Origin of the sequence: Acidocella aquatica (assembly GCF_030160635.1) — a bacterium.
In the GTDB taxonomy this organism is placed as follows: Bacteria; Pseudomonadota; Alphaproteobacteria; order Acetobacterales; family Acetobacteraceae; genus Acidocella; species Acidocella aquatica.
The window spans coordinates 110991-167899 of record NZ_BSOS01000067.1; the positions used below are offsets into that span (position 1 = coordinate 110991).

The following is a 56909-nucleotide window of genomic DNA, read 5'->3' on the forward strand; positions in this document are numbered from 1 at the left end:
CAACCCCGCCAGCTCCTCGCCGCAATCCCCGGCCTCACCCTGGCGGAAATGCCAGAGCCCGAGCTCTGCTGCGGCTTCGGCGGCACCTTCTGCGTCAAATATTCCGATATCTCGACCAAAATGGCCGACGATAAAACCACCGGCATCGAGACCACCGAGGCCAGCCTCCTCCTCGCCGGCGACCTCGGCTGCCTGCTCCACCTCGCCGGCCGGCTCTCCCGCCAGAGCGCCAAAACGCAAGTCCGCCACATCGCCGAAGTCCTGGCCGGCACCACCCCGGACACCCAAGCCATCGGCCAACCCACCCCCCCGCCTTGACGTTACTTGCGGGTAATCTGCCAACCCGCTAAAGCAGCGCCCATCATGGCATCACATTGGCCCGCGTGAGCTTGTTTTTCAGCAGCACAAAACCGCTGGAATCCACGCCCCCATGCGGGCGTGTTCCTATGAGCGCGCCGATCGCGGCACCGCCCGGCACGGAACACAATCACATCACCCCCCCCGTTGCCTGGCCGCCCGGCCAACCCGGCACCGATCCTCATCAAATGAGCAAATTAAAATGACCAAAACTGACGGCGGCGACATAAAACGGCGTTTGCGATTAAGCGTACTCATCGCCGTGCTCGGCGTCGTGTACGGCGATCTCGGCACCAGCCCGCTCTACACCCTGCAAACCGCGCTGGGCTATTTCCAGAACTCCGGCGAGCAGGTTGAGGATGTCTACGGCATCCTCTCCCTCATCTTCTGGTCCCTGATGGTCGTCGTCACCCTCAAATACGTCACCTTCATCATGCGCGCCGACAATAACGGCGAAGGCGGAACCCTCTCCCTCATGGCCCTGGCCTCGCGCGTCGCGCGCAGCGAAAAGTCCCGCAACATCATCGGCCTCTTCGGCATCATGGGCGCCGGACTGTTTTTCGGCGACGGCGTCATCACCCCCGCGATCTCCATCCTCTCCGCCATCGAGGGCCTGGAAGTCATCTCCCCCGACCTCACCCCCTTCGTCATCCCCGCCGCCCTGGCCGTCATCGCCGGGCTCTTCCTGGTCCAGCGCCACGGCACCGCCGCCGTCGGCAGCGCCTTTGGCCCCATCATGGCCATCTGGTTCTTCGTCATCGGCGCGCTGGGCCTGGTCCAAATCATCCAGCACCCCCTCGTGCTCGGCGCCCTCAACCCTTACGATGGCGTCACCTTCATCCTCATGCACCCGCGCATCTCCTTCGTCGCCCTGGGCGCGGTCGTTCTGGCCGTCACCGGCGCCGAGGCCCTCTACGCCGACATGAGCCATTTCGGCCGCAACCCCATCCGCGCCGCCTGGATATTCTTCGTCTTCCCCTCCGTCGTGCTGAATTACTTCGGCCAGGGCGCGCTGGTGCTCAGCACCCCCGCCGCCGCCAACAACCCATTCTTCAACATGGCGCCGCATGTGCTGCAGATCCCCCTGGTGATCCTCGCCACGCTCGCCACCGTCATCGCCAGCCAGGCCGTCATCTCCGGCGCCTATTCCGTCGCGCGCATCTGCATGCAGCTCGGCATGTTCCCCCGCATGGAAGTCCGCCACACCAGCGAACACGAACAAGGCCAAATCTACGTGCCGCAAATCAACGCCCTGCTGGCCGTTGGCGTCATCCTGCTGGTGCTCACCTTCCGCTCCAGCAACGCCCTGGCCGCGGCCTACGGCATCGCCGTCACCGGCACCCTCTTCTGCGACAACGCCCTGGCCGCCTTCGTCTACCGCCGCCAGTTCAACTGGCCGCTCTGGAGCGTCGTCACGATCTTCGGCCTGTTCGGCATCGTGGACTTCACCTTCTTCTCCGCCAACACCTTAAAAATCGTCGAAGGCGGCTGGGTTCCCCTGGCCATCGGCCTCACCATCATCTTCATCATGACCACCTGGCGCCGCGGCCGCAACCTCATCATCGCCCGCTGGACCCAGGACAGCCTGCCCCTCGCCTCCTTCCTCGCCCGCCTGCCGCAATCGCGCACAATCCGAGTCCCCGGCACCGCCGTCTTCATGACTGGCAATCTTGACTTCGTGCCAAACGCCCTGCTGCACAACCTCAAACACAACAAGGTGCTGCACGAGCAGGTTTTCTTCGTGAACGTCCGCACGCTCGACGTTCCCCAGGCCAAGCCCGAGACCCGCGCCGCCGCCGAGCAGGTCGCCCCCGGCATCTACAAGGTCACCCTCTCCTACGGCTTCATGGAAAGCCCGAACGTACCGCGCGGGCTCGAGAGCCTCTCCGCCCAGGGCATCGAGAGCTCCCCCATGCAGATGAGCTACTTCCTCGGCCGCGAAACCGTGGTCCCCGCCTCGGTGCCCAAACTCAACTTCATCCGCCGCTGGCTGTTCCTGTTCATGACCCGCAACGCCGTCTCCGCCACCGAATTTTTCCAAATCCCGAGCGACCGCGTGGTCGAGCTGGGCGTGCGCATCGCCATCTAGAGCCTGATCGCTTTGAGTGCGATCAGGCTCTACCCGTTTTTCTGAGGGCGATTCACGCTTTCGGCCCGCCCGGTTGAGCGAACCTCAAACGATCGCCATCTAACGCAGCGCGCGCGCGCCCCAGGCACGCGCGCGCATCCGCCACACACCCCCCCGCCATCCACCAGCGCCGCACCGCATCCAGCACCTCGCCAACACCCGGCCCCGGCGGCACACCCAGCGCCACAACATCGCGCCCCTGCACCGGAAACACCGGGCGCGCCATGGCGGCAATCCGCGCCCGCAAATCATCCCACCCCAGCCGGTCATCCTGCCCCAGCCAGCTCCGCCCGATCAATATTTCCCCCGGCACCTCGGCCAAAGCCCGGCGCAGCGCCGCATCGTCAGCATCAGGCGCCAGCGCATCCGGCACCATCAAGGCCGCCAGCCGCACCTGCTCCGCGCCGCTCAGCCGCCAGCGTTGCGCGAACAAACCCGCATCCCCGCGCAGCAGCGCCGCCACCCGCAACAATTCATCAACCGGCGCCCCGCGCGCCACCATGCCCGCCAGCCGCGCCTCATCGGCCTGCGGCAACACCAGTTCCAGCACACCCGTCTCGCGCATCAGCGCCACCACCGCGCGCGGATCATCCGCCCGCAAAATCTGCTTCACCTCGCTCCACACCCGCTCGGCGGAGAGGCTCCTCACCCCCTCGCGCAGCGCCACAATCGCCGCCACCGCCTGCGCATCCGGCGCCCCGCGCCCATAACGCGCAAAAAACCTAAAAAACCTTAAAATCCGCAGATAATCCTCGGCAATCCGCCGCCCGGCCTCGCCCACAAAGCGCACCCGCCCCGCCGCCAAATCCTCCCGCCCGCCAAAATAATCAAACACCGCGCCATCGCGCGTGGCCGACATCGCATTGATGGTAAAATCCCGCCGGCTCGCGTCCATCTCCCAGTCATCGGTGAACTCAACCACAGCATGCCGCCCATCGGTCGCCACATCGCGCCGCAGGCTCGTCACCTCAAAGCCGCGCCCGCACGCCACCACCGTCACCGTCCCATGCGCCAGCCCGGTCGGCACCGCCTTCAACCCCGCGGCCCGCACCCGCGCGATCACCTCCTGGGGGCTCAGCGGCACGGCGAAATCCACATCCGCCACCTCCCGCCCAGCCAGCATATCGCGCACCGCGCCGCCCACCATCCGCGCCTGCGGCAACGCATCCCACAGCGCCGCCATGCCCGGCAGATCGATCATGCCGCCCCGCGCAGGCGCCGCGCCAAATCCAGCAATATCTTCGCCGTCGCCCCCCAAATCACATGCGCCTCATGCGGCCAGACAACAAAATCCTGCTCAATCCCCCGCCAATACACCCGCCGGCTGCGCGGCTGCGCCGGGTCCAGCAACGTCTCAAAGGGCAGGCAGAACGCCTCCTGCACCTCCCCCGGATCAGGCAAAAACACCACCCCGCGCGGCACCAGCGCCACCACCGGCGCAATATGAAACCCCGTCCCAGTAATAAAATCATCCATCCGCCCGAGGATCTCCGCCACCGCCGGATCAAGCCCGACCTCCTCACGCGCCTCGCGCAGCGCAGCAGCCTCCACCGAAGCATCCCCCGGCTCTATCTTCCCACCCGGAAATGAAACCTGCCCGGCATGGTTGGGCATATGCGCGCTACGCCGCGTCAGCCACACCCCGCGTCCCGGCTCCAGCGGAATCAACACCGCGGCCGGCCGGTTCCCCTCCGGCGGCAACCGGCTATGCGCCAAACCCGCAGGCAACAGCCGCCGCAGTTCCGCCTCGGTCATCGCGTCATTCTCTCCAGCCTACTTGCCGCAGCCCTGCGGCAGATCGCCCAGCGAAAAAAACGCCCCGCAGCTCCAAACACCCATCACATTGCGCCCCCGCACCATCCCCGGCTCGGCCAGCGCCACCAGCTCATAATACGTCGCCCGGCAAATCCGCGCCTCAATCGGGAACTGCCCCTTGCCATCGCGCACATGCAAATAAGGCGTCGGCTCGCAGCTCAACAGATCATGGCGTATCCGTATCGGATGCTCCGGCCCCGCGGTAATGCACTGGTCGACATTCGTGCGAAACGTCAGCACCTGCTGGCTGCCGTGCCCCGCCCACTCCATCTCCACCGCCACGAACGGCACATCCTCAACCTCTATCCGCCCCCGCTCCACCGGCGTCTCCAAACTATACCCGCCGTCTTCCTCGCGCTTGAGCACCGTGGAGAACAAACAAACCATCGGCTTGCGCGTAATCGGGCTACCCCGATACATCCAGGTTCCGTCGCGCCTGATCAAAAACGGCAAATCCCCGCAATCGGCGGCAACCCGCTCCAGCCTGGACCTGGCGCAATCCTGCTTCTTACCCTCAATCACAATCGCGCTTTTCTCCGGCCTCAATGATCTCATGATGCCCTGATATAGGGTGCATCATATTGCGATAAAATGGGCAACCGCACGCTGCCCGCAAATCAGCCGGGAATCTCCGCGCCCACAACCACCCGCCGGTCCGCCGGCGGATAAAACCGCAGGATCACCAGCATCAGCGCCATCGCCGGCACCGCCGCGAAAGCCGAGAGAATAAAGAACGGAATAAACCCCATCGCCGCGGCCATATACCCTGAAAGCCCGCCAACCGTCCGCAGCGCCATCGGCGCCAGCGAAGACAGCAAGGCGAACTGCGTCGCCGTATGCTCCGGGTGGCACAACCCTGACATATAGCTCAGAAACGCCGCATCCGAGACCCCCTCCGCGAACGATTCCAGCGCCGAGGTCACCACCAGCATATGCGGCTCGCCCGGAAACAGCCCCAAGGCCGGATACATCGCCATCGCCAGCGTCTGGAACACCCCCGTCACCAGCAGCGCCCGCCCCACGCCGAGCCGCGCCACCAAAAAACCCCCAACCGCCGCCCCCGCCAGCACCGCCGCCAGCGAGACCGGCCCGTTCGCCACCGCGATCGCCGCCCGGTCAAACCCTAAAAATGTGTAATAAGGCGCCAGCATCACCCCGGCCAGCGCCTCGCCGAGCCGGAACAAAACAATGAACGCCACCACCACCAGCGCCCCGCGCCGCGCCAGAAACTCCACCAGCGGCTCACGCACCGCCTGAGCAAACCGCGCCCCAAACCGCGCCGGCGCAACCTCGCGCGCCACCTGCGGCTCCGCCGCCATCAAGGTCGCCACCGGCCCCGCCAGCGCCAGCCCCGCCATCAGCAAAATCGCCTCATGCCAGCCGGTCTTCACTGAAAGCGCAATCACCCCGGCGCCCGAAATCAGCATCGCCCCGCGATACCCCCAAACATACGCCGCCAGCGCCGCCCCCTGCGCGCGGGGGGCAAACGTCTCAATCCGCCACGCATCAATCAATATATCCTGGCTGGCCGACACAAACGCCAGCACCGCCCCAACCCCCAGCGTCCACCCCACATGCGCCACCGGGTCAGAACAGCCCAGCGCCACAATGCACGCCACCAGCAACCCCTGCACCAGCAGCAGCCACCCCCGCCGCCGCCCCAAAAACAGCGGCTTCACCTCATCGAACACCGGCGACCACAAAAATTTTAGCGTATAGGCCAGGCCGATATTCGCCGTCAGCCCAATTACCCCCAGCCCCAGATGCGCCGAAGACAGCCACATCCGCAGCGTAAACCCCGAGAGCGCCAGCGGCAGCCCGGAGGAAAACCCCAGCGCCGTCATAATCGCGAAGGCGCGCAACGATGCCCCCTTCATCGCCGCCTCATCCCAGGCCACGCACAGGGCACGGCGCGCGGCCCAAACGCCGCTCCGGCCTACAGACCACCCGGATCGTTGATATTATCGGCCTTGCTGAAAGCACCATCAACCATGCTGCCCTCGTCGCCCGGCTCCATTCCCGCCTGGCATTGCCCCTGCCACTGCAACTGCGAGGTCACCGTCAACGGCCCGGAGGGCGAATCAATCGCCGCCTTCAGCGTCACGCTCTGCGCGCTGGCATAATCCAGCGTCTCATGAATCCGCACCGGCTTGCCGCTCTGCATGCAACTGCCGTCAATCGCATATTTCGCGCCGGAGCCTGAAACAGTGAGGCTGGTACAGGAATTATCATTACTGGTGAAAAACTTGATATCCGTGGACGGATCAACACAACTCACCGTCACCACATTCTCGGCATTCGGCAGCGGCTTGCCATCGGCCCCCGTCACCGTCGTCGTGCTCTGCCACAGGCCAGACTCCCTGGCAGGCAGGCTCGCCGCCACCGCCGCATGGGCCACGCCGAAACCAAGAACCGCCAGCACGGCGGCAGAGTGCATTTTCATTCGCATACCCCGTTTTAACCAACCCCCGCGCACGCCGCAAACCATACCCCGCCTCCCCGGCCGGGCAAACCTTCCCATAAATTGTTTTTGCCGCCAGCAACACTTAATGGTAGTTCATCATAAACTATCATCTACCCTGGATTGAGAGAAGGCGTCATGACAATCTGGTTCGACGCCGAAGACCTGATCCAGTTTTTCCAAAATGCCTCGCGGCCAACCGGCATCCAGCGCTTCAGCTTCGAGACCTACCGCGCCCTCTGGCGCCAGGCCGGCGCCACCGGCACGCTCGGCTTCTGCCGCCGCACCAAAACCGGCTTCAAACCCATCCATTTCCCCACGCTGGAAGCCGGCATCCTCGCCGCCGCCGATGCCAAATCCCCGGCCCGCTTCTCGCCCCTGCCACTGCCGCCGCGCGAAACCCGCCTCGCCATCGCGGCCCGCCGCCTGCCCCTGCACTACCGGCTGCCCCTCGGCGTCATGGCCCGCGCCGGGCTCGCCGGCCTGGCCGCCAGCCGCGACCTCTGCCGCGCCGCCCTGCGCCCCCGCACCGCCCCCGGCAACAGCATCGGCGGCCACCAGTTCGAACTACCGGCCCCCGCCATCACCTTCACCCCCGGCGACTGGCTGGTGAACCTCGGCGCCTCCTGGGTCTGCCCCTACCCGCCCAAACTCCTCGCCAGCCTGCACAGCCAGGGCGCGCACCTCGCCCTCCTCGCGCATGACCTCATCCCCGAACTCTACCCCGAATGGTCCACCCCCGGCACCGTGCGCGACTTCTCAAACTGGCTGCGCACCATGGTCCCGCAAACCAGCCTGATGTTCGCCGTCTCCCGCCACACCGCGCACGACCTCACCGCCTGCCTGCAAAAACGCGGCACCACCATCGCCCCACCCGTCATACTCCCCACCGGCAGCCACGGCCGCCAATCCCCGGCCCCCGCCGCGCCCCTGCTGCAATCCCCCTACATCCTCATGGTCGGCACCATCGAGGTCCGCAAAAACCACACCGGCATGCTCCGCGTCTGGCGCCGCCTGCTCGCCACCATGCCCGAGGCATCCGTCCCAACCCTCGTCTTCGCCGGCAAAACCGGCTGGCTCACGGCTGACCTGTTGCAACAACTCGCCAACGCCAACTGGCTCGGCGGCAAAATCCGCTTCATTGACAGCCCCAGCGAAACCACCCTCGCCAACCTCTACCAAAACTGTCTCTTCACCCTCTTCCCCTCCTTCTACGAGGGCTGGGGCCTCCCCGTCACCGAAAGCCTCTGCTTTGGCAAAACCGCGGCCATCTCCAACCGCGCCTCCATCCCCGAGGCCGGCCAATCCTTCTGCGCCTATTTTGATCCCGAAAATCTCACCGAGGCCGCCGCCACCATCCGCGCCCTCATCGAAAACCCGCAACAGATAGCCCGCCTCGAGCAACACATCGCCGCCAGCTTCACCCCGCCAACCTGGGATGTCACCGCCACCACCCTGCTCAACCACCTCGGCACGGCTACGCGGCCCCACACAATCCCCGCCTACGAGACCGCCAACAAATAAGGCCAGGAGATACAACCTGGCCTCATTCCTCCAACACCCCCGCCCGCGCGGCGGGCGGCGTTACTTCACCGCGACGAAAAACTCCGCCTCGGTCTGCGCGCGAATCTGTTCCACGGTCACATCGGGTGCATGGTCCACCAGAATCAGCGACGGCGTCTCGGCCTTATTCACCTCGAACACCGCAAGATCAGTGATAATCTTGCTCACCACGCCCAGCCCGGTCAGCGGCAGAGTGCAACGCTTCAGGATCTTGGCCTCGCCCTTGGCGGTATGCTCCATCAAAACAACCACCCGCGGCACCCCGGCCACAAGGTCCATCGCCCCGCCCATGCCCTTCACCATCTTGCCCGGCACCATCCAGTTCGCGAGGTCGCCGTTCTCGGCCACCTGCAGCGCGCCGAGGATGGAGATATTAATATGCCCGCCCCTAATCATCGCGAAGGACGATGCCGAATCAAAAAAACTGGTCGTCGGCAACACCGTCACCGTCTGCTTGCCAGCGTTGATCAGGTCCGCGTCTTCCTCGCCCTCATAGGGGAACGGCCCCATCCCGAGCATCCCGTTCTCCGACTGCAGCTGGATCGACATCCCCTCCGGGATATGGTTCGCCACCAGCGTCGGGATACCGATGCCGAGGTTCACATAAAACCCATCCTGCAATTCCGCCGCCGCCTTGGCGGCCATCTCGTCTCTTGTCCAAGGCATATTATGCGGCCCTCTTGCGAACAGTGCGTTGCTCGATCCGTTTCTCGATCTGGCCGAGCTTGACGATGCGTTTCACGAAAATCCCCGGCGTGATGATATGGTCAGGGTCGATCTCCCCCGGCTCCACCAAATTCTCCACCTCCGCCACGGTGAACTTCGCCGCCGTCGCCATCATCGGGTTAAAATTGCGCGCCGTCTTGCGATACACCAGGTTCCCCTCGCTATCACCCTTCCAGGCATGCACAATGGCCAGATCCGCGAACAACCCGGTCTCCATCACATAATGGCGGCCGTTGAACTCCCGCGTTTCCTTGCCCTTGGCCACATCCGTGCCATAGCCCGTCGCCGTGAAAAACGCCGGAATCCCCGCCCCACCGGCGCGAATCCGCTCCGCCAGCGTCCCCTGCGGGTTGAACTCAATTTCCAGCTCGCCTGAGAGATACTGCTTCGCGAACGTCGCATTCTCCCCCACATACGAGGAGATCATCTTCCTCACCTGCCGCGTCTGCAGCAACGTGCCCAGGCCGACATTATCAATGCCCGCGTTGTTGGAAATAATCGTCAGGTCCATCACCCCGGCTTCCCTGATCGCCTCGATCAGCGCCTCGGGAATCCCGCACAGGCCAAACCCGCCGGCCATAATGGTCATGCCATCCTTCAAATGGCCCGCGAGCGCGGTCCTCGCATCGGGAAATATTTTTGAAACGGCCATGCATCCTCGCTGATTGTCTGGTTGTCACATCGGCTTTTGTCATCATCGCCTCAAAGCCCGGCTGTCAAGCCGTGAAGGTATGGCATGGGCCATACCTTCACGGCCGCCATCAGCGCCGCGGTATCAGCGCTCCAGACACATGGCGACACCCATGCCGCCCCCGATGCACAGCGTCGCGAGCCCCTTCTTGGCGTCGCGGCGCCCCATCTCGAACAGCAGCGTGGTCAAAACCCGCGCGCCCGAGGCGCCAATCGGATGCCCGATGGCAATCGCCCCGCCGTTCACATTCACCTTCGCCGGGTCCAGCCCCAGCTCCTTGTTCACCGCGCAAGCCTGCGCCGCGAACGCCTCATTGGCCTCGATCAGGTCCAAATCAGCCACCTTCCAGCCCGCCCGCGCCAGCGCCTTCTGCGAGGAGGGGATCGGCCCCGAGCCCATCAGCGCCGGGTCCACACCCGCGGTGGCAAAGCTCGCAATGCGCGCCAGCGGCGTCAGCCCCCGCTTGGCGGCCTCGGCCGCGCTCATCACCACCAGCGCCGCCGCGCCATCGTTAATGCCCGAGGCATTGCCCGCCGTCACCGTGCCATCCTTCGTAAAGGCCGGCTTCAGCTTGGCCATGCTCTCCACCGAGGCGTCGTGGCGGATATACTCATCCTGGTCCACCACCACCTCGCCCTTGCGGGTGGTCAGCGTCACCGGCACGATCTCATCCTTAAACTTCCCGGCCTTCTGCGCGGCCGACGCCTTCTGCTGCGAACCAAGCGCCAGCGCATCCTGCTGATCGCGCGTAATCTGCCACGCCCGGGCGACGTTCTCGGCGGTCACGCCCATGTGATAGCCATTAAACGCATCCCACAGCCCGTCTTTAATCATCGTGTCGATAAACCCGACATCGCCCATCTTCGTCCCGGCCCGCAGATAAGCGGCATGGGCCGAAAGGCTCATGCTCTCCTGCCCGCCCGCGATCACGATATTTGATTCGCCCGAGCGTATCTGTTGCGCCGCCAGCGCCACCGCGCGCAGCCCCGAACCGCACACCTGGTTAATCCCGAACGCCGTCTTGGAATCCGGAATCCCCGCCAGACGGATCGCCTGGCGCGCCGGATTCTGCCCCTGCGCCGCGCTCAACACCTGGCCCAAAATGGCCTCGTCAATATCCTCCGGCGACAGCCCGGCCCGCGCAATCGCGGCCTTGATCGCGGCGGCCCCCAGAACATGCGCCGGCGTCGCGCCAAAAACACCATTAAAACTGCCGACAGCGGTCCGCGCGGCGGAAACGATAACGATATCACTCATGACTGTTTTCCCTCTGTGTGTGGTCCTTGGCCGTGTCTCAGCATAGCCCCTGCAGCCAGTCCGCGAAAGGCTGCCACAGCGCGGTTTGCGCATGCGTCCCCGCAATCATGCCGATATGCCCGGCCCGCGGCTCAATCACCTTCGCATGTTTCACCAGCGCCGCCAGCGGCCGCGCCGAGACCGCCGGCACCAGCCGGTCACGCTCCGGAATCGCACAAAAAACCGGCATCTCCAGCCGCGCCGGGTCCACCGCCAGCCCGGCCACCCGCCAGCGCCCCTGCGCCGTCGTATTCGCCCCATACCAGCCGCCCAGCGCCTCGCGCGCCACGGGTGCCGCCAGCGGCACGCCATCCGCCAGCCAATCCTCCATCGCCACAAACCGCCGCGCGCGGGCCGAATTCTTCTGCTGCCCGGCAAAATCCCGGTATTTGGCGCCAACCCCATGCGGGTCCACCAAGGTGAACAACGCATTCAGCGCATCAATCGGCAGCGTGCTGGAAAACCGCATCACCGCCTCCATCGCCGGCATCGCCTCGCCCACCCGCCGCGAAATCGCCGGGTCCGCCGCGTGAAAATCCCAGGGCGTGGCCAGCAGCGCCAGCGCGCTCACCTTCTCCGGCAGGCGCAACGCCGCCGCCAGGGCGAGCAGCCCGCCCATGCAATACCCCGCCAGCACCACCGGCCCCTCAATCGCCGCCAGCGCCCGCTCCAGCCGCCCGGCGATATAATCGGTGAGCGAAAACCCGCGCTCCACCTCGCCCGGCCAGCCCCAGTCCAACAAATACGGATGCGCCCCCTGCCCCGCCAGCCAGCGCAGCATCGAGCCCCCCTCCATCAGGTCCAATATATACGCCCGATTAATCAGGCTGGGCACAAACACCACCGGCGGCCCGCTCCCGCCATAATCCAGCAGCCGGCTCTCGCCTTCCTCCCACACCGCCGGCGGGTCGCGCATCTCGCGCACATACGGGTCAGCCCGATACGCCGCGATCCCCGCAATCAGCGCACGGTCAGCCTGCAACGCCCCTTCAAGCGCCGCCCGCGCCCGCGCCGGGTCCGGTTCCGTCATCTCCGCGTTCCATAAACCGGGCCAGACGCTGCTCAAGTTCAGCGACGCGGCGGCCAAGCCGCTCGATTTCATCCACGCCAGGCTGAGGTGCAGCAGCAGCGGGCGCGGCCCGCGCCGGCTGAGCGGCGCCGGAGCTTCCGGCCGTCTGGTCATACGGTGCAAACCTCAGGGCAGCATTGGCCGACTGCGCCCAAAGCGCCACCATCGCCGCCCATGACTCCCGAACCTCCCGGTCGGCCGCCATGGCGGTCAGCTCGCTTTGCCACATGGCCACGAGATCCTGGGCCAAAGTGTCGTCCATGCTGCATTCGGCTCCCCGGTAGCCCGCCTACCCCTTCTACCTACCCCGAACAAAAGGAATTCGCCATAACTGAAACACCATGCTAGCCTTGCAGTGCACAATATTCATGTATTCCCGCCAGAAGGTGCAACCACCCCGGCGGGATGGGAGACAGTAACTATGAGTGACGCGGCCAATCCAGCTCAACATCCCGTCATAGTCAAAAAATACGCCAACCGCCGCCTCTATAATACTGAGAGTTCGAGCTACATCACACTGGAGAACCTGGCCGAAATGGTCCGCAAGGACCGCGATTTCGTGGTCTACGACGCCAAAACCGGCGAGGACATCACCCGCAGCGTGCTCACCCAGATCATCGTGGAGGAGGAAGGCAAGGGCAACGCCCTGCTGCCTACCAACTTCCTGCGCCAGCTGATCGGCTTCTACGGCGACAATGTGCAAAGCGCCGTGCCGCGCTACCTCGAACAGGCCATGTCGAGCTTCGCCCGCCAGCAGGAAAACCTGCGCGCCACCATGCAAAAAACCCTCAGCCCCTTCCTGCCCCCCGGCATCGAGGACATGGGCCGCAAAAACATGGAAATGATGGGCCGGGCAATGACCCTCTTCACCCCCTTCCACCGCGAGGGCGAGGAAGAGTCTCCCCCCGACGCCATGAAGGAATACCAGGAGGAAATCATGAACCTGCGCGGCGAGGTCGAGCGCCTGCAACAACAGCTGGCGCAACTGCGCGCCAAGCCGAAAAAGGCGGAATAGCGCGTTATCTTCCCCCGGGTTCTGGTGGCTCAACCACTAATACGATAGAGTTGTTCACCATGAGATATATCCCCGCCTCCGCCCTAGGTCTTGCTCTGCTTCTCGCCGGTGCCCCGGCCTTCGCCCAGATGTCCATGGGCGGCGCGCCCGGCGGCGCCCCCGGCGGCGGCGGCGTACAGCCCCAGCCGCAGGTGCATGACATCGCCCCCCCCGCCTTGCCGGGCGCCGGTGCCCCAGCCCCGCTGGCAACCGCGCCGGTGGTGCAAAAACCCGCCATCGCCGACCCCACCCAGGCCCTGTTCGCCGCCGTCAACAGCGGCGACTACAACGCCGCGCAGGACGCGCTGAGCCGCGGCGCAGACCTCACCGCCAAAAACGACCTAGGCGAAACCCCGCTCGACCTCTCCATCGCCCTCAACCACACCAACATCACCTTCCTGCTGCTGGCCACCCGCAACGAGACCGCCGGCAGCGACGGCACAACCTCTCCCGGCCCCGCCTTCACCGCCACCGCGCCGGCCAGACCCGCACCGCGCAAATCCCACCCCGCCGCGCCCGTGCATGAAGCCGCCACGCCGCACACCACGGAGCCAGCCGTGAACATCGCCCCCGGCAACAACCCCGGCACCCCCAACCCCTCCGCCGGCTTCCTCGGCTTTGGCACCAAAAACTAACCCCAGGACGCGCTCCAGGACGCGGCCTTAAAAATCCGCGTCCTCAAATTCCATCATCACCGCCGCCCCGGCCTCGATCACCGCCAGCAGCGCCCCCGTCTGCGGCAGCAGCCGCTGCATATAAAACCGCGCCGTCCCCAGCTTGGCGCGATAAAACGGCGTCCCGGCCTTCGGCAACGCAATCTTTGCCATCCGCGCCCACATGAACCCAAGCGCCACCAGCCCGAACAACCGTAAATACTCCACCGAGGCCGCGCCGATCTCATCATAATTGCTCATCGCCGCCTCCATCACATGGCCGGTGGCCATCTGCAGATGCTCCACCGCCGCCTGCAACGGCGCCACGAAGGGCTGCATCTCCTCAGCCCCATTCGCCTCGATAAATTCCAGCACCGGGTCCAGAAACCGCGTCATCAGCCGCCCGCCATCCTGCGGCAGCTTGCGCCCCACCAGATCCAGCGCCTGTATCCCGTTGGTCCCCTCATACAACATCGAAATCCGGGCATCGCGCACATACTGCTCCATGCCATGGTCGCGGATATACCCATGCCCGCCATAACATTGCATCGCCAGGCTGGCGGCCTCAAACCCCAAATCCGTGAACAGCGCCTTCACCACCGGGGTCAGCAGCGCCGTGAAATCATCCGCCTCCGCCCGTGTTTCCTCATCCTCCACCCGCTGCAACACATCCACCTGGCGCGCCACCCAACCCGAGAGCGCCCGGCACCCCTCGATATACGCCCGCATGGTCAACAACATCCGCCGCACATCCGGATGCACCAATATCGGGTCCGCCTGCTTATCCGGCGCTTTTACTCCGGTCAGCGACCTCCCCTGAATCCGCTCGCGCGCATAGGCAACCGCGTTCTGGTAAGCCACCTCCGCGACCCCCAGCCCCTGAATCCCAACGGACAGGCGCTCCGTGTTCATCATGGTGAACATCGCCCGCAGCCCCTTATGCGGCTCGCCGACAATCCACCCCTGCGCCCCCTCGAACGCCATCGCGCAGGTCGCCGAAGCCTTGATCCCCATCTTGTGCTCAATGGCCGTGCACATCACCCCATTGCGCGCCCCCACACCGCCATCGGCATCGGGCAAAAACTTCGGCACCACGAACAGCGAAATCCCCTTCACCCCCGCCGGCGCATCCGGCAACCGCGCCAGCACCAGATGAATGATATTCTCCGTCAGATCATGCTCCCCGGCGGAGATAAAAATCTTGTTTCCCGTTACGCTGAACGAACCATCCGCCTGCGGCACCGCCCTGGTGCGCAACATGCCCAGATCCGTCCCGCAATGCGGCTCGGTCAAACACATCGTCCCCGCCCATTCGCCCGAAACCAGCTTCGGCAGATACAAGCGCTTCAACGCCTCCGAGCCATGATGATACAGCGCCAGATACGCCCCATGCGTCAGCCCCGGATACAGCCCGAACGCCATATTCGCCGAACACATCATCTCTTCCACAAAGGTGGAAAGCGCCACCGGCATCCCCTGCCCGCCAAACTCCGGCGCGCAGGCCATCGCCGTCCACCCGCCCGCCCGGAACCCCTCATACGCCGCCTTGAACCCCTCCGGCGTGCGCACCGCGCCACCCTCCCAGGTGCAGCCTTCCAAATCGCCCTTCTGGTTCAGCGGAAACAACACCTCCGCGGTGAATTGCCCCCCCGCCTCCAGCACACTATCCATCAGCTCCGGCGTAAACTCCGCGCAGCCCGGCAATTGCGCAATCGTCTTGCCGTCAAACAACTCGTGCAGCACAAACCGCATATCCTCAAGCGGCGCCTTATAATTCGGCATCTCAACCTCTCCTCAATTGCGTAACGGCTTGCCGGTATCAATAATACTTTTGATCCGCGCCTGGCTCTCCTTCGTGCGCACCAGCGCCATGAACGCCTTTCGCTCCAGCGCCATCACATCCGCCTCGCTCAACGCGTCCAGATAATCCGTATCCCCGCCGCTCAAAACCTCCGCCAGCGCGCCCGCAACACTCACATCATGCTTGCTCGCCACCCCGCGTTTATGAAACCCCTCCACCGCCATGTTCAACGCCACCCGCCCGCTCGGCCCCGGCAAATGCAGCTCCGGTGCCTGCGGCACTTCATACCCATCCACCATCGCCAGCGCCGCCGCCTTTGCATCAGCCAACAACCTGTCACGGTTCATCGTTATCCCATCGGCGGGGCGCAAAAACTTCATCTCCAACGCCTCCGCCGCCGAGCGCGATACTTTCGCCGTCGAAATCATCTCAAACACTTTCGCCACCGCCGGCATCGGCCCTTTCGGCATCTGCTTGTCCTGGCTCCAGCGCGCCAGCAGACTCACACACCCGCCCCACCCCGGCACCAGCCCAACCCCCGCCTCCACCAGCCCGATATAACTCTCCGCATAGGCCTGCACCGCCGCGCAATGCAGCAACATCTCCGCCCCGCCGCCCAACGCCAGGCCCACAGGCGCGCCCACCACCGGAAACGGCGCATACCGCATCGCCTGATAAATCCGCTGCCCCTCCTTCATGGAAGTCTCGATCTTCCCCCACATCCGGATATTCGACCACAAATACACCAGCCCGATGTTCGCGCCTTGCGAGAAATTCACCTTCTGCGGCTGCTCGCGCAAATCATCATTATACAACACCAGCGCCTTGTAATCCCTCTTCACCAGCGCAAGCGTCTTCTCCAGCAGCCCAAGAATCTCGCCATCCAGCATATTGCGCATCGCCCCGCGCAAGGCCGCATGCGTCTCAAAACACAACACGCCGTCGCCAATATCCCAAACAGAAGCCGCCTTGTTCTCCAACACCGCCCGGCCGCGCCGCTTCACATCCTCCAGCAACAAAATCCCCGGCGCCCGCCCAATCGCCTCATACCCACCCGCCAACGAAAACCGCTCCACCTCGCCGTCAGCATTTTCCCGGTAGAATTTCCCATCCCCCACCGCCCGCAAAACCGGCGGCACCTCCAAACCCAACGCCGCCAACCGGCCTGCCACCCACGCGCCGCCCAGCCGGTCCATCAACTCAAACGGCCCAAACCTCCACGTATACCCCAGCCGCATCGCGGCATCGATCGCGGCAACATCCTCGCCAATCTCCGGCACCAACGCCGCCGCATAAGCCAAAACCCGCCCCAGCACCCCCCACGCATAAGCCCCATACTTCGTCGTGGAATCCAGCAACTTCTTCAAATCATCGCGCGCCGCGCGCACCAGCGGAAGCTCCGCCCGCACAGACTCGCGCCACTCCAGCCGCCCCGCCCCCGCCGCGCGCAAATCCAGCGCGCTCTTCTGCTTCTTCCCATCCGCCCCGCGCGCGCTGCGGTAAAATCCGCCCTTGCCCTTGTTCCCCGTAAACCCTTCCGCCACCAACTGGGTAAAAACCGCCCCATGCCGATTCATCGCGTGAAACACATCACCTTCCGGCAACAACCGCGCCAGCGACGCATTCACATGCAACGCCAGATCAATCCCCACCATATCAATCAACCCAAACACCCCGGTGGAGGGAAACCCCATAGCCTTGCCCATCACCGCATCGGCTTCCTCAACCTCCAGCCCCATCTCCAGCGCCAGCACCATCGCGCACTGCACCCAATACGTGCCGATCCGGTTGGCGATAAACCCTGGCGTATCCTTGCAACTTACAACCGTCTTACCCATCCCCTGGTCCAGGAACCCCCGCAGCGGCGCAAACGCCTCCCCCTCGCCGCCAACCATCTCCAGCAAGCGCATATAGCGCGGCGGATTAAAAAAATGCGTGATGCAAAAATCCCGCGCCAGCCCCTCGGGCATCCCCGCCGTCAACTCCCGCAACGGAATCGTCGAAGTATTCGACGACACCACCGAACCCTCCTTCCTCACCGCATCCAGCCGCGCATAAAGCGCCTGCTTCACCTCCAGTTTTTCAACCACCGCCTCCACAATCCAGTCACAGCGCCCCACCGCCACCAGATCATCCTCGATATTCCCAGCCGTAATCAGCCTCGCCGCGCGGCTGCCCATCAACGGCGCCGGCTCCATCTTCTTCAGCCTCTCAATCGTCGCGCACGCAATCGCATTGCGCTCCACCGCCCCCGGCTTCACAATATCCACCAGCAGCACATCAACCCCGGCATTGGCCGCATGCGCCGCAATGCTCGCCCCCATCACCCCCGCGCCGATCACGGCAACCGAACGTATCTCGCCCATGTCAAAGCGCCTCCAATATCGTGGCGATCCCCTGCCCCCCGCCAATACACTGCGTCGCCAGCGCATAACGCCCATTAACACGCTTCAGCAACGAAGCCGCCTTGCCCGTAATGCGCGCGCCCGTCGCCCCCAGCGGATGCCCCAGCGCAATCGCCCCGCCATCCAGATTCACCTTTTCCGGGTCCACCCCCAGCTCGCGGATACAAGCCAGCGCCTGCGATGCAAACGCCTCGTTCAACTCCACAACATCCAGCTCATTCACCGGAATTCCTGCCCGCGCCAGCGCCTTTTTCGACGCCGCCACCGGCCCCATGCCCATGATCTCGGGCGCGCACCCCGCCACCGCCACCGCCCTTATCCGCGCCAACACCGCCAACCCATGCGCCTTCGCATAATCCTCCGAGCAAACCAGCACCGCCGCCGCGCCATCGGTCAGCGGTGATGACGTCCCCGCCGTCACACTTCCCGCCACATCAAACGCCGGCTTCAACCCCGCCAGCCCCTCGGCTGTCACATCCGCGCGGATACACTCATCGCGCCCAACCTCCACCCGCTCATCCACATACGGCACAATCTCATCATCAAACCGCCCCGCACCTTGCGCCGCCGCCGCCTTGCGCTGGCTGGCCAGCGCAAACGCCTCCTGCTCCACCCTGCCAACACCCCATTGGCGCGCCACATTCTCAGCCGTTTCGCCCATGCTGATATAAGCCTGCGGCCGCATCGCATAAAGTTTCGGCGAGGGCATCGGGTTGAACCCGCTCATCGGCACCCGGCTCATGCTCTCCACCCCGGCGCACACAAACACCTCCCCCGCCCCCGTCGCAATCGCCCCCGCCGCCATATGGATCGCACTCATCGACGACCCGCAAAACCGGTTGACGGTCACCCCCGCCGTCCCCACCGGCAGCTCCGCCAGCAGCCCGATCATCCGCGCCACATTCAGCCCCTGCTCACCCTCGGGAAACGCACAACCCGCAATCAGGTCCTCAATGTCCTCAAACCTCACCCCCGCCCGCGTCACCAGCGCGCGCACCACCTCCGCCGCCAGCTCATCGGGCCGCACCCGCGCCAACCCCCCCTTATTCGCCGGCGTAAACGCAGAGCGGACATAACCCGCGATCACAGCTTTGGTCATGAATCTTTCCTCTTGTTTTATCCCATTGTCTCGGCCAGCGCCGCCTCGCATTGCCGGTCGATCTCACCCAGCTCGGCCAGGCTTTCCTCAATGGCCGCGCGCTGTTCGCGCAACGCCGCCAGCCGCTGGCGCACCGCCTGCTGCAACTGCCTCGTCTGCACCCGGTGCGCCGGGTCCGCGTCATACAAATCCAAAAATTCCCTGATCTCGCGCAGCGAAAACCCAAGCCGCTTGCCCCGCAGAATCAACATCAGCCGCGCCCGGTCCCGCGCGCCATAAACCCGCGCGCTCCCCGCCCGCTGCGGCGTAATCAGCCCCTTATCCTCATAAAACCTGATAGCCCGCGCCGTCACCCCCAGCTCGCGCGCCAGCTGGCTCACCGAATACAAAACCAGCACGGGCGCAGATTTCACGGCAACCCTCCCATTTTAACGCAAAGCGTCGTTGCTTAACGTATAGGGCATACCCCCCAACCCTGTCCAGAATTTTCCACCAAACACCCCAGGGTTGCGTCCCCCGCCACTTCCTGGCTTCCTGCCAACATGCCCCATCCCCTCCCCCGCCGCGCGCTCCTCCAATCCACCGCCGCCCTCACAGCGCTCGCCGCCGCCCCGGCCGCCGCCGCCACCGGCCCCATCATCCAGCTGCGCCTGCTGGAAACCTCCGACCTCCACACCTTCGATGAAAACTACGACTATTTCCGCGACGCGCCCGATAACACCGTCGGCCTCACCAAGGCTGCCACCCTCATCCGCGCCGCCCGCGCCCAGGCGCAAAACACCCTGCTGTTTGACAATGGCGACACCATCCAGGGCAACCCACTGGCTGACTACATGGCCCAGCCCGGCAACCTGCCCCCCGGCCACATCCACCCCACCATCCGCGCCATGAACACCCTCAACTACGACGCCGCCACCATCGGCAACCATGAATTCAACTACGGCCTCCCCTTCCTCACCGCCGCCCTCTCGGGCGCCAACTTCCCCTTCTGCTCCGCCAACATCCTCAACGCTGACAACTCCCCCTGGCTCCCCCCCACCCTCATCCTGGAACGCCACTTCACCGCGCAGGACGGCTCGATCCACCCCCTTAAAATCGGCGTCATCGGCTTCGTCCCACCCCAGATCACCCATTGGGACAAAGCCCACCTCACCGGCCGCCTGATCACGACTGACATCGTGGACGCCGCGCAAAAACACATCCCCCAACTGCGCCCGCAGGTAGACCTCCTCATCGCCCTCAGCCATTCCGGCATCTCCACCGCCCCGCGCCGCGGCTTTGATGAAAACGCCAGCTACTACCTGGCCCAGGTCCCCGGCATTGACGCTATTTTCACCGGCCATTCCCACCGCGTCTTCCCCGGCCCCAGCTACGCGGGATATGACGGCATCGACGCCACAATCGGCACATTAAACGACATCCCCGCCACCATGCCCGGCTTCTGGGGCAGCGACATCGGCATCATCGACCTCACCCTAACCCAGCAGAACGGCAAATGGGCCGTCACCGGTTTCACCGCCACCACCCAGCCAATTTCCCAACGCGCCAACCACACCGTCACACCCCTGGCCGCCAACGACCCCCAGGTCGACGCCGCCATCGCCCAGGATCACCAAAAAACCCTGGCCTGGATACGCGAACCCATCGGCCACCTCACCCAGCCCCTCAACAGCTATTCCGCCCTCATCGGCACCGAGGGCTCCCTCGCCCTCGTCAACGCCGCCCAAACCTGGTACGCAACACCCCTGATCGGCTCAACAAACCTGCCAATCCTCTCCGCCGCCGCCCCCTTCAAGGAGGGCTACCAATCCCCCGACAACTACATAGACCTTAGCGCCGGCACCATCGCCATCAAGGATGTCGCCGATCTCTACATGTACCCCAACACCGTCGCCGCCATCCAGGTCAGCGACGAACAATTGCAAAACTGGCTGGAAAAATCAGCGGAAATCTTTAACCAGATCGACCCTGAAAACCCCGCCCCGCAACCCCTGCTCAACCCCCACGTCCCCTCTTATGTGTTCGATGTCATCTCCGGCATCACCTACGAGATTGACATAACCCAGCCGGCCCGCTTCGGCGCCCACGGAAAATTCAAAGCCTCCGCCAACAGAATCAAAAACCTGCGCTACCAGGGCACGCCCATAACGCCGGACCAGACATTCATCGTCGTCACCAACAACTACCGCGCCGACTCCGGCGGCATCGTCCAAAACCCCAGCGCCGTGATCCTGCGCGCCCCCGACCAAACCCGCGACGCCATCATCCGCTACATCCTGGCCGAAAAAACCATCACCGTCGCCACCCCGCCCATCTGGTCTTTTGCTCCCATCGGCGCCCCCATCACCGTCACCTTCGAATCCTCCCCCGCCGCCGCGCGTTATTTGCTAAAAAACAAAAACATCACCTCCCTCGGCGACTCCGGCGACGGCTATACCCAATTTGCTCTGTCCCTCAGCTGACCGCCGCCATTATGTTTTTAGAGCCTGATCGCTTTAAGTGCGGTCAGGCTCTAGCCGGTTTTCTGAGGGCGATTCACGCTTTCGGCTCGCTCGGTTGAGCGAACCTCAAACGATCGCACTCAAGGAGTAAAATTGAAAATGTCCCTAAAAAACACATTTGCCGATCACCTCAGAAGATACCTCGGCGGCACACGCAACAGCCCAGCCCCACCGCAACCTCCAGCAACGTGGCAAGAACAAAAAAGCCAAGGCCGCGCCTGGATCAAGGCCAACAATCTACAGAGCCAATTTCCTCAATACAAAATCGGCCGCGCAAGCTACGGCAACCCAAGCGTTGAATTTCGGGAAGGCGGCGGCAACCTTTCCATCGGCAATTTTTGTTCGCTGGCGAGCAACGTCCGAATCCTCCTCGGCGGCGAACATCGTCTTGATTTGGCAACATCCTACCCTTTCAATATCGCCTGTGAATCAGCGTGGAAATTTTCCGGCCATCCTCGCACAAAAGGCGATGTAACCCTGGGTCACGATGTCTGGATCGGCATGAACGCCATGATCATGTCCGGCGTCACGATCGGCAACGGCGCCGCCGTCGGCGCCGGAGCGGTGGTCACAAGAGATATTCCCCCCTACGCCATAGCCGCCGGAAATCCCGCGCAAACGATCAGGTTCGGATTTGACAACGAAACAATATCCCGCCTGCAAAAAATCACCTGGTGGAACTGGCCTGACGAAAAAATCGAGACGTTTCTGCCTTTGATGCTGACAGATCAAATCAATTCATTCCTCGATGCCGCCGAACAACAACCGTAGGATGGGTAAGCGCAGCGCTACCCATCCCCCCGCCGCCCTACCGGTTGAGCCCATCCCCCACCACATGCGCCGTATGCACAATGGCATCACCCGTGGCATTGGCGCCATCGCTAAAGCCCGCGCCAATGTCCTTAAAGCCGCTGCCAATATTGCCTTGGCCCAGATTATTGCCGGCCGCGTTAAAATCGCCTTGCGCACGGGCGCCATTGGCATTGCACGCGGTCAGGGCTAACGGCAGCGCCAACACGCACAGGGAGAGCAATCTCATCTAATCGGTTCCTTTCGCCCCTCATCTCGTCCATCCGGGGATAAATTTCAATATTCTGTTGTTATTTCAAATCCGCCCGCAAATGCTCCACGTGGAGCCCTACCCCGCCACCGCCTCAGCGGCAAAAAACGTCGCCCCCAGCAACACCGCGTCCAGCCCCAGCGCAAAGCCCAGCCCCAGCCCGTTCGCCACCCCGCCGATCACCACCGGCCCCACCAAAAACCCCGCATACCCCAGCCCCACCACGGCAGGCACTGAATGGTTCGCCGCCATCCCCGGCACCCGCGCCGCCGCACTCAGCACCAGCGGCGCGATATTCCCGGTCCCCAGCCCCACCAGGCCAAACCCCAAAATCCCCACCCAGCCAAAGGGCACAAAAATCACCAGCCCAAACCCGGCCACCGCCACCGCGCAGCCCATGCGCATCACCGCCGCCTGCCCCAGCCACATCGCCACCCGGTCCCCCAGCAGCCGCGCCCCCGCCGTCGCCACCGCAAAGGCGGCATAGCCCAGCGTCGCGCTGGCCAGCGGCATCGCGCGCGAGAACCGCAAAAACACCGTGCTCCAATCCGTCGCCGCCCCCTCGGTCATAAAGCACGCGAAGCAGCAAAGCCCCAGCACAATCGTCGCCCGGTTCGGCAGCGCCATCCGCGGCCCCACCGCGCGCGCATCCGCCTCATGCGCAACCAGAAACCCGCTCTGCGTCAAAATCAGCAATATCGCCGAAGCGTTCATCAGCGCGCACCCGGCATAAGAGACCCCCAGCCGCAGCAACAAAAAACTCGCCACCGCCACCGCCAGGCTGCCCAGGCTATAACAAGCATGAAAGCCCGACATCTGCAGCCGCCCGCTCATGCGCTCCACCACCGCGCCCTGCGCGTTGATCGCGATATCCAGCGCGCCAAACAGCGTGCCATACACAAACAGCAACGCGGTAAACACCACGGACGAGTGCGCGCTCACCAAAAACGGCAACAACACCCCAACCCCGGTTGAAACCGCGATAAGCACAGCCCGGCTGCCCCAGCGGCCAATCGCCATCCCGGCAAAGGGCATCCCCACCAGCCCGCCAATGCCCCCCGCGAACAGCACCAGCCCCAGCGTCCCGTCGCTCAGGTCAAATTTTATCTTGGAATACGGGACCGTAATCGCCCAGACGGAAATCCCGATCCCCGCCATGAAAAACATCAGCCACATGGTGCGCAGCCGCGCCCCCACGCTCACCCCACCCATGGCGCCATTCAAAGCCGGCGGTTGCCCATCACCGCATGATAAGCCACCAGCACCACCACCGCGCCCACCACGGATACAAACAGGCTATAAAAATTAACCCCGCTCACAGGCGCCGCGCCCAACACCATAAAAATCTTGCCGCCCACCAGCGCGCCCACAATGCCGAGCACCATATCCAGCAGCGGCCCCTTGCCACCGTTATCGACGATATGGCTGCCGATCCACCCGGCCAGCAACCCCAACACAATCCACCCGAGAACCGACATCAGCCACCCTCCAAAAATTCAGATCGCGGCTTTCTTCAACCGCTTCACCTCAATCGCCTGCCATACCACAAGCACCGGCACAGCGATCACAAAATCACGCGCCCGGCGCATCAGCGAGAGCGAAAGCGCCACATCCGGCGGCACGCCAAAAATCCCGCCCAGCAGAGTATAAGCCGCCTCCTGTATCCCCACCCGCCCCGGCACAAAAAACGCCAGCGCCATAATCGCATGCAGCATCGCCTCGATACATATGGCATCAACAAAGCTCAGCGGCACCCCCATCGCATGAAACCCAACGAAGGACGCGCTCGCCGTGCCGAACCAGCAAACCAGATGAAACAGCGCGCCATAGGCCAGCCGGTCGCGCTCGCCATACATAATGCTCAGCGAGGTCTGCAGCCGGTCGATGCTCAGCGCCGCCCCCTCGCCCGTCTGCCCCGCGATCCGTGAGGCCAGCGCCCGGAAAACCTTCGCCCCGCTGCCCTGCTGCGCCAGGATCAACCCGACCCCCATCACCACCGCAACGCACAGCCCCACCGCCACCGGCACCAGCAAATTGCTGGAAGGCGCCTTGCGCGCCAATATCGAAAGCCCGATGCCGATAAACACCAGCTGCGCCAAAAACTCCGTGGTGATATCAGCCAGGGTGGAGGCCGTGGCATCGGCGATCCGCACCCCATGCAGCGCCATCACCCGCGCGCCCAGCACATACCCCCCCACCTGGCTGAACGGCAAAAACTCGCCCGTGGCGTCGCGCACCATCCGCCCCCACACGCACAGCCAGAAGCTGCCCCGCATCCGGCTGCGCAACACCATGCGCCAGCACAGCCCCAGCCCCAGCAAAATCCCCAGCTGCACCAAAATATACAGGCCAAAGCCCGAGGGCTTCACCGAGGCCAGCACCCGCAGCACATCCGCCGCGCCATAATAAATCACCAGCCCCGTAACCACCGCGGCACCAGCCAGCGCAAAGGCCGCCGGCATCAGACGCAAATGTTTTTTCAAGCCGCGACGGGCCGCTTCTTGGGGCGGATAAACAGCCGCGCCAGCCGCGCCAGCTTCGGCATGGTGGTCGGGCGGACCAGCCGCGCATCATAACCCGCCATGCGCCGCTTATCCTCCAGCAAACAAATATCGATCAACACCGCCGGGTCCATTTCATCGCTCAACGACTTCGACCCGTTGATGGTGAAATTCGCATCACCACCCTCCAGCCCATCCACATCGCGCGCGATCCCGATACGCTCCCAGATGAGAAAAGCCCATACCGCCGCCGTTTTCACCGCGAAATATGGCCGCCGCCACAGCGGCATGGCCGCCTTGTGCCACGCGATCCAGTTGGTGAAAAACAGAATATGCCGCCCCTCCTCCTGCACCACGGGCTCAAAGGTCTCCACCAGCGCGGGCGGAAAATAACCCGAGCGCCGCGCCATCTCGAACAACCCATAGGCGAAAAAACTGTCGATACATTCCGAATAGCCGGTTACCATGAACCCCCATTCCGCATCCACGGGCAGCACATAGTCCTCATCGGGCTTCATCGGAATGTCATAGGCCGCCACCAGCCGCGAGAGCACATCGCGGTGGCGCCGCTCCTCGCCCGCCATATGCAGCAGCGCCGCCCGCAACGCCGGGTTCTTCACCGTCTGCGCAAACGCCTCGATCCGCATCGAAGCTTTAATCTCCGTCTGCACCGCGATATCCCAGATCGGCAGCGAGGTGATGCGCGCCTTGGTCTCCTCATCCAGCACAGGCCAGTCCAGCACCGCCGGCTTATAGGGGTTATAGGTCTCCTCCAGCAGCCGCGTCAGCATCTCATAATGCGCCCCGCTCCCCGGCTTAATCCGCCCCGGTTGCGCAAAATCCCAATGCCGCGCCTTGAAATCAGCGGCCGCGATATTCGCATCGTCCATGACAGCTCCTTTGCCTGCTCGGGGTTTCATCAAAAACTGCCGTGGCTTCTACAACAGTGGCGCTGTAATTTATATATGGCGCCCCCAATGGGGCTGGCGGGGCGGCCGCGCGCCAAATAAAGAGGCTCGGAGAATGCATTCCGGAGTAAAGACGTGAGCCAGGACGACGTAACGCTTGTAACGGGGGCCACCGGGTTCGTCGGCGCCGCCGTGGCCCGCGCGCTGCACCGCGCCGGCCACAGGCTCCGCCTCACCACCCGCCCCGGCAGCGACCAACGCAACCTCTCCGGCCTGCCCGCCGAAATCGTCCCGCTGGACCTGGCAGACCCCGCCACCTTCGCCCCCGCGCTGCAAGGCTGCCGCCACCTCTTCCACGTCGCGGCCGACTACCGCCTCTGGGTGCCCGATGAAGCCGCCATGCGCCGCGTGAATATCGACGGCTCAGCCGCCCTTTTTCGCGCCGCCGCCGCCGCCGGGGTGGAGCGCAGCGTCTACACCAGCTCCGTCGCCGCCCTGGGCCTTAACCCCAGCGGCGCCCCAGCCGATGAGACCACCCCCATCAGGCCCGAACACCACCTCGGCGCCTATAAAAAGTCGAAATACGACGCCGAGCAGGCGGTCCGCGCCCTGGCCGCCGCCGGGCAAAACATCGTCATCGTCAACCCCTCCACCCCCATCGGCCCCGGCGACATCAAACCCACCCCCACCGGCCAGATGGTGCGCGACGCCGCCAACGGCCGCATGCCCGCCTATGTCGATACCGGGCTGAACATCGTGCATGTCGATGACGTGGCGCAGGGCCATCTGCTGGCGCTGGAAAAGGGCCGCAGCGGCGAGTCCTATATCCTCGGCGGCGAAAACCTGATGCTGCGCGAGCTGCTCGCCCTCATCGCCACCCAAACCGGCCGCAAACCCCCCACACTGCGCCTGCCCATCGCCCCGCTCATGCCCATCGCCTGGGTGATGGAGCAAATCGCCAACATCACCGGCAAAACCCCGCTCATGACCCCTGAGATCCTCGCCATGGCGCGCAAAAAGATGTTCTTCACCTCCGCCAGGGCGCAGGCCACGCTCGGCTACCAGCCCCGCCCCGCCGCCGCCGCCGTGGCCGATGCGCTCACCTGGCTGCGCGCCGAGGGCCTGCTGGCATGATCGCGACCCTCGCCCTGCTCATCTGGCTCTACCTGTTTTTCCTGCACGGAAAATTCTGGGCCTCCGCGCCCGAACTCCCCCCCGCCACGCCGCCCGCGCTTCCTGATGCCGACATCATCATCCCCGCGCGCGACGAGGCGCAAACCATCGCCCCGGTCATCGCCTCGCTGCTGGCGCAGGATTACGCGGGCAAATTCCGCGTCATCCTGGTCGATGACAACTCCACCGACGGCACCGCCGCCCTGGCCGGCGTACACCCCAGGCTCACCATCATCACCGGCAAACCCAAGGCCCCCGGCTGGTCCGGCAAGCTCTGGGCGCTGCAACAGGGTGTCGAGGCCAGCACCGCGCCCATCCTGCTGTTCGCCGACGCCGACATCACCCACGACCCCCGCCACCTCGCCTCGCTGGTCACCCGCCTGCTCACCCCGCGCGCCGACATGGTCTCCGAAATGGTGCGGCTCAACTGCACCTCGCTGCCCGAGCGTTTCCTAATTCCTGCTTTCGTGTATTTCTTCCAGATGCTCTATCCCTTCGCCCTGGTGAACGACCCCCTGAAATCCACCGCCGCCGCCGCCGGCGGCACGGTGCTGATCCGCCGTGAAGCCCTGGCGCGCATCGGCGGGCTGGAAAAAATCAAATCCACCCTCATCGACGATGTCTCCCTGGCGCGGGAAGTGAAAAAATCCGGCCCCATCTTCCTCGGCCACTCCGGCCTCGCCACCTCCATCCGCCCCTATCCGCAAATTTCCGATATCTGGAACATGATCACCCGCACCGCCTTCACCCAGCTCAACCATTCAGCGCTCATCCTGGCCGGCACGCTCATTGGCCTCACCCTGGTCTGGCTGGTGGCGCCCTATGAGGTCATCCACGGCCACGGCTGGCGCTTCCTGGCCGGTCTCGCCGCCTCGGCGCTGGCCGTGGCCAGCTATTTCCCCACGCTGAAGCGCTACAACCAGCCAAAACTCATGGCGCTGGCGCTGCCCTTCATCGCGCTGTTCTACATGGCCGCCACCATCGCCTCGGCGGTGAACCACTGGCGCGGCACCGGCGCCCAATGGAAAAGCCGCGCCTACGGGGGGCCTGGCGCATGAGCGCGAACGACAACGCCCAGGCCACTGCCGCCGTGCCTGAAACCAGCGTCGAAGCATGGTCCGGCAAGGACAAGGCGGACGAAAACTTCCCCGTCGGCTCGCTGCTCATCCGCCGGGAGCTGCGCGAGCACGTCCACGCCTATTACGCCTTCGCCCGCAATGCCGATGACATCGCCGATTCCGCCACGCTCTCGCCCGCCGATAAAATCGCCCGGCTGAACATCATGGAAGAGGTTCTAACCGGCGCCAGCGCCGAGGGCGCCCCCAGCGCCGCCCGGCTGCGCGCCTCGCTGGCGCAATCGGGCGTCACCTCCATCCACGCGCGCGAGCTGCTGGTCGCCTTCCGCCAGGACGCGGTGCAAAACCGCTACGCCGACTGGGCCGCCCTGATGGATTATTGCCGCTACTCCGCCGCCCCGGTCGGCCGCTACGTGCTCGACCTCCACGGCGAGGACAAAGCCACCTGGCCCGCCTCCGATGCACTCTGCGCCTCGCTCCAGGTGCTCAACCACCTGCAGGATTGCGCCGGAGACCTGCGCAGCCTCGACCGCTGCTACATCCCGCAGGACATGCTGGCAAAAGCCGGCTGCAAAACCGACGATCTGGCCCGCGGCGAGACCACACCGGCCCTGCGCGCCGTGTTCGACCAGATGCTCAACCTCACCGAGGCGCTGAACGAAGCCGCCGCCGCGCTGCCCGGCCTGGTGCGCGCGCGCCGCCTGCGGGTGGAAACCGCCATCATCACCCGCCTCGCCCGGCGCCTCACCGCGCGGCTGCGCCATGGCGACCCGCTGGCCAGCCGGGTGAAGCTCAGCAAGGTTGATTTCATCACCGCCGCCACCCTCTCGCTGGGCCGTTTCGCATGAGCAAACCCGCCGCCGACACCGCCTATGTCACCGCGCTGGTGAAAGCCTCCGGCACCTCCTTCTACCACGGCATGAAAATCCTCCCGCCCCCCCGGCGCGATGCGATGTACGCCATCTATGCCTTCTGCCGCGTGGTCGACGATATCGCCGACGATGACGATGTTCCCTTCGCGCAGAAACGCGCCGCGCTGGATGCCTGGCGCGAACGCATCGCCGCCCTCTACAACGGCGAGACCGACGGCCCGATCACCCGCGCCCTGCTCGATGCCGTACGGAAATTTGATTTGCAGCCCTCGGATTTCCGCGACATCGTCGATGGGATGGAGATGGATGCAGGAGATCCCATCGTGGCGCCAACACTTTCAGCTCTGGACCTGTATTGTGACCGCGTGGCCTCCGCCGTGGGGCGGCTTTCCGTGCATGTCTTCGGCGACTCCTCGCCCGCCGCGCGTGATGTCGCCCACGCCCTCGGGCGCGGCCTCCAGCTCACCAACATCCTGCGCGATGTCGGCGAGGACGCAGCCCGCGGCCGTTTATATCTTCCCAGGGAATTCCTTGAGGAAGCTGGAATCACCCCAGAGCCGCAAGCCGCCCTCGCCTCGCCCGCCCTGCCCGTGGTCTGCGCCCGGCTCGCCACCATGGCGGAACAAAAATTCACCGAGGCGGAGGCCGCCATGGCGCGCTGCAACCCGCGGGCCATGCGCCCGGCGCGGCTGATGCAAGCCAGCTACCGCCCGCTGCTCGCCATCCTGCGGCGCCAGAACTTCAATTATTCCGTTCCGCGCGTAAAACTTCCCGCCTGGCGCAAGCTCGTGCTCGCCGCGCGCCTGCTCGCCGCGTGAGGGCGCCATGAGCGTGCATGTCATCGGCGCCGGGGTCGCCGGCCTCGCCGCCGCCTGCCAGCTCACCGAAGCGGGGCACCACGTCATCCTGTTCGAAGCCGCGAAAACCGCCGGCGGGCGCGCGCGCTCGCATTATGACAATGTGCTGGGCTGCCGCATCGACAATGGCAACCACCTGCTGCTGTCAGGCAACATCTCAACACTCTCCTATCTGCACCGGATCGGCGCCAAACGTTCCCTCACCGGCCCGGCCGGGCCGGTATTCCCGTTTCATGACCTGCGCACCGGAGAGGACTGGACGCTGCGGCTCAACCAGGGGAGCTTTCCCTGGTGGTTATTTTCCCGCAGACACCGCGTGCCGGGCACAAGGCTGCACCATTATCTGGGGCTGCTGAAAATCCGCAAGGCAAAACCCGCCGATCTCGTCGCCCCGCTACTGGCCGGAACCGGGCCGCTCTATACCCAGCTGCTCGAGCTGCTGGCCGTCTCCGCGCTCAACACCAGCCCCCACGTGGCCGCCGCCGCCGCCCTGCGCAGCGTCTTCGAGGAAACCCTGGAGCTGGGCGGCTACGCGACCATCCCCCGCTATGCGCGCATCGGTCTTTCCGAAACCTTCGTCGACCCGGCGCTGGACTGGCTGCGCCAGCACGGCGCGGACATCCGCCTGGGCGAGCGGGTCACCGAAATCTCCCCCGGCCAGGCCACCGTGCTCGCGGTGCCCCCCTGGGCCGCGGCCGAACTGGTGCCCGGCCTCCTCGTCCCAAACGAGTTCGAGTCAATCTACAATCTGCACTTCAAATACGCCCTGCCCCCCGGCGAGGCCGGCTTCTGGGGCTTCATCGGCGGCATGACAGAATGGGTATTCGCCCACAGCAACGTGCTCTCCGTCACCATCTCCGCCGCCAGCCGCTACGCGGACATGAGCCCGGAGGACATCGCCGCCAAAGTCTGGAGCGAAATCGCCAGCGCCTTCTCACTTTCGCCCGAAATCCCGATTTACCGCGCCATCTGGGAAAAACGCGCAACCATGCTGGCCACCCCGGCACAAATGGCCCGCCGCCCAAAAACCAGAACCGCCAACCCAAACCTCATGCTCGCCGGCGACTGGACCGACACCGGCCTGCCCGCCACCATCGAAGGCGCCATCCGCTCCGGCAACGCCGCCGCGCTGGCGCTCATGTCGAACTTTAACAGTTAACGCAATGATTGCTACCTGAACCGCATCAGCGATTCAGGGCGCAATGCCACGCGCTCAAAGTTTACAGCTCGCTGGCGACGCTATTGAAGGTATTGGAAACATTGGTGCCCAGCGTCGTCACGGCGCCAATAATCACAACCGCGATCAACGCCGCGATCAACGCATATTCAATGGCGGTAACAGCCCGGTTATCAGACTTGAGCCGCAACGCCATCCGCAGAAATTCTGTAATCATTCGTAAGCCCTTCCCTGTTCATGTTAATAAGCTAAGTAACTCAGTAACAGCGCTGATCTTATCACGCAAAAGTTATCCAAGTATACAAAATATTAACTTCCGCTCACCCACCGGCCACAACCCGGCCAGACGGCCCGGCCTCTTGGCGCGGAGGCGCCGGTTCACTAAACACAGTCCATAATGTCAGACACTGAAACCACCCGTTACGATTTCGCCACCGCCGAGCCGCATTGGCAGGCCGCCTGGGAGGCCGCCGCGCTATTCAACGCCGCGGACACCCCCACCTCCGGCAAGCCCAAATATTATGTGCTGGAGATGTTCCCCTACCCCTCGGGCAAAATCCACATGGGGCATGTGCGCAACTACACGCTGGGCGATGTCGTCGCCCGCTACAAGCGCGCCAGCGGGTTTGATGTTCTGCACCCCATGGGCTGGGACGCCTTCGGCCTGCCCGCTGAAAACGCCGCCCGCCAGCGCAAGACCGACCCCGCGAGCTGGACCTACGCCAACATCGCCACCATGCGCGGCGAGCTCAAGCGCATGGGCCTCTCGCTCGACTGGTCGCGCGAGTTCGCCACCTGCGACCCTGAATATTACGGCCAGCAGCAGAAAATCTTCCTGGATTTCTGGGCAAACGGCCTGGTCGAGCGGCGCATGAGCGCCGTGAACTGGGACCCGGTGGACCACACCGTGCTCGCCAACGAACAGGTGATCGACGGGCGCGGCTGGCTCTCGGGCGCCCCGGTCGAAAAAAAGAACCTCTCGCAATGGTTCCTCAAAATCACCGATTACGCCGAGGATCTGCTGGAGGGATTAAAAGACCTGCCCCGCTGGCCCGAGCGGGTGAAGCTGATGCAGGAAAACTGGATCGGCCACTCCCAGGGCGCCGACGTCACCTTCGCCCTCACCGCTCCGGTTGGCGGCATCGATTCAGTCACCGTCTACACCACGCGGCCCGATACGCTCTTTGGCATGTCCTTCCTCGCCATCGCGCCCGAACACCCGATCGCCAAGGCGGTTGCCCAATCCAGCACGCAGGCCGCCGCCTTCCTCGCCGAATGCGCCGCCCAGGGCACCTCCGAAGCCGCCATCGAACAGGCCGAGAAAAAGGGTTTTGACACCGGCCTGACCGTACAGAACCCCCTGAACGGCCAGACCTACCCGGTCTGGATCGCCAATTTCGTCCTCATGGACTACGGCACCGGCGCCATTTTCGGCTGCCCCTGCGGCGATGAACGCGATTTCGAGTTCGCCGCCAAATATTCACTCCCCATCCCCATCGTCGTCGCCCCCAGCCTGGAGGCGATCCCCGAACAACTGACCAAAGCGCTGGACGGCGAAGGCATCATCGTCAACTCCGGCTTCCTCACCGGCCTGCCCACCGCCCAGGCCAAGCCCGCCGCCATCGCCGAGCTGGAACGCCTGGGCGCCGGCAAGGCCGTGCAAAACTGGCGCCTGCGCGATTGGGGGATCTCCCGCCAACGCTACTGGGGCTGCCCGATCCCGGTGATCCATTGCGCCGCCTGCGGCCCGCAGCCGGTCCCCGCTGACCAGCTCCCGGTCATCCTGCCGAAGGACGTCACCTTCGATCGCCCCGGCAACCCGCTGGACCACCACCCCAGCTGGAAGCACGTGCCCTGCCCCAAATGCAGCGCCCCCGCCACCCGCGAGACCGACACGTTCGACACCTTTATCGACAGCTCCTGGTATTTCGCGCGCTTCACCGCCCCGCACGCCGCATCGCCGACCAATCTGGAAGCGGTCAACCACTGGCTGCCGGTCGACCAATACGTCGGCGGCATCGAACACGCGATTTTGCACCTGCTCTACGCAAGGTTTTTCACCCGCGCGATGCAAAAAACCGGACATGTCTCGCTGAAAGAGCCTTTCGCCGGCCTGTTCACCCAGGGCATGGTGACACACGAATCCTACAAGGATTCCAATGGCAACTGGCTCTACCCCGAAGAGGTCGTCAAAACCCCCGAAGGCGCCAAACATGTAGAGACCGGCGAACCCGTCACCGTCGGCCGCATCGAAAAAATGTCCAAATCCAAGCGCAACACGGTTGACCCCGGCGTCATCATAGACCGTTTCGGCGCCGACACCGCGCGCTGGTTCGTCCTCTCCGACAATCCACCCGAGCGCGACGTTGAATGGACCGAGTCCGGCATTCTGGGCGCCAACCGCTTCGTCCACCGCCTCTACCGCCTGGCCCTGACCATCGCCGCCGAGCCACGCGCGGCCCAGCCCGAGAGCTTCACCGGCGAGGCCAAAAAGCTCCGCCAGCTCACCCACCGCACCATCGCCGCGGTGAGCGAGGCGCTGGATACCTTCACCTTCAACCTCGCCGTCGCGCGCATCTACGAGCTTTCCGGCGCGCTGGCCGGAGCTTCCCCCACCGATCCCGGATTACTTTGGGCGCGCTTTGAAGCCATCGAGACCATCGCGCACCTGATCGCGCCGATGATGCCGCATCTGGCCGAGGAAATCTTCGCAGCCATCCGCCCAAACAGCGGCATGGTCGCCATCAACCCCTGGCCGAAGGCCGATCCGGCCTATCTCACCGTCGATGAAGTCACCGTCGCCGTGCAGGTCAACGGCAAATTGCGCGGCACCGTGCTGCTCCCGGCCGGGGCCAAGGCCGATGTCGCCTTGCCGATTGCCAAGCAGGCTGTCGCGGGCGCATTACTGGGCCAGCTCATCGTGAAGGAAATCTGCGTGCCTGACAGGATCGTGAACTTTGTCGTCAAACCCGCGTAAACTCCTCCCCGCGCTGGGCCTGCTCGCCCTCGCCGGCTGCGGCTTCACCCCGCTATACGGCCAGAGCGGAAGTGGCGGCGTCGCGCAACAGCTTGATAGCGTGGCAGTCGGCAACATCCCCGAGCGCCCCGGCCAGATGCTGCGCGAGAGTCTGGAAACCCAGCTGCACACCGCCGGCGCGCCAGATCGCGAACTCTACAGCCTCGCCGTAACCTACACCATCGGCACCGCCAGCATCGGCGTGCAGCAGGACACCGCAAGCACCCGCAACCGCCTCACCGCAACCGCCAACTGGGTGCTCAGCCCCATCGGCGGCGGCGCGCCGCTCGCCACCGGCACCGCCACCACCGAGAACGCGGCCAACGTCGTCGACCAGCAATATTTCGCCCTCACCCTGGAGACCGCCACGGTCAACCAGCAGCTGGCCGACACCATCGCCGCCCAGATCACCAGCCAGGTCGCCGCTTATTTCGACACCCACCCAGGCGCATGACACCAAAGGGCCGGAATTGGCGATATGAAGCTTGAGGCCGGGCGCACCGAGGCGTTCCTAAAAAACCCCAACACACCCGCCGTCCTCATCTTCGGCCCTGATTCCGGTCTCGTCGCCGAGCGTGGGCTGGCCCTGGTCCGCGCGTTCCCCGGCGCGCTGGAAGACCCCTTCCGCTACACCGAACTACACAACCCTGACGCGGCCACCCTGCTGGCCGAAGCCACCGCCGCCTCGCTCACCGGCGGCAAGCGCGTGGTGCGCGTGCGCGACGCGCACGAAACCCTGGTGAAGCCGCTTGAGGCGCTGCTGAAATCCCCGCCGGACGCGCTCATCATCCTCGAGGCCGGCGAGCTGACCGGCAAATCCAAACTGCGCGCGCTGGCGGAAAAATCCCCCGCCGCCACCGCCATCGCCTGCTACGCAATCGACTCCGCCCGCCTGCCCGGCGTCATCACCGCGCGGCTGCGCGCGCAAAACATCACCATCGAGCCGGACGCCGCCACCTGGACCGCCAACAACGTCTCCGGCGAAGAGGGCCTGCTGCGCCAGGCGCTGGAAGTCCTCGTCCTCTACGCCGGGGCGGAGCAGCGCCTCAGCCTCGCCGATGTCTCCGCCGCCCTGGCCGATGGCGGCGATACCTCGGTGCAGGAGGCCATCGACGCCACCATAACCGGCGACCCCGCCGCCACTGACCGCGCCCTGGCCCTGGCCTATGACGAAGGGCAATCGCCGGTCGGCATCTTGCGCATGCTGCTGGGCGAGCTGATGCGCCTGCGGGTCGCCGCCGGCGCCATTGCGCAAGGCGCCTCCACCTCCGAGGCCATGGCCGCAATCCGCCCGCCGGTCTTCTTCAAACGGCAAAATCTGGTCACCCGCGCGCTGAACATCTGGTCCCTGCCCGCCCTCACCGAGGCCATCGCCGCCAGCTTGCGGGCAGAGTCCGCCTGCAAGCAGACCCTCACCCCCGACCAGGCTTTTTGCCGCCAGACCATGCTGGCCCTCGCCTCGCGCGCCCGCAACGCGGCACGGCGCTAGTGTCCTGCCCCTGAAGTCCGCTGCATCTCACAGCGGACGGAAGGGACAAGCAGGCCACTGAAAACAAAGCGCTAGTGTCCCGTGAGGGAAGATATTTTGATGTTACGAACCTTAAAATCGGGACACTAGAGCCTGATCGCATTAAGTGCGATCAGGCTCTAGCCATTTTTTCCGAGGGCGATTCACGCTTTCGGCTCGCTCGGTTGCGCGAACCTCAAACAATCGCACTCTAAGGCTCCTACGCCCCGCTCGGCGCGCCCTTGCCCACGCCGCCGCCGCGCCCCGCGGAATGTGCCGTAATGGCCACACTTGTTTGATATTATTAAAGAATTTCACGACATCAATTGACAATTCATTAGGGAAAGCCTGTCATCAGTTTCAAGTGGGCAACCGCGTATAAGCGCCCGCGGGATGTAAGGATTCTGGGAATGTCTAACCGTGGAAAATATCTCCGCGCAGGCCTGTTCAGCATGGCCCTGCCGCTTGCTGCGTGCTTATGCGCGCCTGCCGCCTTCGCGTCAGACTCGCTTCCCGGTGACGGCATCGCCCCGCCGGTCAACGTCAACATCGGCATGCTCTACAACATATTCACCAACGCGGGCGGCATCGGCGACATTCACGGCGGCAGCTACAACCAAAACACGCATATCTCCATGGATATCGTGGTCGGCCGCTACATCCGCACCTTCGATATCAACGGCATTCTCTCCGGCGTGCAGTTTTATGTCCCCTATGCCGGCTTCCTCGGCGGCCAGGAGGCGGGCATCGCCAACATCCCCGGCCCCTACGTACCAGCACTTGGCGGCCAGTTGCCCTCCTACGGCCCCGGGCGCGCCAACCTCTCGCATAACAGCGGCTTCGGCCAGCCCTATTTCGGCGTGTTTTCCTACGTGCTCAATCACCCGGCCAGCGGCACCTATGGGGTCATCGCCCCCTGGATCGCACCGCCGCTCGCCACCTTCAGCCGCGGCGCCAACCTCAACCCCGGCCAGAACACCTGGACCTACGAGCTGGAGCTGGGCTTCCGCACCGTGCTCTGGGGCACGCCCTCCACACCCAATCTGGCCGTGGAACTCTGGAGCGAAAGCTATGTCTTTGGCGCCAACGCGCAATCGGCCTATGTCTCGCCGGAAGTCTCGGCCAACAACATCCCCGCGATCTACAACACCTATAACGCCCTGAGCGGCGGGGCGATCCCCAACACCAACCCGCTCCAATCCAGCCAGGTGATTCCCGCCAGCTTCCATGAACAACCCTCGCAGGAATTCCGCATCTACCTGCCTTATGAATTCGCCCCCTCCATGGGCGCGTTCATCGCACCAGGCTTCTTCCAGTCTTTCGGCGGCAAGCAGACCTATAATTTGCAAGGCGGCGGCACGCTCGATTCCGGCAACCGCACCAACGAGACTCAGCTGCGCCTCATCGGCTCAACCTTCCTCTCGCCAACGCTGCAGATCATGGCCATCGGCGAATACGATCTCGCCTCACACGGCGGCCCGCTGAACCGCAACGTTGAAATCCGCCTCGCAACGTTTTTCTGAAACCACTTCCACAAACAAAAAACGGGCACCCAGGGTGCCCGTTTTTATTCGCCGCATGGCGTTCATTCAATGCTCGCGCGCACCCCCAGCAACACCGACGCACCGGGCATCTGCAACCCGTTCACCGGCTCGAAGTTCGACCCAAGAATGTTCTTGCCCACGGCAAACAGCGTGAACTGGTCATTCAGCCGATACTGCGCGTTCAAATTCACAATCGTCCCCGGCCGCGAACTGCCGGTGCCCGCGGCAATCGGGTAGCCGTTATTGTCATACAGATAATCGCTGAACCGCCCAACATATTGCACCTGCGGCGTGATGCTGACCCCCGGCGCGGGAATAAACGTCAACGCCGCCGAGCCCGCGTTCTGCGGCCGGCGCAACAGCGCGGCGCGCGTCTGCGCATCAATCGCGTTCGTATAGGTGTAGGTGAAATCCGCGCTCAGCCAGGGCGCCGGATTCAGCACCAGCTCGCTTTCCACCCCCTTGACGCGCGCCTGCCCGATATTGCGCTCCGTCGAGCTGGTATAGCTTGGCGGCAACGAGACAAAAGTGATGAGATCGCGAATGTCAGACTGGAAATACGTCGCCGAGATGCTCGCGAAATCTCCTTGCCCAAAGCCCGGAATATCAAACTGCGGCCCGATCTCGAAGCCGCTGCTATACTCGGCCTTCAGCTTCGGGTTGCCCTGATAGGTATATACGCCCGAGCTGTTCTGGCCATACAGATCATACAACGATGGCGCCAGAAACCCGGTGCCATAAGACGCCTTCAGCCGCATATCCGCCTCCGGCACCGCCAGCACGCCGCCCACGCGCCAGGTAAGCGCATTGCCGAAACTCGAGACAGCATCATCGCGCAGCGCCCCCGTGAGGGTGAGGCGGCGCAGCAATGTCGTCTGCGCGCCCACATGCCCCGCCCAGGTATGCTGCGAGGCCCCCACCAGCGCCACATACGGAGACCCAAAATACACATCGTTCACCCGCTCATGCGCCGTATCGTTGATATATTCAGCGCCGAACTGCACCGCGGAATCAGAGGTGCGCCCCACATAGGGCAGATGCACGGTGTTGTTCCACTGCACATCGGTGCGCGTACCATGATACACCTCATCCGCCTGCACCTGGTTCGGGTCCGCCGCGTCCAGCAGGTTGGTGTTGTGCAGCGTGTTATCCAGCCGGGCCGCGAACAGCTCCGTGCTCAGCCAGCCGTTAAACAGATTGCTGGCAACGCCAAGCTTGCCAAAATAATTGGTGTTCTTGTCGTAATTATTCGGATCATCATAGATCGGATAACCCAGATCGGGAAAACCGGCGGTGGTCTGCTGCGCGCGGCCCACCACATAAACCCGCGTCCCGGGCACCGGCGTATAACCCAGGTTGACCGAGGCAAGCTGCGAGCGGAACGGGTCTTTCACCCCCGCATAAACGCTCATGCGCTTTGGCGTGTAGTCAAACCCGGATTCCTCATCCAGCGCGCCGGTCAGCGCGTAATCAAACTTGCCCGACGAGCCTGAAACCATGGCGCTCGCCTGCCCCTGGCTCGGGAACCCCCCGGCCAGCGTCACGCTCGCCTTCGCCCGGCCAGAACCGCGCAAAGTGATGATATTGATCACCCCGCCGATCGCGTTCGAGCCATACAGGCCCGACATCGCGCCCCGCACCACCTCGATCCGCTCGACATCGCTCAGCGTATAATCGCCAAAATTAAAGGCCCCGTTCGCCTCGGAGGGGTCATTCACCGGCACGCCGTCCACCAGCACCAGCACATCCTCCGAATTGGTGCCGCGGATGAACACGCTGGTCTGCGCCCCAGAGCCACCGGACTGCACCACACCCAGCCCCGGCACCGCGCTCAGCGCCTGCGCCAGCGTGGTATACCCGCGCTTCTCGAAATCCGCCTTGGTGATAATGCTCACCCCCGCCGCCACTTTCGCCACCGGATCGGGGATGCGCGTCGCCGTCACCGTCGTCAGCTGCACCCCGCCATCCGCCCACGCCGCCACCGGCAGCAGCGATGCCGCCAGAAAATACCGCAATAACCCAATCTTGCTCATAACCCGCTCCGCGCCAGCCGCGCGCGGGTTTCCCCCGCATGCGGCACATTCAAAAATGCGACAGAGGCTCAGGGTCTCTCTCCCTTCCATCCATGGTGCACCCCGCCCATAAACGCGCAAATGTCTCGATGCCGGCCGGTCTCCTGGCTCGCGGATTTTCGCGCCCTCCGCCTTCTCGCCCTCATGGGGCAATGGCATGTGGAGAGAGCTAGCCGCTCACAGTTGCGGGGGCAGCCGCGGATTTTTGATACCGCATTCCCGTTTAAGCCCGTCATCACAACGGGCCACCGTCATCTGAACGGGGTGTTAACCCCTTAATACGCCCGCAGGCAAGCCGGGCATGTTTGAATTTCCCGCCGCGCCACGCTAGACGACCAGGGATGCTCCACCCGCAAACACAAGTAACGGCTGAGCGGGCCTCCAAGCTGCGCCGGTTCGCCAGCCGCGTCACCTTTGTGGTCGCGGTTCTCCTGCTTGTGGTTAAAATCACCGCCTGGCTCGCCACCGGCTCGGTCGCCCTGCTCTCCTCCACGGTTGACGGGCTGGTCGACGTGGTCACCTCCTTCACCACCTTCCGCGCCGTGCGCATGGCCGAGCGCCCGCCAGACCGGCGCCACCGCTTCGGCTACGGCAAGGCCGAGGCGCTGGCCGGTTTCACCCAATCGCGCTTCCTCTACGGCGGCGCCCTGGTGCTGGCGTTCCAGTCCGTTGAGCGGCTGGCCTTCCCCGATCCGGTGAAGCAGATCGGCTTTGGCCTCTGGGTCGTCATCGCCAGCCTGCTGGCCGCCGCCGGGCTGGTGGTTCTGCAAACCTGGGTGGTGCGCCAGACCACCTCCACCGCCATCGCGGCCGACCGCGCGAACTACCTGGCCGATGTCGCGGTCAATCTCGCCGTGCTGGCAGCCCTGGCGATCATCCATCTCACCGGCTGGAACCGCGTTGACCCCGCCTTCGCCCTCCTCATCGCCGGCTACATGTACTGGAACAGCCGCTCCATCGACACCGATGTGCTGAAACAACTGCTCGACCGCGAATTGCCGCCCGAAGAGCGCAAACGCATCGAGGACAAAGTCCTGGCCTGCCCCGGCGTGCGCGGCGTGCACGACCTGCGGACCCGCCACTCCGGCGACCGGACCTTCGTGGAATTCCACATGGAGGTGGACGCCCAGCTCACCATCACCCAGGGCCACGCCATCAGCGACGCCGCCGAAGCCGCCGTGCGGGCGCTATTCCTGCCGCAGGTGGTGGAGGTGATCTCGCATCTGGAACCAGCCGGCATCAAGGATGAGCGGCTGGACGACCGGGTCAGCTAAAATGGCGCGCGCACCACGGTAACATCCCAACGTCAATAATATTCAACACCCCCGGCCTTGCGTTGCGTAAAGACCATGGCAATACTACCCAAATCATCCGGCCCCCTCGGGCAAGCCGGAGCGCGGGAGACAAACAACATGGCGATCAGCGTTTTTGATTTGCTTAAAATCGGCATCGGTCCATCCAGCTCTCACACCGTCGGCCCCATGCGCGCCGCCCTGCGCTTCGCCACCGGCCTGGCCGAATCCGGCCAGTTAACCCAAACAACCCGCATCAAGGCCGAGCTTTACGGCTCCCTCGGCGCCACCGGGCGCGGCCACGGCAGCGACAAAGCCGTCCTCCTCGGCCTCCAAGGCGAAGCCCCCGACCAGGTGGACACCACAACCGTCCCCGCCAAGCTCGAGGCCATCCGCGCCACCCACCGCCTAAACCTGCTGGGCCGCCACGAAATCGCCTTCACCGAGGCCGAAGACCTGCTCTTCCACAAACGCACCTCCCTGCCCTACCACCCCAACGGCATGCGCTTCACCGCGTTTGACTCCGCAGGCGCCGAGCTGCGCAACCGCGTCTACTACTCCGTCGGCGGCGGCTTCGTCGTCAACGAGGAAGCCGCCGGCTCCGACCGCATCGTGCCAGACCAAACCTCCCTCCCCTACGAATTCAAATCCGGCAAACAACTCCTCGAACTTTGCCAAACCAACAACATGCCCATCAGCCGGCTCATGCTCGAGAACGAAAAATCCTGGCGCACCGGGCCAGAAATCCGCAGCGGCCTGCTCAACATCTGGCAAGTCATGCAACAATGCGTGCGCACCGGCTGCGCCACCGAGGGCACGCTGGCCGGCGGCCTGAAAGTCCGCCGCCGCGCCGCCCAGCTCTACCGCCAGCTCTCCAGCCAGCCCGAAGCCGCCCTGCGCGACCCGCTGACCATCATGGACTGGGTCAACCTCTACGCCCTGGCCGTCAACGAGGAAAACGCCGCCGGCGGGCGCGTCGTCACCGCCCCCACCAACGGCGCCGCCGGCATCATCCCCGCCGTGCTCCACTACTACACCCGCTTCGTCCCCGGCGCTGACGACGCAGGCGTCATCGCCTTCCTCCTCACCGCCGCCGCCATCGGCATTTTGTACAAGGAGAACGCCTCAATCTCCGGCGCCGAAGTCGGCTGCCAGGGCGAGGTCGGCGTCGCCTGCTCCATGGCCGCCGGCGCCCTCACCGAAGTCATGGGCGGAACCCCCGCCCAGGTCGAAAACGCCGCCGAAATCGGCATGGAACACAACCTCGGCCTCACCTGCGACCCCATCGGCGGCCTCGTCCAGGTCCCCTGCATCGAACGCAACGCCATGGGCGCCATGAAAGCCATCAACGCCGCCCGCATGGCCCTGCGCGGCGACGGCACCCACTTCGTCTCCCTCGACAAAGTCATCCGCACCATGCGCCAAACCGGCGCCGACATGAAAACCAAATACAAAGAAACCGCCCGCGGCGGCCTCGCCGTCAACATCATCGAGTGCTGACCCAAAAAGTGCTGCCCCACAAAGTGCTGCCCCACACCCCTTCCGTCATGCCAGCGTAAGCTGGCATCCCCCATCAAACACCCCCCAAAAACAAACCCTCCCAGAATGCGTAGGATGGGTAAGCGCAGCGCCACCCATCAACCGGATGCCGCATAAAACCGGCAGCCAGCCCCCCCGCCCGCCCATCCGTTCACCGCCCGTCAGCTTACGGTCCGCGAAAAGGAATACCGGACATTCGCTTTACGACGAGGCCGAGCCGGGAGCTGCAGGTCATCTTTCACGACACCCGACAATAAAGGCGGACTTCGCTCTACATTGATTTCAGTTCGCTGCTGCAGGCCCGCTAGTTACTGAGATGCCAACAGCTTGACTTGATAACAAGCGATCGATTTATTGACTATATTCGACTTCGGTTACAATGATTGGAATATCTTATGCCGCCAAAACAGGATCTGACGCATCGCGATATTTATGCTCTCGCTGACGATAGAGGCCGCGTGAAGATCGGGAGCTCGAACGACGTCTGGAAGCGAAAAGACAACCTTCAGACCGGTAACGCAGATGAATTACGGCTTGTCCACGCAGAAAAAGTTGAACGGTCAATTGCGTCAAAGGTCGAGCGCGGCGCGCGAAAGATTTTGAAGGACAACGGCCATTCCGGCGTGCGCGAATGGATCAATGACGTGCCTGACGACGACGCACGTGACGCAATAAGGACTGCACACGACAATCAACGCGGTCGGAACCAGAAGTAACAACCGTAGGATGGGTAAGCGCAGCGCCACCCATCGATTTCCTGAAATGCCCACCCTCCAATACCTCACACCCCCCACCCCCATCCAACACCCCGCCCGCGCCCGCCCAAATTGGCGCGCCCCCTCACCCCCTACCTCGCGTAAGCCCCCACCTGCGCCAACACATTCTGCGCCTGTTTCAAATGCGGAATATCCAGCAACCGTAGGATGGGTGAGCGAAGCGCTACCCATCGACTTTCTGAAACACCCACGATTTAATACGTTACGCTTTACTCAACCATCCTACACGCGTTCCGCTTGCGGGGTCATCTGGCCGGACCACCAACCGCCCCCCCAACCCCCTACCTCGCGTAAGCCCCCACCTGCGCCAACACATTCCGCGCCTGTTTCAAATGCGGAATATCCAGCATCTTCCCATCCAGCCCCACGGTCCCGGTCCCCGGCGCTGCGTCAAACGCCGCCACCACCCGCCGCGCGTGCTCCACTTCCGCCGCCGACGGCATAAAGCTCTCGTTAATCCCCGCCACCTGTGCAGGATGAATCGCAATCCGCCCGGTAAACCCTTCCGCCCGCGCCGCCCGGCATGAGGCCCTCAAGCCCTCGTCATCCTTAAAATCCACATACAGCGTATCAATCGCCTGCACCCCCGCCGCATGCGCCGCCAACAGCGTCAGCGAGCGCACCAGCCTATAGGTCAGCGCCCACTGCCCGCTACCATCCAAATTCGTGCTGGCCCCCACAGCGGCTGACAAATCCTCCGCCCCCCACGTAATCCCCAGCAGCCGCGCCAGCCCAGCCCCCGCATAATCACCCAGCCGGAACGGCGCCACGGCGGTCTCCGTCGCCACCGGCAAAATCTTCACCGAGCCCAGCGCCACACCCCCCTGAACCTCCAGCGCATCCAAAAAATGCGAGAGTTTCAATACATCTTCCGGACCGTTGGCTTTCGGCAACATCAGCCCATCCGGCCCCGCCGCCACAATCGCCGCCAAATCCGTCAGCGCCAAATCCGTATCCAGAGGGTTAATCCGCACCCAAAGCTCAGCCCCCCGCTTCCCCTTCGGCCGCTCCCGCAAAAACGCCGGAATCAACTCCCGCGCCAGCGGTTTATTCGCCGGCGCAACAGAATCCTCCAAATCCAAAATCAACGCATCCGCGCCCGATGCATCCGCCTTGGCCAGCTTCTTTTCAGAATCCCCCGGAATAAACAGGAACGACCGAATATTCGCCATCACACGGGCTTCTTCTTCTGCAAGCCCGAACGCTTGCACGACGCCACCAGCTCATCCTTCTGGTTATAAGCTTTGTGCAAAAACGTAACAATTCCCTGGTCCGGGCGAGACTTGCTCTCCCGCAACTCAATCACCTCGGTCACCACATGCACCGTGTCGCCATGGAACAACGGATGCGGAAACCGCACCTCATCCCAGCCCAGATTCGCAACCGCCGTCCCCAGCGTGGTGTCCCCCACCGAGATCCCGACCATCAGCCCCAGCGTAAACGCCGAGTTCACCAGGCGCTGCCCAAAGGGCGTGCCCTTCATATACTCCTCATCCAGGTGCAGCAGCGCTGGATTATGCGTCATCGCGGTAAACAGCACATTGTCCGTTTCCGTCACGGTGCGGCGGATCGGGTGGTGAAACACCTGCCCGACCGTCAATTCATCAAACCAAAGTCCCGCCATTAGTGCAGCCCCAAAATAGAGATACCGGCAATACCCAAATAGGGCACGCCGCCCAGATTATGCGTCAACCCAATCGAGGGCGCCTTCAACTGCCGCGCGCCCGCGCGCCCGAGCAGCTGCAAATACACCTCATAAGCCATCCGCAGCCCCGAAGCCCCGATCGGATGCCCAAAACACTTCAACCCGCCATCAATCTGGCACGGAATCTTGCCCGTGGCATCATAAACCCCGTCCAGATAATCGCGCACCGCGTGCCCATCCTCGGAGAGAAACAAATCCTCCATTGTCACCAGCTCGGTGATCGAGAAACAATCATGCACCTCGGTCAGGCTGATCTGCTCACGCGGAGTGCTGATCCCCGCCTCCTTATACGCCCGCGCCGCCGCATTGCGCGTATTGGGCACATAGGAGCCATCCCACGTATTCATCGCGGTCTCCTGCCCCGAGCTGATCGAGAGCTGCAACGCCTTCACCGTCACCAGCTCCTTCTTGCCCAGCGCGCGCGCAATCTCCGGCGTCGTCACAATCGCGCAAGCTGACCCATCAGAAACACCCGAGCAATCAAACAACCCCAGCGGATCAGAAATCATCGGCGCATTCATAATGGTTTCCATTGAAACCGCCTTCTGGAAATGCGCCTTCGGGCTATGCACACCGTTCTGGTGGCTCTTCCATGAAACATGCGCGATCGCCCGCTTCAGCTCCTCTTTCGAAATCCCATAGCGCGCGCGATACCCATCGGCCAGCTGCGCGAACCCTGCCGGCGCCGAGGCCATCGGCATCCACATATCATTGAACGTGCCCTTAAAAGGCGGCGGCAGCCCGCCATACCCCGTATCCTTCAGCTTCTCGGCCCCAATTGCCAGCGCAATATCCACCGCCCCCGAGGCCACCGCATAAGCCGCCCCGCGCAGCGCCTCGGTCCCGGTCGCGCACATGTTTTCCACCCGCGTGAAGGGAATCCCGTTCAACCGCAGCGCCGTCGAAGCCGGGATCGCCGAGTTGCCGATATTCACCGCATCCATGCACGAGCCCAGCCAAGCCGCGTCAATCTGCTTGCGCTCAATCCCCGCGTCCGCCAGCGCCTCCTCGAACGACTCCGCCATCAGCTCCTGGCTTCCCGCATCCCAGCGCTCGCCAAACTTCGAGCAACCCATGCCCAGAATCGCAACCTTATCCTTGATACCTGTTGCCATGATCTTGCTCCTTAGCCCGCCGCAATCGGCGTGGTTTTCCAGAAATAGCGATTATACCCGCGCGCCCGGTCGCGTTCCTTAATCCGGTAAACCATGCGCAGCTTCTCACCGCGCTCAATCCCCTTCGGCCCGACATCAACCATTTCCATCAACAGCCGCGCGCCATTATCAAACTGCACAAACCCGCAATACAGCGGCGGCGCCGGATAATACGAGAGCCAATCCGCCGTCGAGGTCAGCACCTGTGCCGGCTCATCAGCCAGCGGCACCTGCCTGAACTGCTTGCGCGGCGCCTGGCACTTCACACAGAACTGAAACTGCGGAAACTGGATGGTATTACACGCCGCGCACTGGCCCGCATTAAACGCTTCCAGCTGGAAGGCCGAGCGATACTGCTCGGTCAACTGCGTCTTGCCGCTGCGCTCGGCGCGCATGCCCCATTCCACATCGATGCCTTCGGCAAACGAGAGGAACCGCAGATAACTATCCGTCGCCACCGCATCCGCCACCGAACCCGAAACGCCACGGCGCTTAGGCAACGCGGTAATCGCCTCGGTCACTTCAAAAATCAGCGCATCCGCACCCTGGCCAAAACCCACAACCAATATCTTCTCGCCCGGCTTGGCCGTCTCCAGCGCCAGCGCCAGTTGCAACAGCGCATGCGCCGCCCCGGCATACCCCACGCCGTTCTCCAGGCCCGAGACCACGCTCCCGCCAAACTTCACACTCTTGGCCACCGCATCCGCCACCGCGCGCAACTGCGACGGCATGGCGAAATACGCCACCCCATCAATGCCAATCCCCGCATCCGCCAGCGCCGCCGAAATTGCCGCCGGCGCCAGCTTGGCGTATCCCTCATCGCGCACCCAGCGCTCTTCCCAGGCATATTCATACTTCTGCCCGGTCGCGCGGAAATGGTCGACAAAACTATCCGTCACGCTCGCCTTGCCAACCAGCCTGGCGATCACGCCCTCAGCCCCCAAGGTGAACGCCGCCGCCCCCGCGCCATAGCTGATCTCCTGCACGCTGGCGGGCTTGCCCACCGGCGCGTCGGAGGCGATGAACAACGCCGCCTCCCCGCCCTTCAACGCCTGCAACAGCGCCGAAGTCCCGGCCCGCTGCGAATACCCGGCATCACTGGCGGCAATCCCGGTGGGGGCGGAAATTGCACCCGCGACAATCGAGGCATTGAGCAAATCCGCATAGGGCAACGTCGTCGAGGCCAAATAAATCGCCTTCAGCGCGTCGGCGGAACTCCCGGCCAGCGCATCGCGCGCCGCCTCAACCGCCATGGTGACCGCATCCTCATCCCAGGAGCAAAACGCCCGGCTCCCCTTGGCCTGGCCCTTCAACCCCGGCGCCATCCATTTATGCGCCTCGGCGATAATCCCCCGCTCAATGCGCAACCGCGGCACATAGGCGCCGTACCCCGTAATTCCAAAATCACTCATGGCCGTCATTCCACTTTCAATAAGATTTAGGAAGGTCCAGCACCTTCTCCGCGATAAAGCTCAAAATAAGCTGCTCGGTAATCGGCGCGATCCGCAACAAAATAGACTCTCGGAACAACCGCTCCACCTGATACTCGGTGGAATACCCCATGCCGCCATGCGTCATCACCGCGCGCGTGCAGGCATCAAACGCCGCCCGCCCGCCCAAAAACTTGCCCGCATTGGCTTCCGCGCCGCAAGGCATGTTGTTGTCATACAAATTCGCCGCCCGCATGATCATCCAGAACGCCGACTCCAGATACGTCCAGTTTTCCGCCAGCGGATGCTGAATCCCCTGGTTCTGCCCAATCAAACGCCCAAACACCTTGCGCTCCCTGGCATACTGCGCCGCCCGCGCCAGCGCCCCGCGCCCCAGCCCCACGGCCTCCACGCCCACCAAAATCCGTTCCGGATTCAAACTGTGCAGAATATAGTGGAACCCCTTGCCTTCCTCGCCAATCCGGTCCGAATCCGGAATAAAATAATCATCGATGAACGTCGCGTTCGAATCCACCGCATTGCGCCCCATCTTGGGGATGCGCCGCACCTCGATCTTGCTCTTGTCGAGGTCGGTGTAGAACAGCGTCATGCCATCGGTCGGCTTGCGGCAATCCTCTTTCAGCGTGGTGCGCGTCAGCAAAATAATCTTGTTCGCCACCTGCCCTGATGACGTCCATATCTTGCGCCCCGTCACCCGGTATCCGCCCGGCACCTTGGTCGCAAAGGTCTTGATGCTCGTCGTATCCAACCCGGCATCAGGCTCCGTCACACCAAAACACGCGCGGTCGGTACCCTGGATCAACGGCGTCAGCATCCGCTCCTTCTGCTCGGGCGTGCCAAACACCACCACCGCGTGCGGCCCGAACAAATTCAAATGCAACGCGCTCGCCGCCGAATACCCGCCCGCGCTCGATGACACCTCATGCATCATGATCGCCGCCTCGGTCACACCCAGGTTCGCGCCGCCATATTCCTCCGGCATGGTGATGCCGAGCCAGCCGTTATCGGCCATCGCCCGATGAAACTCGAACGGAAAGCGCTTCTCCGTGTCGCAAGCTGACCAGTATTTGTCATCGAACCCATCGCAAACCTGCTTCACGCCCTCGCGAATGGCTTCCTGTTCTTTCGTAAAACGTATGTCCACGGTCCCTCCGGCATCAACAGTTCAAGATTCAGACTGAAACTACGGTCGCTTCAGACAATTAAAACGCAACCTCATCGATTGCAAGCGTACTTGTTTATGACACATCGCGGCCAAAGCCACCCCGTGCCATTCCTCTATAAAACCACTCTCATCCGCCACACAATTATCATATGCTTATTAACTACATCATTCTCCGCCCAGCGCCCCTCACCCATCCCGGTTACACCGCGCGCTGGCCCAGTCAGCCCGGCCAAAAGTGGGGCTTTCCCGCCCCTGGCGCCGTCTCTAGAGTGCGATCGTTTGAGGCTCGCTCAACTGAGCGAGCCGAAAGCGTGAATCGCTCTCAGAAAAACGGCCAGAGCCTGATCGCACTTAAAGCGATCAGTCTCTAGCGCGCGATCGTTTGAGGTTCGTTCAACCGAGCGAGCCGAAAGCGTGAATCGCCATCAGAAAAATAGCCAGAGCCTGATCGCACTTAAAGCGATCAGGCTCTATACGCCCAGGGCACAGCCCTACCCCCCGCCTATCGCCCCTGGGAGACACCATGTTCATTTTAGCCGGCACCACATTGCGCGACAGGCTGCAGGCCAGCCTCGGCGCCCTCACCGGCATCGCCCTCACCGGCATCCTGAGCGCCCTGCTGCTCGGCCACGCCAACAGCCTCGTCCTGCCCCTGCTCATCGCCCCCATGGGTGCTGCCGCCGTGCTGGTCTTCGCCGTCCCCGCCAGCCCGCTGGCGCAGCCCTGGCCAGTCGTGGGCGGCAACATCATCTCCGCCATCGCCGGCATCGCCACCGCCAAACTCATCCCAGACCCAGCCCTCGCCGCCGGCATCGCCGTCGCCGCCGCCATCGCCCTCATGTCCCTCACCCGCTCGCTACACCCGCCAGGCGGCGCCGTGGCCCTGCTCTGCGTCCTCGGCGGCCCCAGCGTCAGCGCCGCGGGCTTCTTCTTCGCCTTCATCCCGGTCGGGCTGAACTGCCTCCTGCTGGTGAGCTTCGGCATCATTTATCACAGCCTGGTCTCCAACCATTCCTACCCGCACAAACCCGCCCCGCTCGCCGCCAACACCCACCGCACGGCTGACCTTCCCGCCCCCCTGCGCGCCGGCTTCCGCCCCGAAGACATCGACGCCGCCCTGGCCGAATCCGGCGAATCCTTCGACATCAGCCGCGACGACCTTGACCGCCTGCTCCGCCGCGTCGAATCCCACGCCGCCGCCCACGCCCACGCTCACCTCACCTGCGCTGACATCATGTCCCGCGACGTCATCCAGGCCCAGGAGACCACAACGCCCGACGCCGCCCGCGCCCTGCTGCTGAACCACGACGTGCGAACCCTCCCGGTCACCGACGCCACCGGCCTCGTCACCGGCGCCATCGGCCTGCGCGAACTCTCCCGCAACCCCGCCGGCACCCTCATCTCCCTGATGACCCCCGCCATCACCGCCAGCCCCAACCAGCCAGCCTCAGACCTGATCGCCCCCCTCACCGACGGCAGCACCCGCGCCGTCATCATCACCAGCCCCACCGGCCGCGCCCAAGGCATCGTCACCCAAACTGACCTCCTCGCCGCCCTAGCCCGCCCCCACCCCGCCCCCTAACCCCCACCAGCCCCCTTTCGTCATGCCAGCGAAAGCTGGCATCTCTCCCCACCCCTCCGTCATGCCAGCGAAAGCTGGCATCCCCTCCCTCAAACCCAATCGTTGTTTTTTCAAAACAACCTACCCTTTTTTCTGTGGACAACTTTTTTTTATCAAACAATTCCAACAACATAGCCTGTGCATAACAGGGGGGTGCTTCACGTGAAGCACCCCCCTGTTTTCAACCGTTCAGCAGCGCCAGCAACGAGTCCATCTGGTCCAGATTGGCATAATGCAGCGTAATCGTCCCGCTCCGCCCATTAAACCCGATCTTCACCTTCACCCCCAGCCGCTCGCTCAAATTCTCCGCCAGCGCCTCAACCTCACCATCCGGCCGGCGCTCCAGCTGCGGCTTGATCAACGCCCGCCCCTTAATCGAGCGCCCCAAATTATTCACAAACTCTTCCGCCTGCCGGACCGAAAGCTCCTTATCCAAAACCACCTTCGCCCCCTTCAGCGGGTCCGGGTGGTTCAACAACGCGCGCGCATGTCCCATTGAGAGGCTGCCATCACGCACCATGCCCAAAACCGGCAGCGGCAGCTTCAGCACCCGCAACGTATTATTGATATGCCCGCGGGATTTTCCCACAGCATCCCCCAGCGCTTCCTGGCTCAGGCGGAACTCCGTAATCAACCGCTGATACCCCTCAGCCTCTTCCACCGGGTTCAAATCTTCGCGCTGCAAATTCTCCACCAGCCCGGCGGCCATCGCATCCGCATCGCTCAACTCACGCACCAAAACCGGCACCTCATGCAGGCTCACCTTCTGCGCCGCCCGCCACCGCCGTTCACCCGCGATAATCTGATACTGCCCCTCATGCCCCGGCTTCGGCCGCACCAGCAGCGGCTGCAAAATCCCCCGCTGCTTTATCGAATCCGCCAACTCCTGCAGCGCCGTCTCGTCCATATCCTGGCGCGGCTGATACGGACTCGGCTCCAGCAGATCCACCGGCAGCGCCTGCACCCCCGGCGCGTTCACGCTCGCCGGCACCGCCGCATCCCCCAACAGCGCCGCCAGGCCCCGCCCCAACCGTTTTGGCTGTTCTTTCACACTCATACCGAAGCTCCCTTTCTCGTCCGCGTCCGCCTCAAAAACTCCGCCGCCAGCGCCAGATAAGCCTGCGCCCCAACCGAGCGGAAATCATACAACAACACCGGCACCCCATGGCTCGGAGCCTCCGTAATCCTCACATTGCGCGGGATCGCGGTGTCGAACACCACGGCGCCAAAATGCCCGCGCACATCATTGCTCACCTGCTCCGAGAGGTTGTTGCGCTTGTCGGTCATGGTCAGCACAATCCCCTCCACTTCCAGTTTCGGATTCAGGCTGCGCTTCACCCGGTCCACGGTCCGCATCAACTGCGAAATCCCCTCCAGCGCAAAAAACTCCGCCTGCAACGGCACCAGCACCGAGTCCGCCGCCACCAGCGCGTTCAGCGTCAACAGCCCCAACCCCGGCGGGCAGTCGATAAACACAGTGTCAACCGCGCAGTCTCCCGCCAGCGCATCACGCAGCAAAAACTCCCGGCGCTCCGTCTGGCTGAACTCCAGGTCAGCGCCGATCAAATCTTCCACCGATGGCACAATGGTCAAATTCTCAACCCCGCTTTCCAGCGTGAGCGCCCCGAGCGCCGCATCACCAGCCAACAGCGCATAGCTGCCGCCTTTTCGGATGGCGCGGTCAATCCCTAATCCGGTACTGGCATTGCCCTGCGGATCAATATCCACCAGCAACACCTTCTTGCCCCCCACCGCAAGTGCTGCGGCAAGGTTGATGGCGGTGGTGGTTTTCCCCACCCCGCCTTTCTGGTTTACAACGGCGATGATCCTAGGGCGCGGCGGCTTTACTTGTTCCAACATGGCGGATCTGGCTCACTTTCAGGATGCACGCTTCTGCATCTAGGCTCGACGCAAAGCGCTCGGCCTCCATGTGCCAGACCGCCCTTGCGGCCGTCAATTCAACTTCGGCGCCACGCCCCTTTGGGAACAGACAAACGCCATTTTCCGCCAAATGCGGGGCCGCCAGCCCCAATAATTTGTCCAGCGGCGCCAGCGCCCGGGCTGTCACCAGCGGCGCTGGCACCGTCTTCGCCGCCTCGATGCGCGTGTTCAACACCCTCACCGGCGCCCCCAAAATCCGCGCCGCCTCCATCAAAAACGCCGCCTTGCGGGTGTCGGACTCAATCAGCGTAAATTCGATCCCCGTCGCAACGGCCAGCACCATGCCGGGGAACCCGGCGCCGGAGCCCAGATCGATCGCCCGCGTCACCCCAGCCGGAATATGCGCCACCAGCTCCAAGGAGTCCCGCACATGCCGCTCCCAGATATGCGGCAGATCCCCCTTGCTCACCAGATTGATCCGCGGCGACCATTTCGCCACAAGCGCCGCAAACTGGCGCAACCGCTCCTCGTTCATGCCGCCCGCCGGGCTTTTTTCAACGCGCCAAAAATCGCCCCCAGCGCCGCCGGCGTCATCCCCTCAATCCGCCCCGCCGCGCTCAAGTTTTGCGGGCAAACCCGCTCCAGCTTTTCGCGCAACTCGTTGGAGAGCCCGCCAACCGCGCCATAATCAAACCCTTCGGGGATCACCACCGCCTCATCGCGCGCGCGCGCCTTAATCTCGTTTTCCTGCCGGTTGAGATACCCGGCATAATGCAAATCCGCCCGCAAAATCTCCGCCCCGCGTGAATGCCCCTCCGGCCTGCCCGCATACCCCGCGATCTCCGCCTCCAGCGCTGCAAACGCCCCCGCCCGCTCAGCCCCCACGCAACCCCAGCCCAGCCCCAGCGGTGTGAGCCGCAGCTCCGCATTATCCGCCCGCAACAACAGCCGGTATTCAGCCCGCGAGGTGAACATGCGATACGGCTCCGTCACCCCTTGCGTCACCAAATCATCAATCAACACCCCGATATACGCCTGCGCCCGCCCCAGGCTGACCGGCGCACAACCACCGGCGGCGCGCGCGGCGTTCAGCCCCGCCATCAGCCCCTGCGCGCCGGCTTCCTCATACCCGGTGGTGCCGTTGATCTGCCCGGCCAGATACAGCCCCGGGAGCGCCTTCACCTGCAACCCATGGTCCAGCGCGCGCGGGTCCACATAATCATACTCCACCGCATAACCAGGCCGCAGGATTTTGGCGTGCTCCAGCCCTGGGATGGAATGCACCAGCAGCTCCTGCACATCCTCGGGCAGCGAGGTGGAAATCCCGTTGGGATACACGGTGTCATCATCCAGCCCCTCCAGCTCCAGAAAAATCTGATGCCCCGGCTTCTCCGCAAACCGCACCACCTTATCCTCGATGGAGGGGCAATAGCGCGGCCCCTTCCCCGCGATATTCCCGCCATACACCGCCGATTTATGGATGTTTTCGCGGATAATCGCATGCGTCAGCTCGGTCGTCCCGGTAATCCGGCAGGAGATCTGCGGGTTGGTCACGCGCTCGGTCAGGCTGGAGAAGCACTCCGGCGGGTCCTCGCCCTTGTCCTCAGCCAGCCCGTCCCAGTCGATGCTCTTCTTGTCCAGCCGTGGCGGTGTCCCGGTTTTCAGCCGCCCCAGCGGCAGGTTCAGGCCCAGTAGCGCCTCGGCCAGCCCCACCGCCGGGGCGTCGCCAATCCGCCCGCCCGGGGCCATCACATTGCCAAAATGCAGCACCCCGCGCAAAAAAGTCCCGGTGGTGAGCACCGCCGCCGCGCAGGAAAACACCCGCCCATCCGCCGTGGTCACGCCGCTCAACCGGCCCGAGGCATCGCGCAGCAGCCCCGCCGCCTCGCCCTCAACAATGGTCAAATTCTCCTGCGCCGCCAGCAGCGCCTGGATGGCGTTGCGATACAGCTTGCGGTCCGCCTGCGCCCGCGGCCCGCGCACCGCCGGCCCCTTGGTGCGGTTGAGCAGCTTGAAATGGATGCACGCCGCATCCGCCGCCCTTCCCATCAAGCCATCCAGCGCATCAATCTCGCGCACCAGATGCCCCTTGCCGATCCCCCCGATCGCCGGATTGCACGACATTTCCCCCAGCCGGTCCGCCCGGTGGGTAAGCAACAACGTGCAGGCCCCCACCCGCGCAGACGCCGCCGCCGCCTCCGCGCCCGCATGCCCGCCGCCAATGATAATCACATCGTATTTCATGAGGGGGTATTAGCGAGTTTGCAGGTATATAGGCAAGGAAATCACAGGGCTCTGCCCTGCAACCCGGCAGGGGGCTCCACCCCCTGCACCCCTGGCCGGGCCTGAGGCCCGGACCCCGTTAGTTTAGCTGCTGGTCACTTTCCGAAGAATGAATTTGCTACACAAATACCGCTATTTCTCTATCTCAGAATCAAATCTAACCACTATAGGAAAAATTTCATTCATTGGCTTATAAATTTCGGCTGAACCAAAAGGAGATATAAATCTCAGGGTTTTGCCCGTAGAGCGCACAAAATCCGTTTCCATGACCGATCTATATTTTACATTATACTTTAAAATTCCCACAAATGCAGGCATAAACTCTCCATTCCCATTTAGCTTCACATTATAAATATCATTATAGATAAGAAAAATTCGGGAATTAGCTGCGACATATCCCTTCAATACTACCTGCTTCTGCTGCGGGGTTTTGCCATTCGCGCTGCCAGATAGGGTTGCGGAATATTGAATCAGATATGGGTTTTCATTCTTGAGTTGCACTTGCATTTGTACATAATCATCGCCCGTTGAAAGTTTACGAACAAATTTTATAGTCGCAGAAACGTATTCTAAGGAGCCTATCGATGGCACAGGTGCTGATGGGAAAATCTTACTGTAAATCGGTTCGAAATTAAGCCCAATGACCGCTGCAACAATCAAAACCTGAAAAACTACCCTAAGATTATTCTTTAATGGCATCCGCCTAACGACATCGACACCAATTGCGCATGTAAGCAACACACAAAAAACATGCCAAGGCCAAGTTAACGGAATGAGATATGTAAGTAATGAAAAAAACAGACCGACCACCCCCTCAGTCGAAAGCGAAATAAAGGGGTTACGATTCGACATAATGTCACCTTACCTGGACTCTAAGGATGCCGCCAAGGCTGCAATTATATGATGTTTGGTTCATGGGGTTATTCCACCCCAGAATGTAGAGTTTTTGTCCACAAACCACCGTTTTCCCTATGGCGGCCTAAGCCACATAATGCCGCAAAATTCTGCTTTATTCTATAAAATCCCTGCTCGGTGAGCTTTCCTCACCCCGCCTACTTCCCAATACAAAACCCTGAAAACACGGCGTCGAGAATCTCCTCCACGCCGATTACCCCTGTCAGCCTTGCCAGGGCGTACGCGGCGGCCCTCAGCTCCTCGCCGCGGCACTCAGGCGCGCGCTCCGCCAAAGCCCGCTCCAGCGCCGCCGCGGTGTCGCGCACGCAGGCAATCTGGCGTGGCCGTGCCAGCGTGGCCGCACCCTTGGTGTCGGTGAGCCGGGCCGCCGCCGCCGCCAGCCCGGCGCGCAATTCAGCCATCCCCTGCCCTGTTTGGGCCGAGACCCCCTCGCCCGCCAGATCAGCCTTGGTACGCACGAACAGCACCGCGATACCTTCCGGCACGGCTGGAAAATCCTCGCCCGGCGCCGCCACGGCGATGATCAGATCCGCCCGCGCCGCCCGCGCCTGCGCGCGCCGCACGCCCTCGGCCTCCACAAAATCCTCCGTCTCGCGCAGCCCGGCTGTGTCGGTCAGGTGCACCGGCACGCCGCCCAAATCCACCCGCACGCCCACCGCATCGCGCGTGGTGCCGGGGATATCGGAGACGATGGCCACCTCCTCGCCGGCCAGCGCGTTCAGCAGTGTGGACTTGCCCGCGTTCGGCGCGCCGAGGATGACGAATTCCAGACCTTCGCGCAGCCGCGCCGCCGCCGGGGCGGCTTCCAAAATCGCCTGCATTTCGCGCTGGATACCGGCAATCCGCTGAACCAGCCCGGCTTCAACATCCGGGGGCAAATCCTCATCGGGAAAATCGATCAGCGCTTCCTGCTGCGCCATGGTCTGGCGCAGTGACTCCCGCCAGCTTTCGCAGGTTTTTTGCAGCGCGTCCGCCCCCTCAATCGCCTGCGCGCGCTGCGCCTCGGTTTCGGCGGCGATCAGGTCAGCCATCGCCTCGGCTGCCACAAGGTCCATGCGGCCGTTCAGGAAAGCGCGGCGGGAGAACTCCCCCGGTTCCGCCGGGCGCCCTCCCAGGGCCACCAGAGCCTCAGAAACCGCCGCGAAAACCGCGCGGCCACCGTGCAGCGAGAATTCGGTGGAATCCTCACCGGTGAAACTGTGCGGGCCGGGGAAGCTGGTGACCAGCGCATGGTCCAGCACCCTGCCCTGCCAGCGCAGCGGCCGCAGCGAGGCATGGCGCGGCGCGGGCAACCCGCCCGCCAGGGCGGCGGTGATCTCCAACGCCCCCGGCCCGGAGAGCCGCAACACGCTAACAGCCCCGCCCCGCCCGGTGATGGGCGAAAAAATAGTGCCGTTCATGCCCCGGCAAAAACTATCATGTTGTTAGATATCGTGACGCAAGATGCGCCTCGAACGCCGCCGGATTCAGATTTTCACCTGTTGCAGCCAACAACAATTCATTAAACCCAAAGCGCGACGCCTGGCTGTGGATGTGTTGCGCCAGCCAGTTTGTCAGCGGCGAGAGATCCCCCGCGGCGAGATGCGCGCCAAGCGCCGGGAGCGCCTTGCGGGCAGCGGCGAAAAGCTGCGCTGCGGCCATCGCGCCCAGCGTGTAGCTGGGGAAATAGCCGATGGCGCCGTCATACCAATGAATATCCTGCAGGCAGCCATGCGCGTCGTCCGGCGGGGTGATGCCAAGGAGCG

General features: G+C 63.6%; 53 protein-coding genes and 1 riboswitch (2 of these 54 cut by a window edge). Of the genes, 20 read left to right on the plus strand and 33 right to left on the minus strand.

Annotation, left to right across the window (positions count from 1 at the left end; all coding sequences use genetic code 11):
• Both QQJ84_RS11435 and QQJ84_RS11440 read left to right on the plus strand, forming a co-directional pair.
• Positions 1-318, plus strand: partial view of a (Fe-S)-binding protein gene (locus tag QQJ84_RS11435; RefSeq protein ID WP_284258324.1) — the final stretch only. It extends 453 nt beyond the left edge of the window; only the last 318 of its 771 coding nucleotides appear in the window; its start codon lies beyond the left edge, outside the window; the stop codon is at positions 316-318.
• 235 nt (positions 319-553) lie between these two features.
• Positions 554-2446, plus strand: a complete 1893-nt coding sequence (locus tag QQJ84_RS11440) for a potassium transporter Kup (protein WP_408862100.1) — start codon at positions 554-556, stop codon at positions 2444-2446.
• 52 nt (positions 2447-2498) lie between these two features.
• On the opposite strand, the gene QQJ84_RS11445 is transcribed toward QQJ84_RS11440, so the two are convergent.
• The 5 genes from QQJ84_RS11445 to QQJ84_RS11465 all read right to left on the minus strand — a co-directional run bounded on the left by QQJ84_RS11445 (position 2499) and on the right by QQJ84_RS11465 (position 6743).
• Positions 2499-3686 carry a CCA tRNA nucleotidyltransferase gene (locus QQJ84_RS11445; protein ID WP_284258326.1) on the minus strand — a complete coding sequence of 396 codons (1188 nt, stop codon included), beginning with the start codon at positions 3684-3686 and terminating at the stop codon, positions 2499-2501.
• The gene (locus QQJ84_RS11450; RefSeq protein ID WP_284258327.1) at positions 3683-4240 is read right to left on the minus strand and encodes an NUDIX hydrolase; all 558 of its coding nucleotides are present in this window, start codon (positions 4238-4240) and stop codon (positions 3683-3685) included. The genes QQJ84_RS11445 and QQJ84_RS11450 overlap by 4 nt, the downstream gene beginning before the upstream one ends.
• A gap of 18 nt (positions 4241-4258) precedes the next feature.
• Entirely contained in the window at positions 4259-4822 is a 564-nt protein-coding gene (locus QQJ84_RS11455; protein ID WP_284258328.1) for a DUF1285 domain-containing protein, read from the minus strand.
• A gap of 95 nt (positions 4823-4917) precedes the next feature.
• Positions 4918-6177: an AmpG family muropeptide MFS transporter gene (locus QQJ84_RS11460; RefSeq protein WP_284258329.1), complete on the minus strand. Its 1260-nt coding sequence runs from the start codon at positions 6175-6177 to the stop codon at positions 4918-4920.
• A 59-nt stretch (positions 6178-6236) separates the two neighbouring features.
• Entirely contained in the window at positions 6237-6743 is a 507-nt protein-coding gene (locus QQJ84_RS11465; protein ID WP_284258330.1) for a DUF3617 domain-containing protein, read from the minus strand.
• A 156-nt stretch (positions 6744-6899) separates the two neighbouring features.
• Here QQJ84_RS11465 and QQJ84_RS11470 point away from each other — a divergent pair, with 156 nt between their 5' ends.
• Positions 6900-8285, plus strand: a complete 1386-nt coding sequence (locus QQJ84_RS11470; protein ID WP_284258331.1) for a glycosyltransferase family 4 protein — start codon at positions 6900-6902, stop codon at positions 8283-8285.
• A 60-nt stretch (positions 8286-8345) separates the two neighbouring features.
• Here the strand turns inward: QQJ84_RS11470 and QQJ84_RS11475 are convergent, their stop codons facing one another.
• The 5 genes from QQJ84_RS11475 to QQJ84_RS11495 form a co-directional block, all read right to left on the minus strand.
• Complete coding sequence (locus tag QQJ84_RS11475; RefSeq protein WP_284258332.1) at positions 8346-8990, minus strand: CoA transferase subunit B; 645 nt, start codon at positions 8988-8990, stop codon at positions 8346-8348.
• A gap of 1 nt (position 8991) precedes the next feature.
• The gene (locus QQJ84_RS11480) at positions 8992-9702 is read right to left on the minus strand and encodes a CoA transferase subunit A (RefSeq protein WP_284258333.1); all 711 of its coding nucleotides are present in this window, start codon (positions 9700-9702) and stop codon (positions 8992-8994) included.
• A 123-nt stretch (positions 9703-9825) separates the two neighbouring features.
• Positions 9826-10998 carry an acetyl-CoA C-acetyltransferase gene (locus tag QQJ84_RS11485; protein ID WP_284258334.1) on the minus strand — a complete coding sequence of 391 codons (1173 nt, stop codon included), beginning with the start codon at positions 10996-10998 and terminating at the stop codon, positions 9826-9828.
• A 37-nt stretch (positions 10999-11035) separates the two neighbouring features.
• The gene (locus QQJ84_RS11490; protein ID WP_284258335.1) at positions 11036-12067 is read right to left on the minus strand and encodes an alpha/beta fold hydrolase; all 1032 of its coding nucleotides are present in this window, start codon (positions 12065-12067) and stop codon (positions 11036-11038) included.
• Positions 12027-12368, minus strand: a complete 342-nt coding sequence (locus QQJ84_RS11495) for a hypothetical protein (RefSeq protein ID WP_284258336.1) — start codon at positions 12366-12368, stop codon at positions 12027-12029. The genes QQJ84_RS11490 and QQJ84_RS11495 overlap by 41 nt, the downstream gene beginning before the upstream one ends.
• 159 nt (positions 12369-12527) lie before the next feature.
• Here QQJ84_RS11495 and phaR point away from each other — a divergent pair, with 159 nt between their 5' ends.
• Together phaR and QQJ84_RS11505 are read left to right on the plus strand one after the other, a co-directional pair.
• The gene (gene phaR, locus QQJ84_RS11500; RefSeq protein WP_284258337.1) at positions 12528-13121 is read left to right on the plus strand and encodes a polyhydroxyalkanoate synthesis repressor PhaR; all 594 of its coding nucleotides are present in this window, start codon (positions 12528-12530) and stop codon (positions 13119-13121) included.
• Positions 13122-13180: 59 nt separating this feature from the next.
• A complete protein-coding gene (locus QQJ84_RS11505; RefSeq protein WP_284258338.1) occupies positions 13181-13795 on the plus strand; it encodes an ankyrin repeat domain-containing protein in 615 nt (204 codons plus the stop codon).
• A 27-nt stretch (positions 13796-13822) separates the two neighbouring features.
• Here QQJ84_RS11505 and QQJ84_RS11510 read toward each other — a convergent pair whose 3' ends face one another.
• From QQJ84_RS11510 to QQJ84_RS11525, 4 genes are read right to left on the minus strand one after another with little or no spacing between them, the layout of a single operon-like run.
• The gene (locus QQJ84_RS11510) at positions 13823-15595 is read right to left on the minus strand and encodes an acyl-CoA dehydrogenase C-terminal domain-containing protein (protein WP_284258340.1); all 1773 of its coding nucleotides are present in this window, start codon (positions 15593-15595) and stop codon (positions 13823-13825) included.
• Between the two features lie 12 nt (positions 15596-15607).
• Positions 15608-17980 carry a 3-hydroxyacyl-CoA dehydrogenase/enoyl-CoA hydratase family protein gene (locus QQJ84_RS11515; protein WP_284258342.1) on the minus strand — a complete coding sequence of 791 codons (2373 nt, stop codon included), beginning with the start codon at positions 17978-17980 and terminating at the stop codon, positions 15608-15610.
• Position 17981: 1 nt separating this feature from the next.
• Complete coding sequence (locus QQJ84_RS11520) at positions 17982-19118, minus strand: thiolase family protein (RefSeq protein WP_284258343.1); 1137 nt, start codon at positions 19116-19118, stop codon at positions 17982-17984.
• 17 nt (positions 19119-19135) lie between these two features.
• Positions 19136-19531 (minus strand): MerR family transcriptional regulator, encoded by a 396-nt coding sequence (locus QQJ84_RS11525; RefSeq protein WP_284258344.1) that lies wholly within the window; start codon positions 19529-19531, stop codon positions 19136-19138.
• Positions 19532-19660: 129 nt separating this feature from the next.
• On the opposite strand from QQJ84_RS11525, the gene QQJ84_RS11530 reads away from it, so the two are divergent.
• Both QQJ84_RS11530 and QQJ84_RS11535 read left to right on the plus strand, forming a co-directional pair.
• Positions 19661-21580 carry a bifunctional 2',3'-cyclic-nucleotide 2'-phosphodiesterase/3'-nucleotidase gene (locus QQJ84_RS11530; protein WP_284258345.1) on the plus strand — a complete coding sequence of 640 codons (1920 nt, stop codon included), beginning with the start codon at positions 19661-19663 and terminating at the stop codon, positions 21578-21580.
• Positions 21581-21718: 138 nt separating this feature from the next.
• The gene (locus tag QQJ84_RS11535; protein ID WP_284258346.1) at positions 21719-22390 is read left to right on the plus strand and encodes a CatB-related O-acetyltransferase; all 672 of its coding nucleotides are present in this window, start codon (positions 21719-21721) and stop codon (positions 22388-22390) included.
• A 37-nt stretch (positions 22391-22427) separates the two neighbouring features.
• On the opposite strand, the gene QQJ84_RS11540 is transcribed toward QQJ84_RS11535, so the two are convergent.
• From QQJ84_RS11540 to QQJ84_RS11560, 5 genes are all read right to left on the minus strand, one after another.
• A complete protein-coding gene (locus QQJ84_RS11540) occupies positions 22428-22658 on the minus strand; it encodes a hypothetical protein (protein WP_284258347.1) in 231 nt (76 codons plus the stop codon).
• Positions 22659-22757: 99 nt separating this feature from the next.
• A complete protein-coding gene (locus QQJ84_RS11545; protein WP_284258348.1) occupies positions 22758-23891 on the minus strand; it encodes an MFS transporter in 1134 nt (377 codons plus the stop codon).
• 8 nt (positions 23892-23899) lie between these two features.
• Positions 23900-24157, minus strand: coding sequence for a GlsB/YeaQ/YmgE family stress response membrane protein (locus QQJ84_RS11550; protein ID WP_284258349.1), 258 nt, complete (start codon positions 24155-24157; stop codon positions 23900-23902).
• Positions 24158-24175: 18 nt separating this feature from the next.
• Positions 24176-25141: a lysylphosphatidylglycerol synthase domain-containing protein gene (locus QQJ84_RS11555; RefSeq protein ID WP_284258602.1), complete on the minus strand. Its 966-nt coding sequence runs from the start codon at positions 25139-25141 to the stop codon at positions 24176-24178.
• A gap of 17 nt (positions 25142-25158) precedes the next feature.
• Positions 25159-26070, minus strand: a complete 912-nt coding sequence (locus QQJ84_RS11560; protein WP_284258350.1) for a ferritin-like domain-containing protein — start codon at positions 26068-26070, stop codon at positions 25159-25161.
• 153 nt (positions 26071-26223) lie between these two features.
• On the opposite strand from QQJ84_RS11560, the gene hpnA reads away from it, so the two are divergent.
• From hpnA to hpnE, 5 genes are read left to right on the plus strand one after another with little or no spacing between them, the layout of a single operon-like run.
• Positions 26224-27222, plus strand: a complete 999-nt coding sequence (gene hpnA / locus QQJ84_RS11565; RefSeq protein WP_284258351.1) for a hopanoid-associated sugar epimerase — start codon at positions 26224-26226, stop codon at positions 27220-27222.
• A complete protein-coding gene (locus QQJ84_RS11570; RefSeq protein WP_284258352.1) occupies positions 27219-28319 on the plus strand; it encodes a glycosyltransferase in 1101 nt (366 codons plus the stop codon). The genes hpnA and QQJ84_RS11570 overlap by 4 nt, the downstream gene beginning before the upstream one ends.
• Positions 28316-29185: a squalene synthase HpnC gene (hpnC, locus tag QQJ84_RS11575; protein WP_284258353.1), complete on the plus strand. Its 870-nt coding sequence runs from the start codon at positions 28316-28318 to the stop codon at positions 29183-29185. The genes QQJ84_RS11570 and hpnC overlap by 4 nt, the downstream gene beginning before the upstream one ends.
• Complete coding sequence (gene hpnD / locus QQJ84_RS11580; RefSeq protein ID WP_284258354.1) at positions 29182-30027, plus strand: presqualene diphosphate synthase HpnD; 846 nt, start codon at positions 29182-29184, stop codon at positions 30025-30027. The genes hpnC and hpnD overlap by 4 nt, the downstream gene beginning before the upstream one ends.
• A 7-nt stretch (positions 30028-30034) precedes the next feature.
• A complete protein-coding gene (gene hpnE, locus QQJ84_RS11585) occupies positions 30035-31225 on the plus strand; it encodes a hydroxysqualene dehydroxylase HpnE (RefSeq protein WP_284258355.1) in 1191 nt (396 codons plus the stop codon).
• A 61-nt stretch (positions 31226-31286) separates the two neighbouring features.
• Here hpnE and QQJ84_RS11590 read toward each other — a convergent pair whose 3' ends face one another.
• Positions 31287-31460: a Flp family type IVb pilin gene (locus QQJ84_RS11590; protein ID WP_284258356.1), complete on the minus strand. Its 174-nt coding sequence runs from the start codon at positions 31458-31460 to the stop codon at positions 31287-31289.
• A gap of 180 nt (positions 31461-31640) precedes the next feature.
• On the opposite strand from QQJ84_RS11590, the gene leuS reads away from it, so the two are divergent.
• The 4 genes from leuS to QQJ84_RS11610 all read left to right on the plus strand — a co-directional run bounded on the left by leuS (position 31641) and on the right by QQJ84_RS11610 (position 37289).
• Complete coding sequence (gene leuS / locus QQJ84_RS11595; RefSeq protein WP_284258357.1) at positions 31641-34220, plus strand: leucine--tRNA ligase; 2580 nt, start codon at positions 31641-31643, stop codon at positions 34218-34220.
• On the plus strand, positions 34201-34713 hold the full coding sequence (gene lptE, locus QQJ84_RS11600; RefSeq protein ID WP_284258358.1) for an LPS assembly lipoprotein LptE: 513 nt from the start codon (positions 34201-34203) through the stop codon (positions 34711-34713). The genes leuS and lptE overlap by 20 nt, the downstream gene beginning before the upstream one ends.
• A gap of 24 nt (positions 34714-34737) precedes the next feature.
• A complete protein-coding gene (gene holA / locus QQJ84_RS11605) occupies positions 34738-35748 on the plus strand; it encodes a DNA polymerase III subunit delta (RefSeq protein WP_284258359.1) in 1011 nt (336 codons plus the stop codon).
• A 428-nt stretch (positions 35749-36176) separates the two neighbouring features.
• On the plus strand, positions 36177-37289 hold the full coding sequence (locus QQJ84_RS11610; protein ID WP_284258360.1) for a transporter: 1113 nt from the start codon (positions 36177-36179) through the stop codon (positions 37287-37289).
• 62 nt (positions 37290-37351) lie between these two features.
• Here QQJ84_RS11610 and QQJ84_RS11615 read toward each other — a convergent pair whose 3' ends face one another.
• Positions 37352-39343, minus strand: a complete 1992-nt coding sequence (locus QQJ84_RS11615) for a TonB-dependent receptor plug domain-containing protein (protein ID WP_284258361.1) — start codon at positions 39341-39343, stop codon at positions 37352-37354.
• A gap of 116 nt (positions 39344-39459) precedes the next feature.
• Positions 39460-39650: riboswitch (cobalamin riboswitch) on the minus strand.
• 73 nt (positions 39651-39723) lie between these two features.
• On the opposite strand from QQJ84_RS11615, the gene QQJ84_RS11620 reads away from it, so the two are divergent.
• The 3 genes from QQJ84_RS11620 to QQJ84_RS11630 all read left to right on the plus strand — a co-directional run bounded on the left by QQJ84_RS11620 (position 39724) and on the right by QQJ84_RS11630 (position 42929).
• Positions 39724-40656: a cation diffusion facilitator family transporter gene (locus QQJ84_RS11620; RefSeq protein WP_284258362.1), complete on the plus strand. Its 933-nt coding sequence runs from the start codon at positions 39724-39726 to the stop codon at positions 40654-40656.
• A 138-nt stretch (positions 40657-40794) separates the two neighbouring features.
• Positions 40795-42174 carry an L-serine ammonia-lyase gene (locus tag QQJ84_RS11625; RefSeq protein WP_284258363.1) on the plus strand — a complete coding sequence of 460 codons (1380 nt, stop codon included), beginning with the start codon at positions 40795-40797 and terminating at the stop codon, positions 42172-42174.
• 434 nt (positions 42175-42608) lie between these two features.
• Positions 42609-42929: a GIY-YIG nuclease family protein gene (locus QQJ84_RS11630; protein WP_284258364.1), complete on the plus strand. Its 321-nt coding sequence runs from the start codon at positions 42609-42611 to the stop codon at positions 42927-42929.
• Positions 42930-43270: 341 nt separating this feature from the next.
• On the opposite strand, the gene QQJ84_RS11635 is transcribed toward QQJ84_RS11630, so the two are convergent.
• From QQJ84_RS11635 to QQJ84_RS11655, 5 genes are read right to left on the minus strand one after another with little or no spacing between them, the layout of a single operon-like run.
• Entirely contained in the window at positions 43271-44161 is an 891-nt protein-coding gene (locus QQJ84_RS11635; RefSeq protein WP_284258365.1) for an HpcH/HpaI aldolase/citrate lyase family protein, read from the minus strand.
• The gene (locus QQJ84_RS11640; protein ID WP_284258366.1) at positions 44161-44613 is read right to left on the minus strand and encodes a MaoC family dehydratase; all 453 of its coding nucleotides are present in this window, start codon (positions 44611-44613) and stop codon (positions 44161-44163) included. The genes QQJ84_RS11635 and QQJ84_RS11640 overlap by 1 nt, the downstream gene beginning before the upstream one ends.
• Positions 44613-45809: an acetyl-CoA acetyltransferase gene (locus tag QQJ84_RS11645; RefSeq protein ID WP_284258367.1), complete on the minus strand. Its 1197-nt coding sequence runs from the start codon at positions 45807-45809 to the stop codon at positions 44613-44615. Before QQJ84_RS11645 ends, QQJ84_RS11640 begins: the two co-directional genes overlap by 1 nt.
• Before the next feature lie 11 nt (positions 45810-45820).
• A complete protein-coding gene (locus QQJ84_RS11650) occupies positions 45821-47260 on the minus strand; it encodes a hypothetical protein (RefSeq protein ID WP_284258368.1) in 1440 nt (479 codons plus the stop codon).
• A 16-nt stretch (positions 47261-47276) separates the two neighbouring features.
• Positions 47277-48443, minus strand: a complete 1167-nt coding sequence (locus tag QQJ84_RS11655; protein WP_284258369.1) for an acyl-CoA dehydrogenase family protein — start codon at positions 48441-48443, stop codon at positions 47277-47279.
• 544 nt (positions 48444-48987) lie between these two features.
• On the opposite strand from QQJ84_RS11655, the gene QQJ84_RS11660 reads away from it, so the two are divergent.
• Positions 48988-50046, plus strand: a complete 1059-nt coding sequence (locus QQJ84_RS11660) for an HPP family protein (RefSeq protein ID WP_284258370.1) — start codon at positions 48988-48990, stop codon at positions 50044-50046.
• A gap of 220 nt (positions 50047-50266) precedes the next feature.
• Here QQJ84_RS11660 and QQJ84_RS11665 read toward each other — a convergent pair whose 3' ends face one another.
• The 7 genes from QQJ84_RS11665 to QQJ84_RS11695 all read right to left on the minus strand — a co-directional run.
• Complete coding sequence (locus tag QQJ84_RS11665; protein ID WP_284258371.1) at positions 50267-51142, minus strand: ParB/RepB/Spo0J family partition protein; 876 nt, start codon at positions 51140-51142, stop codon at positions 50267-50269.
• Positions 51139-51945 (minus strand): ParA family protein, encoded by an 807-nt coding sequence (locus tag QQJ84_RS11670; RefSeq protein ID WP_284258372.1) that lies wholly within the window; start codon positions 51943-51945, stop codon positions 51139-51141. The genes QQJ84_RS11665 and QQJ84_RS11670 overlap by 4 nt, the downstream gene beginning before the upstream one ends.
• Positions 51914-52501, minus strand: a complete 588-nt coding sequence (gene rsmG / locus QQJ84_RS11675; RefSeq protein ID WP_284258373.1) for a 16S rRNA (guanine(527)-N(7))-methyltransferase RsmG — start codon at positions 52499-52501, stop codon at positions 51914-51916. The genes QQJ84_RS11670 and rsmG overlap by 32 nt, the downstream gene beginning before the upstream one ends.
• Entirely contained in the window at positions 52498-54210 is a 1713-nt protein-coding gene (gene mnmG / locus QQJ84_RS11680) for a tRNA uridine-5-carboxymethylaminomethyl(34) synthesis enzyme MnmG (RefSeq protein WP_284258374.1), read from the minus strand. Before mnmG ends, rsmG begins: the two co-directional genes overlap by 4 nt.
• A gap of 171 nt (positions 54211-54381) precedes the next feature.
• A complete protein-coding gene (locus QQJ84_RS11685; RefSeq protein WP_284258375.1) occupies positions 54382-55101 on the minus strand; it encodes a hypothetical protein in 720 nt (239 codons plus the stop codon).
• A 200-nt stretch (positions 55102-55301) separates the two neighbouring features.
• Positions 55302-56564, minus strand: a complete 1263-nt coding sequence (gene mnmE / locus QQJ84_RS11690) for a tRNA uridine-5-carboxymethylaminomethyl(34) synthesis GTPase MnmE (protein ID WP_284258376.1) — start codon at positions 56562-56564, stop codon at positions 55302-55304.
• A 16-nt stretch (positions 56565-56580) separates the two neighbouring features.
• Positions 56581-56909, minus strand: the end of a protein-coding gene (locus tag QQJ84_RS11695; RefSeq protein ID WP_284258377.1) for a carboxypeptidase M32. 1147 nt of this gene lie beyond the right edge of the window; only the last 329 of its 1476 coding nucleotides appear in the window; its start codon lies beyond the right edge, outside the window — the gene reads right to left on this strand; the stop codon is at positions 56581-56583.

Excerpts from the sequence above, each read along its gene's own strand:
- rsmG (WP_284258373.1), bottom strand. The coding sequence starts at position 52,501 with ATGAACGAGGAGCGGTTGCGCCAGTTTGCGGCGCTTGTGGCGAAATGG.
- QQJ84_RS11545 (WP_284258348.1), bottom strand. The coding sequence starts at position 23,891 with ATGGGTGGGGTGAGCGTGGGGGCGCGGCTGCGCACCATGTGGCTGATG.
- QQJ84_RS11490 (WP_284258335.1), bottom strand. The coding sequence starts at position 12,067 with ATGACGGAACCGGACCCGGCGCGGGCGCGGGCGGCGCTTGAAGGGGCG.
- QQJ84_RS11485 (WP_284258334.1), bottom strand. The coding sequence starts at position 10,998 with ATGAGTGATATCGTTATCGTTTCCGCCGCGCGGACCGCTGTCGGCAGT.
- QQJ84_RS11510 (WP_284258340.1), bottom strand. The coding sequence starts at position 15,595 with ATGCCGAATTATAAGGCGCCGCTTGAGGATATGCGGTTTGTGCTGCAC.
- QQJ84_RS11560 (WP_284258350.1), bottom strand. The coding sequence starts at position 26,070 with ATGGACGATGCGAATATCGCGGCCGCTGATTTCAAGGCGCGGCATTGG.
- QQJ84_RS11495 (WP_284258336.1), bottom strand. The coding sequence starts at position 12,368 with ATGGACGACACTTTGGCCCAGGATCTCGTGGCCATGTGGCAAAGCGAG.
- QQJ84_RS11630 (WP_284258364.1), top strand. The coding sequence starts at position 42,609 with ATGCCGCCAAAACAGGATCTGACGCATCGCGATATTTATGCTCTCGCT.
- QQJ84_RS11670 (WP_284258372.1), bottom strand. The coding sequence starts at position 51,945 with ATGTTGGAACAAGTAAAGCCGCCGCGCCCTAGGATCATCGCCGTTGTA.
- QQJ84_RS11685 (WP_284258375.1), bottom strand. The coding sequence starts at position 55,101 with ATGTCGAATCGTAACCCCTTTATTTCGCTTTCGACTGAGGGGGTGGTC.
- hpnC (WP_284258353.1), top strand. The coding sequence starts at position 28,316 with ATGAGCGCGAACGACAACGCCCAGGCCACTGCCGCCGTGCCTGAAACC.
- QQJ84_RS11530 (WP_284258345.1), top strand. The coding sequence starts at position 19,661 with ATGCCCCATCCCCTCCCCCGCCGCGCGCTCCTCCAATCCACCGCCGCC.
- hpnE (WP_284258355.1), top strand. The coding sequence starts at position 30,035 with ATGAGCGTGCATGTCATCGGCGCCGGGGTCGCCGGCCTCGCCGCCGCC.
- leuS (WP_284258357.1), top strand. The coding sequence starts at position 31,641 with ATGTCAGACACTGAAACCACCCGTTACGATTTCGCCACCGCCGAGCCG.
- QQJ84_RS11445 (WP_284258326.1), bottom strand. The coding sequence starts at position 3,686 with ATGATCGATCTGCCGGGCATGGCGGCGCTGTGGGATGCGTTGCCGCAG.
- QQJ84_RS11535 (WP_284258346.1), top strand. The coding sequence starts at position 21,719 with ATGTCCCTAAAAAACACATTTGCCGATCACCTCAGAAGATACCTCGGC.
- QQJ84_RS11465 (WP_284258330.1), bottom strand. The coding sequence starts at position 6,743 with ATGAAAATGCACTCTGCCGCCGTGCTGGCGGTTCTTGGTTTCGGCGTG.
- QQJ84_RS11650 (WP_284258368.1), bottom strand. The coding sequence starts at position 47,260 with ATGAGTGATTTTGGAATTACGGGGTACGGCGCCTATGTGCCGCGGTTG.
- QQJ84_RS11640 (WP_284258366.1), bottom strand. The coding sequence starts at position 44,613 with ATGGCGGGACTTTGGTTTGATGAATTGACGGTCGGGCAGGTGTTTCAC.
- QQJ84_RS11550 (WP_284258349.1), bottom strand. The coding sequence starts at position 24,157 with ATGTCGGTTCTCGGGTGGATTGTGTTGGGGTTGCTGGCCGGGTGGATC.
- QQJ84_RS11625 (WP_284258363.1), top strand. The coding sequence starts at position 40,795 with ATGGCGATCAGCGTTTTTGATTTGCTTAAAATCGGCATCGGTCCATCC.
- QQJ84_RS11590 (WP_284258356.1), bottom strand. The coding sequence starts at position 31,460 with ATGATTACAGAATTTCTGCGGATGGCGTTGCGGCTCAAGTCTGATAAC.
- QQJ84_RS11660 (WP_284258370.1), top strand. The coding sequence starts at position 48,988 with ATGTTCATTTTAGCCGGCACCACATTGCGCGACAGGCTGCAGGCCAGC.
- QQJ84_RS11460 (WP_284258329.1), bottom strand. The coding sequence starts at position 6,177 with ATGAAGGGGGCATCGTTGCGCGCCTTCGCGATTATGACGGCGCTGGGG.
- QQJ84_RS11515 (WP_284258342.1), bottom strand. The coding sequence starts at position 17,980 with ATGGGCGAGATACGTTCGGTTGCCGTGATCGGCGCGGGGGTGATGGGG.
- QQJ84_RS11610 (WP_284258360.1), top strand. The coding sequence starts at position 36,177 with ATGTCTAACCGTGGAAAATATCTCCGCGCAGGCCTGTTCAGCATGGCC.
- mnmE (WP_284258376.1), bottom strand. The coding sequence starts at position 56,564 with ATGAACGGCACTATTTTTTCGCCCATCACCGGGCGGGGCGGGGCTGTT.
- holA (WP_284258359.1), top strand. The coding sequence starts at position 34,738 with ATGAAGCTTGAGGCCGGGCGCACCGAGGCGTTCCTAAAAAACCCCAAC.
- QQJ84_RS11615 (WP_284258361.1), bottom strand. The coding sequence starts at position 39,343 with ATGAGCAAGATTGGGTTATTGCGGTATTTTCTGGCGGCATCGCTGCTG.
- mnmG (WP_284258374.1), bottom strand. The coding sequence starts at position 54,210 with ATGAAATACGATGTGATTATCATTGGCGGCGGGCATGCGGGCGCGGAG.
- QQJ84_RS11450 (WP_284258327.1), bottom strand. The coding sequence starts at position 4,240 with ATGACCGAGGCGGAACTGCGGCGGCTGTTGCCTGCGGGTTTGGCGCAT.
- QQJ84_RS11645 (WP_284258367.1), bottom strand. The coding sequence starts at position 45,809 with ATGGCAACAGGTATCAAGGATAAGGTTGCGATTCTGGGCATGGGTTGC.
- QQJ84_RS11520 (WP_284258343.1), bottom strand. The coding sequence starts at position 19,118 with ATGACCAAAGCTGTGATCGCGGGTTATGTCCGCTCTGCGTTTACGCCG.
- QQJ84_RS11635 (WP_284258365.1), bottom strand. The coding sequence starts at position 44,161 with ATGGCGAATATTCGGTCGTTCCTGTTTATTCCGGGGGATTCTGAAAAG.
- QQJ84_RS11570 (WP_284258352.1), top strand. The coding sequence starts at position 27,219 with ATGATCGCGACCCTCGCCCTGCTCATCTGGCTCTACCTGTTTTTCCTG.
- hpnD (WP_284258354.1), top strand. The coding sequence starts at position 29,182 with ATGAGCAAACCCGCCGCCGACACCGCCTATGTCACCGCGCTGGTGAAA.
- QQJ84_RS11480 (WP_284258333.1), bottom strand. The coding sequence starts at position 9,702 with ATGGCCGTTTCAAAAATATTTCCCGATGCGAGGACCGCGCTCGCGGGC.
- QQJ84_RS11540 (WP_284258347.1), bottom strand. The coding sequence starts at position 22,658 with ATGAGATTGCTCTCCCTGTGCGTGTTGGCGCTGCCGTTAGCCCTGACC.
- QQJ84_RS11665 (WP_284258371.1), bottom strand. The coding sequence starts at position 51,142 with ATGAGTGTGAAAGAACAGCCAAAACGGTTGGGGCGGGGCCTGGCGGCG.
- QQJ84_RS11470 (WP_284258331.1), top strand. The coding sequence starts at position 6,900 with ATGACAATCTGGTTCGACGCCGAAGACCTGATCCAGTTTTTCCAAAAT.
- QQJ84_RS11620 (WP_284258362.1), top strand. The coding sequence starts at position 39,724 with ATGCTCCACCCGCAAACACAAGTAACGGCTGAGCGGGCCTCCAAGCTG.
- QQJ84_RS11505 (WP_284258338.1), top strand. The coding sequence starts at position 13,181 with ATGAGATATATCCCCGCCTCCGCCCTAGGTCTTGCTCTGCTTCTCGCC.
- QQJ84_RS11555 (WP_284258602.1), bottom strand. The coding sequence starts at position 25,141 with ATGCCGGCGGCCTTTGCGCTGGCTGGTGCCGCGGTGGTTACGGGGCTG.
- phaR (WP_284258337.1), top strand. The coding sequence starts at position 12,528 with ATGAGTGACGCGGCCAATCCAGCTCAACATCCCGTCATAGTCAAAAAA.
- QQJ84_RS11475 (WP_284258332.1), bottom strand. The coding sequence starts at position 8,990 with ATGCCTTGGACAAGAGACGAGATGGCCGCCAAGGCGGCGGCGGAATTG.